Annotated in this window: 52 protein-coding genes (2 of these 52 cut by a window edge); 16 read left to right on the top strand and 36 right to left on the bottom strand. The window is 32.9% G+C overall.

Features of this window, described 5'->3' with window-relative positions; all coding sequences use genetic code 11:
• Nucleotides 1–263 carry the end of a T9SS type A sorting domain-containing protein gene (locus Z053_RS0120455; RefSeq protein ID WP_025666835.1) on the top strand. Its footprint begins 2,554 nt before the window's first position, so the window shows 263 of its 2,817 coding nt (coding positions 2,555–2,817); its start codon lies beyond the left edge, outside the window; its stop codon occupies nt 261–263.
• An 85-nt stretch (nt 264–348) separates the two neighbouring features.
• Here Z053_RS0120455 and Z053_RS0120450 read toward each other — a convergent pair whose 3' ends face one another.
• Nucleotides 349–1,689 (bottom strand): RagB/SusD family nutrient uptake outer membrane protein, encoded by a 1,341-nt coding sequence (locus Z053_RS0120450; RefSeq protein ID WP_025666834.1) that lies wholly within the window; start codon nt 1,687–1,689, stop codon nt 349–351.
• A gap of 12 nt (nt 1,690–1,701) precedes the next feature.
• Entirely contained in the window at nt 1,702–4,638 is a 2,937-nt protein-coding gene (locus Z053_RS0120445) for a SusC/RagA family TonB-linked outer membrane protein (RefSeq protein WP_025666833.1), read from the bottom strand.
• Nucleotides 4,639–4,911: 273 nt separating this feature from the next.
• Here Z053_RS0120445 and aspS point away from each other — a divergent pair, with 273 nt between their 5' ends.
• The 4 genes from aspS (at nt 4,912) to Z053_RS0120425 (ending at nt 9,168) form a co-directional block, all read left to right on the top strand.
• Nucleotides 4,912–6,660 carry an aspartate--tRNA ligase gene (gene aspS / locus Z053_RS0120440; RefSeq protein ID WP_025666832.1) on the top strand — a complete coding sequence of 583 codons (1,749 nt, stop codon included), beginning with the start codon at nt 4,912–4,914 and terminating at the stop codon, nt 6,658–6,660.
• Nucleotides 6,661–6,719: 59 nt separating this feature from the next.
• Nucleotides 6,720–8,507 carry a chloride channel protein gene (locus tag Z053_RS0120435; RefSeq protein ID WP_025666831.1) on the top strand — a complete coding sequence of 596 codons (1,788 nt, stop codon included), beginning with the start codon at nt 6,720–6,722 and terminating at the stop codon, nt 8,505–8,507.
• A gap of 120 nt (nt 8,508–8,627) precedes the next feature.
• Nucleotides 8,628–8,885, top strand: coding sequence for a hypothetical protein (locus tag Z053_RS0120430; protein WP_025666830.1), 258 nt, complete (start codon nt 8,628–8,630; stop codon nt 8,883–8,885).
• 85 nt (nt 8,886–8,970) lie between these two features.
• Nucleotides 8,971–9,168, top strand: a complete 198-nt coding sequence (locus Z053_RS0120425) for a cold-shock protein (RefSeq protein ID WP_025666829.1) — start codon at nt 8,971–8,973, stop codon at nt 9,166–9,168.
• 84 nt (nt 9,169–9,252) lie between these two features.
• Here Z053_RS0120425 and Z053_RS0120420 read toward each other — a convergent pair whose 3' ends face one another.
• Nucleotides 9,253–9,702, bottom strand: a complete 450-nt coding sequence (locus tag Z053_RS0120420) for a nucleoside deaminase (RefSeq protein WP_025666828.1) — start codon at nt 9,700–9,702, stop codon at nt 9,253–9,255.
• 98 nt (nt 9,703–9,800) lie between these two features.
• Between Z053_RS0120420 and Z053_RS0120415 the strand changes: the two genes are divergently transcribed.
• Together Z053_RS0120415 and Z053_RS0120410 are read left to right on the top strand one after the other, a co-directional pair.
• Nucleotides 9,801–11,567, top strand: coding sequence for a 1-deoxy-D-xylulose-5-phosphate synthase (locus Z053_RS0120415; protein WP_025666827.1), 1,767 nt, complete (start codon nt 9,801–9,803; stop codon nt 11,565–11,567).
• 97 nt (nt 11,568–11,664) lie between these two features.
• Nucleotides 11,665–12,438, top strand: a complete 774-nt coding sequence (locus tag Z053_RS0120410; RefSeq protein WP_025666826.1) for a lipocalin family protein — start codon at nt 11,665–11,667, stop codon at nt 12,436–12,438.
• A gap of 53 nt (nt 12,439–12,491) precedes the next feature.
• Here the strand turns inward: Z053_RS0120410 and dgt are convergent, their stop codons facing one another.
• The 4 genes from dgt to Z053_RS0120390 all read right to left on the bottom strand — a co-directional run bounded on the left by dgt (nt 12,492) and on the right by Z053_RS0120390 (nt 18,680).
• Complete coding sequence (gene dgt, locus Z053_RS0120405) at nt 12,492–13,835, bottom strand: dGTP triphosphohydrolase (protein ID WP_025666825.1); 1,344 nt, start codon at nt 13,833–13,835, stop codon at nt 12,492–12,494.
• Nucleotides 13,836–13,916: 81 nt separating this feature from the next.
• The gene (locus Z053_RS0120400; RefSeq protein WP_025666824.1) at nt 13,917–16,379 is read right to left on the bottom strand and encodes a ribonucleoside-diphosphate reductase subunit alpha; all 2,463 of its coding nucleotides are present in this window, start codon (nt 16,377–16,379) and stop codon (nt 13,917–13,919) included.
• A 358-nt stretch (nt 16,380–16,737) separates the two neighbouring features.
• Nucleotides 16,738–17,715: a ribonucleotide-diphosphate reductase subunit beta gene (locus Z053_RS0120395; protein ID WP_025666823.1), complete on the bottom strand. Its 978-nt coding sequence runs from the start codon at nt 17,713–17,715 to the stop codon at nt 16,738–16,740.
• Nucleotides 17,716–18,110: 395 nt separating this feature from the next.
• Complete coding sequence (locus tag Z053_RS0120390) at nt 18,111–18,680, bottom strand: DUF3109 family protein (RefSeq protein ID WP_025666822.1); 570 nt, start codon at nt 18,678–18,680, stop codon at nt 18,111–18,113.
• A 114-nt stretch (nt 18,681–18,794) separates the two neighbouring features.
• Here Z053_RS0120390 and Z053_RS0120385 point away from each other — a divergent pair, with 114 nt between their 5' ends.
• Both Z053_RS0120385 and Z053_RS0120380 read left to right on the top strand, forming a co-directional pair.
• Nucleotides 18,795–19,376, top strand: coding sequence for a MarC family protein (locus tag Z053_RS0120385; protein WP_025666821.1), 582 nt, complete (start codon nt 18,795–18,797; stop codon nt 19,374–19,376).
• Between the two features lie 11 nt (nt 19,377–19,387).
• Nucleotides 19,388–19,588, top strand: a complete 201-nt coding sequence (locus Z053_RS0120380) for a hypothetical protein (protein WP_025666820.1) — start codon at nt 19,388–19,390, stop codon at nt 19,586–19,588.
• 24 nt (nt 19,589–19,612) lie between these two features.
• Here the strand turns inward: Z053_RS0120380 and Z053_RS0120375 are convergent, their stop codons facing one another.
• The 5 genes from Z053_RS0120375 to Z053_RS0120355 form a co-directional block, all read right to left on the bottom strand.
• Nucleotides 19,613–19,918 carry a hypothetical protein gene (locus tag Z053_RS0120375; protein WP_025666819.1) on the bottom strand — a complete coding sequence of 102 codons (306 nt, stop codon included), beginning with the start codon at nt 19,916–19,918 and terminating at the stop codon, nt 19,613–19,615.
• An 18-nt stretch (nt 19,919–19,936) separates the two neighbouring features.
• Nucleotides 19,937–21,520 carry a S41 family peptidase gene (locus tag Z053_RS0120370; RefSeq protein ID WP_025666818.1) on the bottom strand — a complete coding sequence of 528 codons (1,584 nt, stop codon included), beginning with the start codon at nt 21,518–21,520 and terminating at the stop codon, nt 19,937–19,939.
• Nucleotides 21,520–21,951, bottom strand: coding sequence for a deoxycytidylate deaminase (locus Z053_RS0120365; RefSeq protein WP_025666817.1), 432 nt, complete (start codon nt 21,949–21,951; stop codon nt 21,520–21,522). The genes Z053_RS0120370 and Z053_RS0120365 overlap by 1 nt, the downstream gene beginning before the upstream one ends.
• Before the next feature lie 86 nt (nt 21,952–22,037).
• A complete protein-coding gene (locus Z053_RS0120360) occupies nt 22,038–22,622 on the bottom strand; it encodes a HupE/UreJ family protein (RefSeq protein ID WP_025666816.1) in 585 nt (194 codons plus the stop codon).
• Nucleotides 22,623–22,808: 186 nt separating this feature from the next.
• On the bottom strand, nt 22,809–24,062 hold the full coding sequence (locus Z053_RS0120355) for an outer membrane beta-barrel protein (RefSeq protein WP_035096483.1): 1,254 nt from the start codon (nt 24,060–24,062) through the stop codon (nt 22,809–22,811).
• A 385-nt stretch (nt 24,063–24,447) separates the two neighbouring features.
• Between Z053_RS0120355 and Z053_RS0120350 the strand changes: the two genes are divergently transcribed.
• On the top strand, nt 24,448–26,076 hold the full coding sequence (locus tag Z053_RS0120350; RefSeq protein ID WP_025666814.1) for a hypothetical protein: 1,629 nt from the start codon (nt 24,448–24,450) through the stop codon (nt 26,074–26,076).
• 34 nt (nt 26,077–26,110) lie between these two features.
• Here the strand turns inward: Z053_RS0120350 and Z053_RS0120345 are convergent, their stop codons facing one another.
• From Z053_RS0120345 to nirK, 12 genes are all read right to left on the bottom strand, one after another.
• Complete coding sequence (locus Z053_RS0120345; protein ID WP_241459845.1) at nt 26,111–27,325, bottom strand: hypothetical protein; 1,215 nt, start codon at nt 27,323–27,325, stop codon at nt 26,111–26,113.
• Nucleotides 27,326–27,381: 56 nt separating this feature from the next.
• A complete protein-coding gene (locus Z053_RS0120340) occupies nt 27,382–28,164 on the bottom strand; it encodes an ABC transporter permease (RefSeq protein ID WP_025666812.1) in 783 nt (260 codons plus the stop codon).
• On the bottom strand, nt 28,157–28,864 hold the full coding sequence (locus Z053_RS0120335; protein WP_025666811.1) for an ABC transporter ATP-binding protein: 708 nt from the start codon (nt 28,862–28,864) through the stop codon (nt 28,157–28,159). The genes Z053_RS0120340 and Z053_RS0120335 overlap by 8 nt, the downstream gene beginning before the upstream one ends.
• Nucleotides 28,857–30,098, bottom strand: a complete 1,242-nt coding sequence (locus Z053_RS0120330; protein WP_025666810.1) for a nitrous oxide reductase family maturation protein NosD — start codon at nt 30,096–30,098, stop codon at nt 28,857–28,859. The genes Z053_RS0120335 and Z053_RS0120330 overlap by 8 nt, the downstream gene beginning before the upstream one ends.
• Nucleotides 30,099–30,232: 134 nt before the next feature.
• Nucleotides 30,233–30,679, bottom strand: a complete 447-nt coding sequence (locus Z053_RS0120325) for a nitrous oxide reductase accessory protein NosL (RefSeq protein ID WP_025666809.1) — start codon at nt 30,677–30,679, stop codon at nt 30,233–30,235.
• Between the two features lies 1 nt (nt 30,680).
• The gene (locus Z053_RS0120320) at nt 30,681–31,280 is read right to left on the bottom strand and encodes a hypothetical protein (protein WP_025666808.1); all 600 of its coding nucleotides are present in this window, start codon (nt 31,278–31,280) and stop codon (nt 30,681–30,683) included.
• 102 nt (nt 31,281–31,382) lie between these two features.
• Nucleotides 31,383–33,350, bottom strand: coding sequence for a Sec-dependent nitrous-oxide reductase (gene nosZ / locus Z053_RS0120315; protein WP_025666807.1), 1,968 nt, complete (start codon nt 33,348–33,350; stop codon nt 31,383–31,385).
• Between the two features lie 65 nt (nt 33,351–33,415).
• On the bottom strand, nt 33,416–33,991 hold the full coding sequence (locus Z053_RS0120310) for a fasciclin domain-containing protein (protein ID WP_025666806.1): 576 nt from the start codon (nt 33,989–33,991) through the stop codon (nt 33,416–33,418).
• Nucleotides 33,992–34,182: 191 nt separating this feature from the next.
• Nucleotides 34,183–34,689 (bottom strand): c-type cytochrome, encoded by a 507-nt coding sequence (locus Z053_RS0120305; protein WP_025666805.1) that lies wholly within the window; start codon nt 34,687–34,689, stop codon nt 34,183–34,185.
• 194 nt (nt 34,690–34,883) lie between these two features.
• Nucleotides 34,884–35,504 carry an SCO family protein gene (locus Z053_RS0120300; RefSeq protein WP_035096493.1) on the bottom strand — a complete coding sequence of 207 codons (621 nt, stop codon included), beginning with the start codon at nt 35,502–35,504 and terminating at the stop codon, nt 34,884–34,886.
• Nucleotides 35,505–35,561: 57 nt separating this feature from the next.
• Nucleotides 35,562–36,353, bottom strand: coding sequence for a formylglycine-generating enzyme family protein (locus Z053_RS0120295; RefSeq protein WP_025666803.1), 792 nt, complete (start codon nt 36,351–36,353; stop codon nt 35,562–35,564).
• A gap of 12 nt (nt 36,354–36,365) precedes the next feature.
• Nucleotides 36,366–37,841 carry a copper-containing nitrite reductase gene (nirK, locus tag Z053_RS0120290; protein ID WP_025666802.1) on the bottom strand — a complete coding sequence of 492 codons (1,476 nt, stop codon included), beginning with the start codon at nt 37,839–37,841 and terminating at the stop codon, nt 36,366–36,368.
• Between the two features lie 218 nt (nt 37,842–38,059).
• On the opposite strand from nirK, the gene Z053_RS0120285 reads away from it, so the two are divergent.
• Genes Z053_RS0120285 through ric form a run of 3 tightly spaced genes read left to right on the top strand, consistent with a single transcriptional unit; the run spans nt 38,060 to nt 41,552 of the window.
• On the top strand, nt 38,060–38,494 hold the full coding sequence (locus Z053_RS0120285) for an RrF2 family transcriptional regulator (RefSeq protein WP_025666801.1): 435 nt from the start codon (nt 38,060–38,062) through the stop codon (nt 38,492–38,494).
• Between the two features lie 58 nt (nt 38,495–38,552).
• On the top strand, nt 38,553–40,799 hold the full coding sequence (locus Z053_RS0120280; protein WP_025666800.1) for a nitric-oxide reductase large subunit: 2,247 nt from the start codon (nt 38,553–38,555) through the stop codon (nt 40,797–40,799).
• Nucleotides 40,800–40,802: 3 nt separating this feature from the next.
• A complete protein-coding gene (ric, locus tag Z053_RS0120275) occupies nt 40,803–41,552 on the top strand; it encodes an iron-sulfur cluster repair di-iron protein (RefSeq protein ID WP_025666799.1) in 750 nt (249 codons plus the stop codon).
• A 64-nt stretch (nt 41,553–41,616) separates the two neighbouring features.
• On the opposite strand, the gene Z053_RS0120270 is transcribed toward ric, so the two are convergent.
• From Z053_RS0120270 to Z053_RS30410, 6 genes are all read right to left on the bottom strand, one after another.
• The gene (locus Z053_RS0120270) at nt 41,617–42,240 is read right to left on the bottom strand and encodes a thioredoxin family protein (RefSeq protein ID WP_231389275.1); all 624 of its coding nucleotides are present in this window, start codon (nt 42,238–42,240) and stop codon (nt 41,617–41,619) included.
• Between the two features lie 6 nt (nt 42,241–42,246).
• The gene (nadB, locus tag Z053_RS0120265) at nt 42,247–43,839 is read right to left on the bottom strand and encodes an L-aspartate oxidase (protein WP_025666797.1); all 1,593 of its coding nucleotides are present in this window, start codon (nt 43,837–43,839) and stop codon (nt 42,247–42,249) included.
• Nucleotides 43,840–43,846: 7 nt separating this feature from the next.
• Nucleotides 43,847–44,791 (bottom strand): quinolinate synthase NadA, encoded by a 945-nt coding sequence (nadA, locus tag Z053_RS0120260; RefSeq protein WP_035096481.1) that lies wholly within the window; start codon nt 44,789–44,791, stop codon nt 43,847–43,849.
• A gap of 262 nt (nt 44,792–45,053) precedes the next feature.
• The gene (locus Z053_RS0120255; RefSeq protein ID WP_025666795.1) at nt 45,054–45,905 is read right to left on the bottom strand and encodes a hypothetical protein; all 852 of its coding nucleotides are present in this window, start codon (nt 45,903–45,905) and stop codon (nt 45,054–45,056) included.
• 26 nt (nt 45,906–45,931) lie between these two features.
• Entirely contained in the window at nt 45,932–47,998 is a 2,067-nt protein-coding gene (locus Z053_RS0120250; protein WP_152538355.1) for a TonB-copper family protein, read from the bottom strand.
• A gap of 229 nt (nt 47,999–48,227) precedes the next feature.
• Nucleotides 48,228–48,602, bottom strand: a complete 375-nt coding sequence (locus tag Z053_RS30410) for a hypothetical protein (RefSeq protein WP_051476105.1) — start codon at nt 48,600–48,602, stop codon at nt 48,228–48,230.
• Nucleotides 48,603–48,704: 102 nt separating this feature from the next.
• Between Z053_RS30410 and Z053_RS0120240 the strand changes: the two genes are divergently transcribed.
• A complete protein-coding gene (locus tag Z053_RS0120240; protein ID WP_025666792.1) occupies nt 48,705–49,154 on the top strand; it encodes an RrF2 family transcriptional regulator in 450 nt (149 codons plus the stop codon).
• Nucleotides 49,155–49,174: 20 nt separating this feature from the next.
• Here the strand turns inward: Z053_RS0120240 and Z053_RS0120235 are convergent, their stop codons facing one another.
• From Z053_RS0120235 to Z053_RS30405, 5 genes are all read right to left on the bottom strand, one after another.
• Nucleotides 49,175–50,962: a hypothetical protein gene (locus Z053_RS0120235; RefSeq protein WP_025666791.1), complete on the bottom strand. Its 1,788-nt coding sequence runs from the start codon at nt 50,960–50,962 to the stop codon at nt 49,175–49,177.
• A gap of 137 nt (nt 50,963–51,099) precedes the next feature.
• Nucleotides 51,100–52,980, bottom strand: a complete 1,881-nt coding sequence (nrdD, locus tag Z053_RS0120230) for an anaerobic ribonucleoside-triphosphate reductase (RefSeq protein ID WP_025666790.1) — start codon at nt 52,978–52,980, stop codon at nt 51,100–51,102.
• 7 nt (nt 52,981–52,987) lie between these two features.
• A complete protein-coding gene (nrdG, locus tag Z053_RS0120225; RefSeq protein ID WP_035096480.1) occupies nt 52,988–53,437 on the bottom strand; it encodes an anaerobic ribonucleoside-triphosphate reductase activating protein in 450 nt (149 codons plus the stop codon).
• 110 nt (nt 53,438–53,547) lie between these two features.
• On the bottom strand, nt 53,548–54,315 hold the full coding sequence (locus Z053_RS0120220) for a LytR/AlgR family response regulator transcription factor (RefSeq protein WP_025666788.1): 768 nt from the start codon (nt 54,313–54,315) through the stop codon (nt 53,548–53,550).
• A 2-nt stretch (nt 54,316–54,317) separates the two neighbouring features.
• Nucleotides 54,318–55,064: a sensor histidine kinase gene (locus tag Z053_RS30405; RefSeq protein WP_160170129.1), complete on the bottom strand. Its 747-nt coding sequence runs from the start codon at nt 55,062–55,064 to the stop codon at nt 54,318–54,320.
• A 447-nt stretch (nt 55,065–55,511) separates the two neighbouring features.
• Here Z053_RS30405 and Z053_RS0120210 point away from each other — a divergent pair, with 447 nt between their 5' ends.
• On the top strand, nt 55,512–55,961 hold the full coding sequence (locus Z053_RS0120210; protein ID WP_025666786.1) for a hypothetical protein: 450 nt from the start codon (nt 55,512–55,514) through the stop codon (nt 55,959–55,961).
• A 47-nt stretch (nt 55,962–56,008) separates the two neighbouring features.
• Here Z053_RS0120210 and Z053_RS0120205 read toward each other — a convergent pair whose 3' ends face one another.
• Nucleotides 56,009–57,109: a DUF2911 domain-containing protein gene (locus tag Z053_RS0120205; protein ID WP_035096478.1), complete on the bottom strand. Its 1,101-nt coding sequence runs from the start codon at nt 57,107–57,109 to the stop codon at nt 56,009–56,011.
• 263 nt (nt 57,110–57,372) lie between these two features.
• On the opposite strand from Z053_RS0120205, the gene Z053_RS0120200 reads away from it, so the two are divergent.
• A protein-coding gene (locus Z053_RS0120200) for a hypothetical protein (protein WP_025666784.1) crosses the window boundary here: on the top strand, nt 57,373–57,671 show its 5' end (the start). 379 nt of this gene lie beyond the right edge of the window; the window shows 299 of its 678 coding nt (coding positions 1–299); the start codon lies at nt 57,373–57,375; its stop codon lies off the right edge, out of view.

Raw genomic sequence — 57,671 nt, 5'->3', positions numbered from 1 at the left:
AACAGCTAGGAAATATCAGAGAGTTTAGCGTATACCCAAATCCTTCTGATGGTAAATTCTTTGTAAAAATAACCTTGAAAGAACAAAAAGACATCAGTATTAAAGTATTCAATCTGGCTAATAACGCTATACTTACTCATAAAAAACAATCTGGTAAAAAACAATATGAAATCCCTTTTACTCTGCAAGTGCCTTCTGGAGTATATGCCGTAGTACTAGAAACACCATATGGGAATACTATTAGAAAAGTGATTGTGTACTAATAATATACAATAGCTGTTCTAAGTAAAATAACTCATAAAAAAAACGCCGCAAAAAATTGCGGCGTTTACTATCTTAAAAGATTAGTTATTCATTTTCTGATAATGGAATAGGAAGTATATTAAATACCTGATCTCCAGCCCTATCAATAGGTAATGTATTAGATAAACTATATCTTCTTAAATCAAACATTCTATGGTTTTCTGCCCATAAAGAATATCTTCTCTGATTCAGCATCTCAGTAGTTAAAGCATCTGCAGTTACTGCTCCCGAGTAATTTGGTAAACCTGCAGCATTCCTAATAACATCTAATGCAGTTACCGCATCTGTAAGATTATTAGCCAATATGCTTGCTTCTGCATATACTAAGATTAACTCTTCATTTCTAATAATATCTATTGGAGTAACATTAGTAGCATATAATCTAGTCTCATGAGTCCCTGTAAGGCCATCTTGAATACTAGGATCAGGTCTAACAGCAGTTTTTGTAGTAACTCTTGTGTCTCCTGCTTCTGCGTCATTAATCCAGCTATCATGCACTATAATTTGATCTCCATTGTTTGGTTCTGTTGCAGATACCGACGCTACTCTAAATACTGGATTAGCTCGGTCATTTCCTCCTCCTAAACCAAAGACATACTTTGGTCCAGTAGTCAAACCAGCAGTAAGACTAAAAAATGAACTTGATAATGATGTTAAAGAACTGCTTCCATCTCCGGCATAAACAGCTGCTACTGCAGCTACTGCTCTATTAAATAAAGCAAATGTACTTGGTGTATCAAAGTCAGTAAATCCATCACTTAAAGTAAATGCAAAAGTGCTTCCTGCATTACTTAAATCTGTATTCGCTTCATCTAATAAGCTTCTCACAGCAGCTAATGTTGCATCAAATCCTAAAACCGGACCTAAATTATCAGGATCAGAAATATCTACTCTAGCGGTTCCATAAGATTTTAAGATCTGAATTAATTCATAGGCCTTCATTGTTTTTGCATATCCCAAATATCCAGACTTTTCTTCTTCTGAAACTACATTCGTATTGGCTACAGCCTCTATCAAAAGACTAGCATTTTTCACACATCTGTAGCTTCCATTCCATTGTGCGGTACTATAAAATGAATTATTATCCAAGGATACTCCATCTTTTCCTAATAAATTTCCCGTATTTCTAGGGTCAGCATCAAATAAATAAAGTTCGCGTGCCATGGTTCCACTTGCTGTAACTTCTACACCTAATCCATTTCTTGAAGTAGATTCTACTCCTGTTGCAAGTTCATTTAATTGTTTTTTTGATGCACCATTAAGAACTCCTACAACACTTGGGCCATTTGGGTCTACAACTTCGTCTATAGTACATGAAGTTATTAGTAAAGCAAAAAGTGCTCCGGTAATAGTATACTTCATCTTAATTTTAAATATATTTTTCATTATGTGCTTGTATTAAAAATTAACATTTAAATGAAAGTAAAATTGCTGTGAACTAGGGAATGGAGTTACCTCAATTCCACTTGATAATCCTGCTCCTCCATTTACTGAAACTTCTGGATCATAACTACTATAATCTGTAATGGTAAACAGATTTCTAGCAGATACTCCTAATTTTATACCTTCAACAGATTCTCCTAACCAATTAGTAACTGTTTTTGAAGGAAGTCTATAGTATATTGCAGCTTCTCTTAATCTTAGATAACCAGCTGGCTCAACAAATCGTAAAGCATCAGCAGTTGAAGCCAAACGTGCCTGTCCTTCTGCAGTTTCTAAATCTGGAGACGTTCCTCCTAAATCTGTTAAAAATCTTGATAAGTTTAAGTTATCACCTCCTTTTTTCCATTGTAATAGAAATGAAACATCCCATTGCTTAAGTATCGTTAATTGATTATTAAATGCCATCTGAAAATCAGGCTCTACGTTTCCTACTTGAGTTAGTGTCCCATTAATATTTCCTACTAACTGTGTTACTGGTTTTCCTTCTTCAATATAAAAAGTACCTAAACCTGTACCAAAACCAGCTCCGGGTTGCGCAAATGCAGGAACATCTAATCGGGTAATCTCTGATCTGTTTAGATAAAATTGCACTCCTGTATTCCAACGGAAATTATCTCCATCAAATACATCTCCTCTCACAGCTAATTCTACACCTTCATTTTTAAGATCTGCCAAATTTGTAGTTTCTGTAGTAAAACCAGAGGAAGCAGGTAGTGATCTAGAAAGAATAAGATCTTTCACGTTTTTATGATAATATGTTGCCTCTAAAGAAACTCTGCTATTCAGCAATCCAAGATCAAAACCAACCTCAAATTCTGAAGCTGTTTCTGGCTCTACATCTGGATCCCCTTTTAAACCAGCAACAGATGTTCCTCCATTACCTCCAGTATTTGAAGATCCTAAACTAGTAAATGTAGCTCCAAAAGCAGCTGGGTTTCCAGTTTCTCCATACGCAGCTCTAACTTTAAATTGATTAATCGCTTCTAAAGTCCAAAAATCTAAATTTGCGATATTTACTGCCAAAGAAGCTTTTGGAAATCCATATAACTTATTAGGATCTCCATTTCTTGAAGATTTATCTAATCTATATCCTAAAGTCGCTATAAACTGATCTTTATAATTTCCTTCTACCTGAGCAAAATATCCAAAATCTTTTTCCCTTGAGAAGAATTGGTCTATTACCTGGTTTACCGATTGATCTACATTGGTTTGTCCTCCTGTTAAATCAGAACCCCGACTATTTACCAAATTAGATTTCTGATTTAAATAAGTAATACCAAATTGTGTAGTCAAATCCAAATCACCATTAAGTGATGTATTATTCCAAACTGCTATTGCCTGAGCATTGAACTGCGTAAAATTATTTTTTCCTTGTGCAACAAATCCTTCTTGATTTCCAACTTGAGCTTGATGTGTTTCTGGCACATATACATAGGTTTCATTTGCTAAGTAATCAACCCCTCCATTAAGAATAAGTCTAACTCTATTATTCTCTCTAGTAAACAATTTAGTATTCAACTTGAATCCTTGTATAATTCTGTTATTCGAATCTTCATTTTTTGCCTGGTCTCTTACAAAAATTGGATTCCCAGGATAATTAGGGTTATTTGGATAGTTACCATCAGCGTCAGGATATAAATTATTCCATGGACGAGTAAATGCTAATGTGTATCCATAACTTAATCCTCCTTCGTTTTCATTTCCTGTAAAACTTCTGCTAGAATTACTTCTTACATAGTTTGTAGTAGAAGTAAAATCAAATACATCAGAAATACGATGATCTATATTAGTTCTTAAGGATAATCTATCAAATCCTGTATTTTTGATAATCCCTTCTTCATCTCTATAGGATCCTCCTACATAAAACTTGGTCTTCTCATTACCTCCTGTAGCATTTATTCTGGTATCGGTTATAAAACCTGTATTACCATAAATTTCATCTTCATAATCATAAAGACCTCCATTAGAAGCTATAGTAGCATTATATTTATCTCTTTCTGCTGCATTAAAAGTAGATTCTACAGATGCTGCAGTCCAAGGTCTTAGTCCCAATTTATTTTGAATAACATTAATTCCTGTATCCTGGCTAAAGCTTATTTTTGTTTTACCACCTTTTCCTCTTTTGGTAGTAATAATAACAACACCGGCATTACCACGTTGTCCATAGATAGCAGCTGCAGAAGATCCTTTTAAAACCTCAATGTTTTCAATATCATTAGGATCCAAATCCGCTAGTCTATTTCCCGAATTTTCTTCATTCCCTCTATTTCCTCCTGAGGCAAATCGTAATCCAGATGGAATTTCTACATTATTAATATATACTCCATCTACAATAACTAAAGGCTGATTGTTACCGTTTATAGAAGAAACCCCTCTTAATCTCAATGCGAATCCTCCTCCAGGTGCACCTGAAGACGAAGTAATATTTACACCTGTAACTTTACCATATAAAGCTCCATCTACAGTAGTTTGCCCTGTATTTCCAACTAATTCTTCTGAAGAAACCGTTGAAACGGCATTAGCTAAATTCGCTCTTTTTATAGATGAACCTAGTCCTGTTACTACCACTTCTTCTAATGATTCTGTAGACTCGGCTACTTGAATTGTAATATTTCCTGCAGTTGCTACAGGTACGGTTTTTTCTGCAAATCCTAATGCAAATACTTTTAAGTTTACTGGCAAACTGCTTACGGTAATACTAAAGTTACCATCAATATCACTAGAGGTACCATTATTCGTTCCTTCTTCAATAATATTCATAAAAGGAGCTCCTTGGCCAGTGCCCTCAACGACCACTTTTCCCGTAATGGTCTCCTGAGCCAACAACAAAGTCGGAACAAAAATTAGTAATAGCAAAATCTTCATTTTGCAAAAATGATTGTGTTTTTTCATAATGATCTGTTTAAATGTTTGGTTAAATCTATTAAAAGATATTGATAAAACAATGTTAAAACTAACAATTGTTCGCATAAAAACAGTCAAAACACTATCTATACTGCATTAAAATATTATAAATACATGACAATTTTAAATATTTCAAATTCTTAACAAAATTGTTTTATAATTAACAATTTTCATAATATACCTAAAGATTCTCAAAACAATCAAAATCTATTACCTGTTCACAGTTAAACTTCTTATTTTTGCAGCCTTAATATATAACATATGTATAGAAGTCATTCGTGTGGTGAACTACGCGCCTCAGATATCAAAAAAGAAGTCACCTTATCTGGATGGGTGCAAAAGACTCGTGATAAAGGATTTATGATATGGGTTGATCTTAGAGATCGTTACGGCATCACTCAATTAATATTTGATGAAGAACGTACTCCAGCACTAGTGGTCAAAAAAGCTAAAACCTTAGGACGAGAGTTTGTTATCCAAGTAAAAGGAACAGTAATTGAACGTGAATCAAAAAATCAAAATATCCCTACAGGAGAAATTGAAATCCTGGTAAATGAATTAACTGTTCTTAATGAATCAATCGTTCCTCCTATTATTATCGAAGATCAAACAGATGATGGAGAAGATATACGTATGAAGTATCGTTACCTCGATATTCGTCGTAACCCGGTAAAAAACAGTTTGATATTTCGTCATCAAGTAGGAATGCAAGTAAGAAATTATCTTTCTAATGAGGGATTTATCGAAGTTGAAACTCCGTATTTAATTAAATCTACTCCCGAAGGAGCTCGTGATTTTATTGTTCCATCTAGAATGAATGAAGGTCAATTCTATGCATTACCACAATCGCCACAAACATTTAAGCAACTCCTTATGGTTGGCGGAATGGATAAATATTTTCAGATTGTAAAATGTTTTAGAGATGAAGACTTAAGAGCCGACAGACAACCCGAATTCACACAAATAGATTGTGAAATGGCATTTGTTGAGCAAGAAGATATTTTAAACATATTCGAAGGACTTACCCGATATTTACTATCGGAAATAAAAGGAGTAAAGATTGGTGATTTCCCGAGGATGACCTATGAAGATGCCATGCGAACTTATGGTAATGACAAACCAGATATAAGGTTTGGGATGAAGTTTGGTGAGCTTAATGATATTGCTCAACACAAAGAGTTTAATGTATTTAATACCGCAGAATTGGTTGTTGGTATTGCCGTTCCTGGCGGAGCTTCATATACCAGAAAAGAGATTGATAAGCTTATAGACTGGGTAAAACGCCCTCAAGTTGGTGCGCTAGGAATGGTATATGTAAAATGCAATGAAGACGGAACATATAAATCCTCTGTAGATAAATTTTACGATCAAGACGATTTGGCTAAATGGGCAGAGGCAACCGGAGCTAAAGCAGGAGATTTAATCTGTGTACTTTCTGGTCCTACAAACAAAGTAAGAGCACAACTAAGCGCTCTTAGAATGGAACTTGCCGAACGACTAGGATTAAGAAATCCTGAAGAATTTGCTCCTTTATGGGTAGTCGATTTTCCATTATTAGAATGGGACGAGGAAACAGAACGTTATCATGCTATGCATCATCCTTTTACTTCTCCAAAACCTGAAGATATTGCTTTATTGGATACTAAACCAGGAGATGTTCGTGCTAATGCATATGACCTTGTTTTAAATGGAAATGAAATTGGAGGTGGTTCTATCCGTATTCATGATAAAGAAACACAAGCATTAATGTTTGATCATTTAGGATTCACTCCAGAAGAAGCAAAGGCTCAGTTCGGATTTTTAATGGATGCTTTCCAATATGGAGCACCTCCTCATGGCGGTATTGCTTTTGGATTTGATAGATTAGTCGCTATTCTTGGTGGCCAGGAAACAATTCGAGATTTTATTGCTTTTCCGAAAAATAATAGTGGGCGAGATATTATGATTGATGCACCATCTAATATTGATAGTGAACAGCTTAAAGAATTAAATATAAAACTTGATTTATAATAAAAACCCCGCTTATGGCGGGATTTTTATTACCTTTAAACTAGTTAAGTCAAGTACATATGTCTCCCCAAAAGAAAAAGACACTACTTTATAAAGTACTTAAATGGAGATATCGCCATATTTCTGATAAGACCTTTATTCTTATTCTAAGCATTCTCGTTGGGTTTACAGCAGGTCTTGTTTCTTTATTACTAAAAAATATCACCCATTTAATTCAGGTCGTTTTAGAAAGTGATATCATTTCGTGGCAAGCTTCTTTTTATTTTATTATCCCTATAATAGGCCTACTAATTGTTTATATATTCACAAAATATATATTTAAAAGAGACGTAAAATCTGCTATCCCACTTATTTTACATTCGCTTTCCAAAAAAAATGGAGTTATACGACCTATTCATGGGTATTTGCCTCTCATTTTAGCACCAATCACAGTAGGTTTTGGTGGTTCGGTCGGACTTTTGGGCCCGGCAATTAGTTCTGGATCAGCATTAAGTTCTAGTTTTAGTACTTTATTTCATGTAAATCGAAAAACCAGAGTATTACTTATCGGTTGTGCATCTGCTGGTGCTATTTCTGCCGTATTTAAATCTCCTTTGGCAGGGTTGGTTTTTGCAGTAGAAGTATTTAGTTTAGATCTCACATTAACGTCTCTACTACCATTACTTTTTGCTTCGGTATCATCAATAATTACATCCTATTTTTTTTTAGGCGACGAAGTTTTATTTAGATTTAATGTTTTAGAAAAATTTGATATCTACGACACTCCTTTTTACATCATTTTAGGAATCGGAACCGCATTTGCTTCTATATACTTTACTAAGATGTATTTTGGAATATTACATTTTTTTGATCGTTTTTCTAAAAAAATTCATAGGTTATTAATTGGCGGACTTGCTATCGGAATCATGTTATATTTTATTCCTCCACTCTATGGTGAAGGTCTTGGCTTTATAAATGGTTTATTACATGGTGATCATCTAACTGCTATCGGCAAAACTCCATTTGATACTATGACCAGTAACATATGGGTTATCATTGCATTACTAACGGGTATTACCATCTTTAAGGCGGTTGCCATGACAGCAACTTTTGCGGCAGGAGGTTCTGGAGGAATATTCATCCCAACAATGGTTATGGGCAGTGCATTGGGTAATGTAGTGTCTAAAGTAATTAATAATCTGGGAATGGGTTTTCATGTTTCTGAAGCTAATTTTACACTACTAGGAATGGCTGGGCTTATTGCCGGAGTGTTACATGCTCCTCTTACCTCTATATTTCTTATTGCAGAAATCACCTCTAGCTATGAGTTATTTGTTCCTTTAATGATTACCACTGCAATATCATTTATAATCTCAAAAAATAAAATAGAACATAATATTTATACCCGAGAACTCGCAAAACAAGGGCATTTATTGACTCATGATAAAGATCAAACAGTTTTGACTCTAATGAATCTCGAAGACTGTATAGAAACTAATTTTATCTCCGTAAAACCAAATTACACCCTAAAACAGCTTCTAAGCGAAGCTGTAGCAAAATCAAACAGAAACCTATTTCCTGTTACTAACGAATCTGATCATCTTATAGGAATGGTTTCGTTAGATGATATTAGAGATATCATGTTTGATATTACCTTATATCACAAAATAACAGTTGACACCTTAATGGCTCAAACCTCGGTAGCAATAATTTACGAGCATGACAATGCAAAAACAGTAATGAAAAAATTTCAAGATACCGGAGCCTGGAATTTACCTGTGATTAAAAATGGTAAGTATTTTGGCTTTATTTCAAAATCAAAACTTCTTACTGCATATCGTAGAAAGTTAATTAATTTTACACGATAAACCCTCAATCTATCGTCTATAATACATCATAATACAATTAAAAACTAACATTGCTATTGCAAGAGGGTCTTAATTTTTAATGATTTTATTTTTGCAATACCATAAAAAACATTTATACCTATGAAATATATTATTAGAATACTTTTTATAGCAATTATCATCCTGATATGTGTTGGATATTACTTCAAAAATTCGGGAGATCATAATACCGGTGATAAATTAGTTGGGATTGGCATATTAGCTTCTTCTTTCATTTTAATGCCTCTTTTTATCTATCACAGATGGAAAAATAAAAAAATTAAAGACTATATGCTTACCGAGGAAAACCTAAAGAAAATGAGGGATTATGAGGCGAATACAGAAAATAACAACCGATAAATTTTCAAAATATTCATACTTTGATAACAATTCATAAAAAATTTAAAACTACCTTTATTATTTAAATACTTATTATCTTATTACAATGGAAGGAACAGTAAAATTTTTTAACGAATCAAAAGGTTACGGATTTATTACCAACGACGAAACAGGAAAAGACATTTTTGTTCATGCTTCAGGAATTGACGGCGAAGCATTAAATGAAGGTGACAAAGTAGAGTATAATGAAGAAGAAGGTAGAAAAGGACCTACTGCAGCTAATGTGCGTATAATTCACGGATAGAAAGCAGATTCTGAAAGTTTCAAAAGCACTACGATCGTAGTGTTTTTTTTATTTCTTAATTGATCCTTGGTATAAAAATTTAATTTAGTTAAGGTTTCGTTTTTCAATAAAAAATCGAGTGATCAATTCTCGACATTCTTCTTCTAAAACACCTCCTATAATTTCAGTCTTTGGGTGAAGCTTTGTTCCCATTGCAGTACATCCCCTTCGTTCATCAACTGCACCATACACTATTTTTTTAATCTGGCTCCAATATAAAGCTCCAGCACACATCTGGCAAGGTTCTAGAGTTACATATAATGTACATTCTTTAAGATATTTGCCTCCTAAAAAATTTGCTGCTGCTGTTATTGCCTGCATTTCGGCATGAGCCGTAACATCATTTAATAATTCTGTAAGGTTATGAGCTCTGGCTATAATTCGATCTGCAATTACAATAACCGCTCCTACCGGAACCTCATTCTTCTCATACGCCAATTCTGCTTCCTGAAGCGCTTTCTTCATAAAGTAAGAATCATCTAATGGGTCTAACATATATCATTAAATTTTAGGTAAAGCTAAATAAAAATATTTGTATTCTGAATGAAATAAAAAGTATATAAAGAACCATTACAAAATAGTACTTTTGTGCTATGCAACAATCATTTCTATCTAATATCCAATATCCATCTGACTTAAGAAAACTATCTCCTGATCAGTTACCCAAACTGGCTAGAGAACTTAGGGATTTTGTAATTAATATTGTTGCTACCAAAGAAGGGCATCTCGGGGCGAGTTTGGGAGTGATCGAGCTCACTATTGCACTTCATTATATATTTGACACCCCTAACGACCTCCTTGTTTGGGATGTGGGACATCAGGCATATCCTCATAAAATTCTTACCGGAAGAAAAGATATATTTCACACCAATCGTCAACTAGATGGTATAAGCGGATTTCCCAAACGAACTGAGAGTGATTATGATACTTTTGGAGTTGGGCATTCTTCTACTTCTATTTCGGCTGTATTAGGCATGGCAATTGCATCCAAATTAAAAGGAGATACCACAAAACAACATGTCGCAGTAATTGGTGATGCTTCTATTGCTAGCGGAATGGCCTTTGAAGGGCTTAATCATGCCGGAGTAACCGATACCAACATGCTAGTTATCCTTAATGATAATGCAATTGGTATTGATCCTAGTGTAGGTGCTTTGAAAGAATACCTTACTAAAGCCAAGATTGGGATTAGGCCCAGGAAAAATAATATTATCGAGGCACTGAACTTTAATTATTTTGGTCCTATTGATGGCCATGATTTACCTATGCTTCTTAAAACTTTGGAGAAACTAAAAAGTACAAAAGGCCCAAAGCTTTTGCATATCATTACCACTAAAGGAAAAGGCTTAAAACAAGCTGAAGAAGACCAGGTAAAATACCATGCTCCAGGTAAGTTTGATGCTTCAACCGGGGATCTAATTTCAAAAGACAATACAGGATTACCACCTAAGTTTCAGGATGTTTTTGGGTTTACTATTCTTGAACTAGCTAGAAAAAATAAAAAAATTATAGGTATAACACCTGCAATGCCCACCGGAAGTTCTTTAAAATACATGATGGAAGAAATGCCAGATCGGGCTTTTGATGTGGGTATCGCTGAGCAACATGCGGTTACCCTTGCTGCCGGAATGGCAACACAAGGATTAATTCCTTTTTGCACAATCTATTCTACTTTTTTACAGCGTGCTTATGATCAGGTAATACACGATGTAGCCTTACAAAATTTGCCTGTAATTTTTTGTGTTGATAGGGCCGGTATTGTGGGTGCAGATGGTGCAACACACCATGGAGTTTTTGATATTGCTTATCTTACTTGCGTCCCCAATATGATTGTCGCCGCACCAGTTAATGAAATCGAGTTACGACATTTATTGTATACTGCTTCTTTGGGACTAGGTCATCCTATAGCGATACGCTATCCCAGAGGCAGAGGGCATATCCTCGATTGGGAAGTTCCTATGCAAAAACTACAAATTGGTAAAGCTACTCGCTTAAAAACAGGTTCTAAAATCGCAGTAATTTCTACAGGTATTATTGCACATAATGTAACTAAAGCCATAGAAACTATAGAAGAAACCATTAGCCACTATCATTTTTGTTTTATAAAACCTTTAGATATTGATCTACTGAAACAAATAGTAGAGAACTATGACACCATTATTACTGTTGAAGATGGCGTTATCAAAGGTGGTTTTGGAAGTTCGATACTCGATTTTGCCAATCAGAATGATTTTAAAAACAATATTGTCACTTTAGGTATTCCTGATCAATTTATTCATCACGGTACTGTTGAGGAATTACAAGAAATTTGTGGGATTTCTCCTGAAAAAATTCTTGACACCATCAATACATTTCTCTAGTCGTTTACTTATAAAAAATGATGATCTACATGGTAACAATTACTCTTACTATGACACTTATCTATGAACAATAAATAATGATCATTTTTTTACAACTATGAAAAAACTAAGCTTATTCACCTTACTAATTATATTAATTTTTATTTCTTGCTCTAAAGATGATGACGCTTCAAACGAAGAATCATCTACAAATAAAGATCTAATTATCGGTAAATGGAATGTAACAGCCATTACTGACATCCCAAATGATGATTGTGAACTGTTAAGTACTCTAGAAATAAAAGCAGATGGCACTTATGAAGAACAAACCTATGGAGGCTTTGCAGGGGGAGTTAATTGTACTCCCGACGATTTAGATAAAGGAACCTGGAAACTATCAGGAAATATTCTAACATTAACATTAGACAAACTAGGTAATGCAATTAGTCCTACTACTGATAATACCATTTTAGAGCTTACAGAAACTACTTTAAAATATGAATTTGAATATACTGAAGAGGGGCAAACATTTAAAGAGGCGTGGACTTATACTAAAAACGACGACACTTCTAATTTAATTGGTACCTGGGAACTTACTTATAGAAAGGAAAATAACAATACCTCTCCCAATACTCTAGATAACTGCGAAAAAACATCTACAATAGAATTCAAACCTGACAACACCTATACAGAAAAAACTTTTGTTGAAATATCAGGTAACTGTGCAAGTGATGGTGAGTTTTCGGGTTCCTGGTTAGAATCTGATAATCAATTAACACTTAATTTTATTGAAAATAGCATGAATACAACAAATATTTCAAAATTCAGCATCGTAGATGATGAACTTACTTTAGTTTTTGATGAAATAACAGAGAAATATAGAAAGAAATAAAGGTAGTATTTTAACACCCATAAAAACCTGTCTATTTTAAAATAGACAGGTTTTTATATCTGTAATCCTTTAATTTTCTGAAATTTCAGTAAAGCGTTACCATCAGTTAAGCTCGCCACATAGTTGCTTATCCCGATAAGTCGAGTATAGAGATCGGCATTTGCATAATCAAAATGCATTCCTTCGGCTCTCAAGATTAGCTTATCATAATTAGAACTCTCTCCTTTATTAAAGTTATCGGTAGCTACGCAATAACGATCTAAAAGCGTAGCAAGAATTTCATATCCTGCAATCTCCTTTTCTGTTACTTCCTGGCTTTGATAAATCTTGGCAATGCTTATTTTTATAATGTCATCAATTTGAGCTTCGTATTTACTTTTGTCTATTAATGCCATATCAAAAGCCCCTGATAATATAGCTTCTTCATGGTCGATAAAAACACTTGCCGCTTCCCCTATCAAAGTGTTAATAGCTAGTGCTCTAAGATAACTTAATCGATCTGCTGTAGTAGTGAGTTTATTATATTTTGAAGTATTGATAGTATCCTTCACCAATTTAATCAAGTATTCTAAAGCATATTCTTCTTCTATCAATCCCAGATTAATACCATCTTCAAAATCGATAATCGTATAACAAATATCATCTGCTGCTTCTACCAAAAAAGTTAGTGGATGACGACTATAAGTAACTTCATCATCAATTTGGTATTGCAACAATCCTACTTCTTCTGCTACCTCTTTAAAAAAAGAAGTCTCGTTCTGAAAGTATCCAAATTTTTTATGAGCAATATGAGATGTTGGTTTTTTGGGCAAAGATTCTTTGGGATATTTCATAAACGCCCCTAATGTTGCATAGGATAACCTAAGCCCCCCTTCTATCCCTTCTCTAGATTCTGTAAGGATTTTAAATCCATTCGCATTGCCTTCAAAATCTATCAGATCCTGATACTGCTTAGGAGCGAGTTGATCTTTATATCGGTTACCGCTTCCTGTTTTGAAGTATTCTCCTATAGCTTTTTCTCCAGAATGCCCAAAAGGCGGATTACCAATATCATGTGCTAATGCGGCAGCTGCAACGATAGCTCCAAAATCATTAAACTGATATCCATGAACAGCAGCAAGATGCGGATGTTTCTCTAAGATTTTCTTACCTACTACTCTACCCAAAGAGCGTCCTACGACAGATACTTCGAGACTATGGGTTAATCGTGTATGTACAAAGCTGGTTTTGGATAGCGGAATAACCTGAGTTTTATCCTGCAGACTTCTAAAGGCCGAAGAGAAGATAATACGATCATAATCTACTTCAAAACCTAATCGGGTTTCGTCTTGCTCTTTACGTAATCTTTTGTTTCTATCTCCTTGTCGTTTTAAAGACAGGAGTTGTTCCCAATTCATCATATTTCTAAGAAAATTCGAATATACAAAAAAGGGAAGCATCCTAAGAAAACTTCCCTTTTGCCCTATATAAATCTAGGTCTATGACCCACACATTAAACAATCGTCTCCTTCGCCTTCTTTAGATTGTGCAATAATTGCACGAAGTTCTTCTGGAGTAAGAGCTGTTCCTTCTGGAGCAACAGCTTCTTGTTTTGGTTCTACCTTGGATGCTTGCGCTTCCATTACTTGTGCAGCAGCTACAGCTACTTGCTCTGGTTTAGGCTCTTCTTTAGTTTCTTTTTTAAGTGTAAACTTAATTGCATCTACAGCAGATTTTGTTCTTAGGTAATACATCCCTGTTTTCAATCCACTCTTCCATGCATAAAAATGCATCGAAGTTAACTTAGCCATAGTTGCACCTTCTAAGAATAAGTTTAATGATTGAGACTGATCGATAAAATATCCTCTATGACGAGACATATCGATAATATCTTTCATACTCATTTCCCAAACGGTTTTATACAGTTCTTTTAGATCCTGTGGTATGATATCTATATTCTGTACCGATCCATTTGCACGCATGATAGCATCTTTAAGTTCATCATTCCACAATCCTAATTTTACCAGATCTTCTAATAAGTGTTTATTTACGACAATAAACTCTCCAGATAATACACGTCTGGTATAGATGTTACTTGTATAAGGTTCGAAGGCTTCATTATTTCCTAAAATCTGAGATGTAGATGCTGTAGGCATTGGCGCAACTAATAATGAGTTACGCACTCCGTTTTTAAGTACTTGTTTACGAAGTTTTGCCCAGTCCCAACGGCCGCTTAATTCTTCATCTTTTATTCCCCATAAATTGTATTGAAAATCACCTTTAGATATTGGAGAACCTTCATAACTTTGATATGGCCCATCTGCTTTTGCTTCTTCCATCGATGCGGTTACTGCAGCAAAATACAGTGTTTCAAAAATCTCCTGATTTAGCTTCTTAGCTTCATCACTGGTAAAAGGTAAACGCAATTGGATAAATGCATCTGCTAATCCTTGCACTCCTAAACCAATAGGGCGATGACGTATATTAGAATTTTCTGCCTCTTTTACTGGATAATAATTACGATCAATTACCCTGTTCAGGTTCTTAGTCACCCGTTTTGTAATCTTAAAAAGTTCTTTATGATCAAACTGTCCGTTTTTCACAAACATTGGCAATGCGATAGATGCAAGGTTACATACCGCTACTTCATCCGGACTAGTATATTCTAATATCTCTGTACATAAGTTAGATGATCGTATGGTCCCTAGATTTTGTTGATTAGATTTGCGATTTGCAGCATCTTTATACAACATATAAGGCGTACCTGTTTCAATTTGAGATTCTAAGATCTTTTCCCAAAGCTCACGTGCCTTAATTGTTCTGCGTCCTTTTCCTTCTGCTTCAAACCTTAAATATTCTTTTTCAAATTCGTCACTATGTATATTAAATAAACCTGGGCATTCGTTAGGGCACATTAATGTCCATTCTGCATCATCCTGTACTCGTTTCATAAACAAATCTGGTACCCACATAGCGTAGAATAGATCTCGTGCACGCATTTCTTCTTTACCATGATTCTTTTTAAGATCAAGAAAATCAAAGATATCAGCATGCCAGGGCTCTACATATATTGCAAATGATCCTTTTCGTTTTCCTCCTCCCTGATCAACATAACGAGCAGTATCATTATATACTCTAAGCATTGGTACAATACCATTAGAAGTACCATTGGTCCCTGCAATATAAGATCCTGTAGCACGCACATTATGAATAGATAATCCTATTCCCCCAGCAGACTGTGAAATCTTAGCAGTTTGTTTTAATGTATCATAGATCCCATCAATACTATCATCTTTCATTGTTAACAAAAAACAAGATGACATCTGTGGTTTTGGAGTACCCGAATTAAACAATGTAGGTGTAGCGTGTGTAAAATACTTTTTAGACATTAATTCATAAGTCTCTATCGCAGCATCCAAATCATTAAGATGGATCCCTATAGATACTCTCATAAGCATATGCTGTGGGCGCTCTGCAATTTTACCATTAATTTTTAGTAAATAAGAGCGCTCTAGTGTTTTAAAACCAAAATAATCATAACCAAAATCGCGATTATAAATAATTGTAGAATCTAACTTTTCTTTGTTAGCGACAATTACTTCATAAACATCATCTGCGATCAGTGGTGCTTTTTTTCCTGTTCTTGGATTTACATACTCATACAGATCTGTAACTACTTCAGAAAAAGTTTTCTTTGTATTTTTATGTAGATTAGAAACAGAGATACGAGCGGCAAGCTTCGCATAATCAGGGTGTGTTATAGTCATTGTTGCTGCTATTTCTGCAGCCAAATTATCCAACTCACTAGTTGTTACTCCATCATACAACCCTTCTATCACTCTCATTGCTACCTTTACAGGGTCAACTAGTGGATTAAGTCCATAACATAACTTTCTTACCCTTGCGGTAATCTTGTCAAACATAATTGGTTCTTTACGCCCATCTCTTTTTACTACATACATACTTTTTTTTGGTTTTTAAATTTTCTTCTTAATGAAGAAGTTGATGATAATTCGTGTTACTAATTTTATACTTTGAAGGTCAAAAAATTATATCTTATCTCCTTGAAATTGGATACTAAAAAGAAATCTCTACATCCAAAAATCAGAGTAATTCTATAGATAAAAAGTAATAATATGACTTTCGTCCCTTTTGTTTTTTTTGTGTGGCTTTTATAAAGCTTTATCAAACTGAGCTAATCTGAATTAAACAAAAGAAATGTTTTTGACTAGCTCAGAATGAATATATCTTTATTGTTAGCACTTTGAATCCAACTCTTGTTGGAATGATAATCTTAAGAAATTTTAATATTCTTTTTGATTAAAAATCTGCATCAAAGCTTATCTTATTGTCTTCGGTATCTTTATTAAGCACTCCAGCTTTTTGATATTCTGAAACTCTTTTCTCAAAGAAATTAGTTTTACCTTGTAAAGAAATCATATCCATAAAATCAAATGGATTTGCTGTTTCGTATTCTTTTTCACATCCTAATTCTACCAATAATCTATCGGTAACAAATTCTAGATATTGAGTCATTAACTTAGAGTTCATACCTATCAAACTTACAGGAAGAGATTCTGTTATAAACTCTCTTTCAATATCTAATGCATCTACCAGAATTTTTCTAATTCTATCCTTTGGCACTTTATTTATCAAATGTTTATTGTGAAGATGAACTGCAAAATCACAGTGTACCCCTTCATCTCTAGAAATTAATTCATTAGAAAATGTAAGTCCAGGCATTAATCCACGTTTTTTTAACCAAAATATAGAACAGAATGCTCCTGAAAAGAATATCCCTTCTACTGCAGCAAAAGCAATTAAACGTTCTGCAAAAGAATCAGATTCTATCCATTGTAATGCCCAGTCTGCTTTTTTCCTAATTGCGGGGAAATTCTCTAGTGCATTAAATAATACATCCTTTTCTTTCTCATCCTTTACATAAGTATCAATTAGTAAAGAATAGGTTTCAGAATGAATATTTTCCATCATAATCTGGAAACCGTAGAAAAATTTTGCTTCACTATACTGTACTTCGTTTATAAAATTTTCTGCAAGATTTTCATTTACAATACCATCAGATGCAGCAAAAAATGCTAAAATATGTTTGATGAAATATCGCTCATCATCATTAAGCTTAGTAGACCAATCTGTAATATCTTGATGCAAATCGATCTCTTCTGCTGTCCAAAAACTAGCTTCAGATTTCTTATACCACTCCCAAATATCATTGTGTTGAATAGGAAAAATTACGAATCGATCTTTATTTTCTTGCAAAATTGGTTCTACGGCACTCATCATTATTTTTTTAGCTGTTTTTTTGAGAATTTCTTATTTCCTAAGGGTCTTACAAAGATCAAAAAATAGGTTAAAAGTTCTACCAAAAGTTAACAAACGTTTTCAACAAAGTTTTCAACACGAAGTGATTTTGTAACAAAAATGATCTTTCACAAAAACACATATAACACTTTGTTAATCAAAATATTAAGTGTTTTTTGAAAAATACAGATAATGTGAACATCATCTTCAAAAATCTCTTATTTTTCACTTGCTAGCCGAGGTTTTTCTGTTGAAAAACCTAGAAAGGAAAATACATCAATTTACGGTAAACCCGTAACCTTGAAAATTCTTTTTTTAACACAAAAAAAAGCAAAAAAGAAGTGTTATTTACATCTAAAAATATAACGAAAGGGTTATTTTCTCAATTTTTCTGCAACGTTTTCAAGTTCGATATACCAATCTTCTCCAAATTTTCTAATTAAGGCTTCTTTAACAAATTTATAGATCGGCACTTGAAATTCTTTACCTAATGTACAGGCATCATCACAAATTTCCCATTTATGATAATTTACAGCAGAGAACTCTGTATATTCCTGTACTCTAACCGGGTATAAATGACAAGATACTGGTTTTTTCCAATCAACTTCGCCTTGATTATACGCTTCTTCGATAGCGCACATAGCTGTTCCTTTTCCATCAAAAATCACATATGCACAATCTGCTCCATCGATTAGAGGTGTTTCTAATTCTCCATTAGCCGTTTTAATATGGGTTCCGTAATGCTCGATAGCCTCAATACCTTCTTTTCTCAAATAAGGTTTAACAATAGGGTATATCTCTTTAAGCTTATGAGTTTCTGACTCTTCTAAAGGTGCTCCTGCCTCACCATCAATGCAGCAGATTCCTTTGCATGCAGAGAGATTACACACAAAGTCTTTTTCAATAATATCCTCAGAAACTATGGTTTTTCCTAATTGAAACATGGCGCTAAGATAATTCTTATACAAGAGATTTTTTACAATTTATTCACCTTTTTATAATACCTTTATTTAATAAAGTCTATTTATATTTGCTCAAATTTTTGAAACTATCTTACTATGAACTTTGACCTTAAAGAAATATTGACTGCGAGTATGGTTCTGTTTGCCGTAATAGATATCATAGGAAGTATTCCTATTATTTTAGATCTTCGTAAAAAAGTAGGCCATGTACAAAGTGAAAAGGCTTCTATTGTAGCAGCAATCTTAATGATTCTTTTCTTATTTGTAGGAAAAGAAATCCTGAGTCTAATTGGTATAGATGTTAATTCTTTTGCTGTTGCAGGTTCTTTCATTATTTTCTTTTTAGCTATAGAAATGATATTAGGTATTCAATTATATAAAGACGATGAGCCAGAAACCGCAGCTGTAGTTCCACTTGCTTTCCCTCTTATTGCAGGAGCAGGTACTATGACATCAATCTTATCTTTACGAGCAGAGTATCACACAATTAATATAATAATAGCGATACTAATTAATATTATCTTTGTATATATTGTTCTAAAATCCTCTGGAAAAATAGAAAAAGTACTTGGTAAGCAAGGAATTAATGTGATACGGAAAATATTTGGGGTAATTTTGCTGGCTATTGCAGTTAAATTATTTACAGCAAATATTAAAGAGCTATTAACCACTATTTAGTTTTAAAACAAATGAAATATTTTATATACCTATTAATTACTATTGCTACAGGTTTAATTATTTATAATATAACCTATCTAGATTTTGATAATTTATTGATTGGTGATAGTAAAACAGCTCTTATTGGTATTTTTTCTTCTGCTTGTGTTGTTATGTTAATGACAATCTTATTGGTTTCTAGAAATATTCAGAAGAAAAAAAGAGGAAACTAAACTTTGTTTCTAATAGCAATACATTTAAAACACAAAGAAGCAGGCAATAATCACTGGTGGAATTGAAATTACCATTAGGATCATAAAAAAGTTATGTAGTTTTCTAAACAACAGTGCTTTCTTTAAAGATTTTTTAAGTTTTAAATCTTCAGAACTATGAATATGCTCTCTTATTATATCACCAGAAACATAAGAGGTATCAACTAATATATCATGCTTTAAAAAAATAGAAGCACTATTATCTAACAACCTAAAAGCAACTGCTATAATAAAGAAAAAAAGCGGGGAGCATATTGCAATAGCTACTAGATATTCTTCAAATTCTGACATATATATATTAGATATAAGTTATTCTTTTTTAGAAAGTGACAATACTTTATTAATCATTGCATCATCTTTATTTATAATCCTTTCAAAAGCCCCAGTTCCAAATAATTGTTGCGCCATTGTCGCTTTCAAATATTTTTTTAATTGAGCTTCATAATTTTTCAACTCAATTTCTATCCCTCTTTGCCTTGAATATTTTAAAAAATCTTCAGCAAAGGTATCCTCTATATTAATTTTTTCATTAAACTCATTTTCAGATAAATCATTATAATACGACCTGTTTTTATCTAGTTCTTCAAATACATATCCTCCCATACGGCCAGAACGTAACATATAATCTAATGTTTCACCAACACGTGTTGTATCTTTACTAACAAATATATCTGGTATAATACCTCCACCTCCATAAACAATTTTACCTCCAGGAGTTTTAAATTTTAAAGAATCTGCTACCTGAATACTATCTGCATTCTGCAATTCTCCATTTTTATATCGCTCCATATACTCATTAAAATATTCTTTATTTCCGTTGGCATATGGTTTTTGTATCGACCGCCCGGTAGGCGTATAGTATCTTGAAATTGTTAATCGTATTGCACTACCGTCTCCTAATGCCATTTCTCTTTGCACGAGACCTTTTCCGTAAGAACGTCTACCAACGATAGCTCCTCTATCATTATCTTGAATTGCTCCTGCAAAAATTTCACTGGCAGAGGCAGAGTTTTCGTTGATTAGCACGTAAACTTTTCCTTGTTCAAAACTTCCTTTATTGGTAGCAAAATTATTTTCGATAGCTCCTTTTTTATTTTTGGTAAACATAATCAGCACATCATCCTTCAAAAATTCGTCTGCCATTTTTAGAGCCGGAGCAATAAATCCTCCTCCATTATCACGAAGATCAATTACCATATTTTCGGCTCCTTCGTCTATTAGTTCATCTAATGCTATTTTAAATTCTTTGTAAGTTGTTTCTGCAAAACGATTTACTTTTACATATCCCATTTTATCATCCAACATATAGGCTGCATCTACACTTTGTATAGGCACACGCCCTCTTTTTACAACTACATCAAATATTCCTTTGCCTTTTCTATACACTCTAAGTTGCACCTGGCTGTTTAGCTCGCCTTTTAATCTATTTGCTAATCCATCTCTTATTAAGCGTTCTCCATACAAAGTATCACTATCTGCCATTAATATTCTATCTCCTGCCTTAATTCCCGATTTTTCACTCGGTCCTCCTTTTATAGTATTAATCACAGATATTGTATCTCTATAAGGATAATAACTCACCCCTATACCAATAAAATCTCCTTGCATATTCTCTGTAATCCCTTCAAGTTCTTCTGATGGGATATATATCGAATGAGGATCCAGGTTTTCTAATATCCTGTTTACTGTAACTTCTACAATACTATCGGTATTGATTTCATCTACATATTCATAATCTATATAATCAATAAGCCTATTTAGTTTTTCTTTTTTGGGGTTATAAGAAAATAGCTTTGCCGAAGGGTTGCTAAAATCAAGTTTACTACCCAAAAATACTCCGGCCCCTACAGCCAAACCCAAAAACAAAGGCAAGTATTTTTTTGAATATCCCATTATTCTTCTAAATCCGTAATCTGTTCTATTTCTACTCCAGCTTTAGCAAGAAACTGCAAACCAGAGTCATCTTTATAACCAATTTGATACACTATGCGTTTTATTCCTGCCTGGTGAATCAATTTACTACACTCCTTACATGGTGATAATGTAATATATAATGTCGCTCCTCTACACGATTGAGTAGATGAAGCTACTTTAGAAATCGCATTTGCTTCTGCATGCAATACATACCACTTTGTATATCCTTCTTCGTCTTCACATGGATTCTCAAAACCTGTTGGGGTTCCATTAAATCCATCTGAAATAATCATTCTATCCTTTACAATAACCGCACCAACTTTTTTTCTTTCACAATGAGATAATTTCCCCCATTCTCTTGCAATCCTTAGATAGGCTTTATCGTACTTCAGTTGTTTTTTTTTTGACATAAAATAGAATGACTAGTGTATTGATAACAATCAAAGTACGAATATATTATTACGATGTGGCAAATACAACCCTAATCACTACTTATTCACCAAATTTTATTTGCAATAAGCATGGGGATTACCATCCCTATTACAATAGAAGAAACAACAAGTATCCAATCTCGTTTTGAAAATCGAAAAAAGGTCTGAAATATAAAGCTAACTATAAGAACTAATAAAACAATAATAATCTGTGCAGCTTCGACCCCTAATGCAAACTCGATTAAGGGTAAAATTTTAGAATTCACATTACTACTAATTGCTCTAAAATAACTAGAAAACCCTAATCCGTGAATTAATCCAAAAAAAAGAGTTACTCCGTATAAGATTCCTACTTTACTATTTTTTGAAGTATTTTTTGCAGTAAATACATTAAACAATCCTGTAATCAAAATGGTTAAAGGAATCAAGAATTCTACCAATCTCGAATTTACTGACACTACATTATATGCTGCCAAAAACAAAGACAATGTATGTCCTACTGTAAATATGGTAACCAGTAATAAAATACGTTTCCAGTTATCAAAAGTATACCCAACTGTTAGTGCAATTAAAAACAAAATATGGTCATAAGCATGCCAATCTAGCACGTGACCAAAACCCAGCTTTATATAAAGCCAAAACTCTGACATAATTTTAGGTTTTGAGGTGTGGGACTAATGTACAACTAAATACAAGAACGAAGAAATACATAAAAAATTCTTATCAAAAATTTAAGAAATTCTGAAACACAACCAACTACCAGAATCAAAAAAACCCAGGAGTATGTTCCTGAGTTTTTCTTTTATTTATCAATATTTTTCTTTCGAAAAGTATTTTTAAAATAGTGAATACCCTAAGACTAATGAAAAAGATCTATAACTATATGAGCTGGTACTAAAAATTTTACCAGATTTACGGCCCATTCCATAACGAGCTTCTATACTATATCGATTATTATATTTATACCCAATACCCCCTAAAACGTTAGTCCTTGTTCTAAAATCTTTAGTTTTAGTAATACCATTAATTTCTTCTTGAAATGTAGAATCAAATTCAAAATCTACTACATATGCGGCATTAATAAATAGTTTGGATTTATCACTCAAGAAAAGATAATGTCTTAAACCTATGGGTAATTCTATAGATTTATAGTCTACAGTAAAAGTCCTGGTATTTGTACCAATAAAGGTTGTTTCTTCAATTTCTAGATTTGATTTATACGATTGATAAGTAGGTTCTATAAATATTCCCCATTTATTTTTATTAAAAGGTAAAATAAACTCTGCTTCAATCCCAAATCTAAAATTTGTTTTACTTTCAAAATCACCCAAACCAGAAATACTTCCTGTTTCTTTTGAATCATAAAGAGTCGAAAAAATAATCCCTGGTCTAATAGTAAGGTTAAACAAATCTCTATCTTCTTGTTTACGAGTATTTACAAAACTTGGATCCTTACATTTATTATATTTTACAAAATACTTTACTAAACTATTTTTCTTGTAGTTTGCCTTTACTGCATCGCTTTCCTTGATGTTATCACATTTAACATCTGTCCAAAGCTGCTGTTTATATCGATTATTCTTATCAATTTTATTAGTTCTTTCTTTTGCTACTCCGTTTACTATTTCTTGTGTAACTCTATACGTTTTATAGATTAACTGCTGTATATCCTTATCACCTACCTGGTAAAAATATCTAATTAAGTTTCCTTCTTCGTATTGATATAGATTCGCTGCACCTTGTACTATATGTTTCAGAAATAAAGTTGCCTCTTTGAATTCAGGGTTTTTAGTAGCACTTAAATGATTTAATTCCTCACTCGACATATCAATATTTACAGTTTCTCTTACATATTTTAGATCAGAAACTGCAAATTCTTTAATATTTTTTATATAGCCCATCTTAGCCTTAGCACCTTCACTTACTTTATATTCAATCTGGCTGGGGTTATCATGCCAATCTACATTTTTTATAAGGCATTCTGTTTTTGTTCCATTATTATCAATAAAATACCCTTGTTCAAATTTAATTTGAGCATAACCGGTAAGACTTAAGATCATTAATAGAAATAAAAGTGATTGTTTTTTCATTTTCAATGTTTTGTTTTTGTGTATTTATATGGTTTCTACATTCAATTTTCACATTGCAATAATAATAGGTCTCAGTTTCATTTTTCGGAACTGACATAAAAATGTTTGTGATAATAATGTCACTCTAATATTGTATAGATCTAACCCATAGATTTCTTTTAAGTATAGAAACGTAAAATGCAATTTTTCTCGCTTAACTAAACTTTAGCAAAGCATTAAGAGTTATTTTCTAGGTGGGTCTAAATCATGGATTTGTATTAAACCTCTTACATTTTTCAGACTTCACTAACTGCATTAAATTGAAGTTTATCAATTTCACTGAAAACAGGGTATAGATTACAATACTAGAATAATAATTTGTCTACTCATACAAATCCCCATGATTATGAAAACATTAGTATACCCCTTATTAACTCTTTTATTTTTATCCTGTAGTTCTAAAAATGATGATACTCCTATTAACGGAAATACCGATTCATACAGGCTTAAAGATCAAAATATAACAGCGATTCAAAATGAATCTAAAAAAATCATTCTGGGAAATATCAAAAATTCATCTGGTAACACACTAACATATACAGTAACCCCAGATTCTAAAATTACTTTTACATCAGAAAAAAATAGTATTGAATATATATCTGATCAAGTAGGTGTCGAAACTCTTAATGTAACTGCTACAGATGGTATAAATACTCCTATAACTGCCAAAATAAATATTACTGTAAAAGAAGCAGAAAGTACTAGTTTTGATCTAATCGAAGGCTATGATTTCTATGATCCAAAATCTGATCTTAACTTCCCTACTGTTTTATTACCCGGTGAATCATATACAAACCCTCATTATAAAACAACGGTACGACGATTATCCAATCCATCACAAGATGGTGCTGGGGCAAATTTTATGGTTAATGAATATTCTAGAAAGCAATCTTTTAATATCGATGACACAAAAATTTTAATTTATGCTGAAAATGGGTTTCATCATGTATACAATATAGACGGAAGTCATTATAAAAAACTTCAAGGCCCTGCTTCAGATTGTGAAATAGACTGGCACCTTACAGATCCTAATAAAGTTATTTACACAGATTTGAATGGGATTGGACTTAAATTTTATGAACATGATATAGTAACCGATGAAGTTAAAACAATAATAGATCTTACAAAAGTTGCTTCTATTAATGGTAATACTAGTTTGACTTCGGTAAAACAGATATGGCCCGATGCAGCAGCAGCCTGGACAAAAGCCGAAGGAACCAGTTCTAAAGATGGAAGATATCGAGGTTTGATGATAGAAAAAGTAGTTGGTAATGATCTTCATTTTTTGGGGTTAATCGTTTACGATCAGCAAGAGAATGCAATTGTAGGCTACTTGGACAAAGCAGATTATGGAGATAAACCAGATCATGTGAGTATGTCTCCTTCTGGTGACTATATAGTTCCTTCTAGCACACAAAATGGTGTGGGAACACGTGCATATACAAGAGATTTTTCTTCTTATGTGCAATTGCATAGAACTTCTGAGCATTCTGATTTAGGAATTCTCCCTAATGGGCATGATGTATACATCGCTGCAGATTACCAGGACAATGAAGGTCAAATCTTTATGTACGACATACAAGCTAATCAAAAAACAGAGTTTAACCATTTGTATCAATATAATTCTGGTGGTGACAAACCAATTAATGCTGCCAATCATTACTCTTTAAAAGCTTTCAATAAACCAGGGTGGGCACTATTATCTACTTATTCAAGTGCGAATCCACTAAATGGATGGGCTCAAAATAAACTCATAGCTATAGAATTAAAACAAGACGGAAGAATATTAAATATCTCGAACACTTACGGAGATCATGCAAAATTCCCAGGTAAAAATTACTGGGCAGAAACAAAAGGATCTGTAAACAGAGATTTTACCAAAATAATATTTACAAGCACATGGTTTGCCGGAAGAGATGAAGACAGTAATGCGTACATTATCGAACTAGAACCAAATCAGATTCCTAGTTCATAAAAAATAATGTAAGCTGCAAACTGTAATTTTTATATTAAGAAAGTATATCTCTATTTTTGAAATCATGTTTTACAGCCAATCTTAAATTAGCAATAAAAAGAAAACCAATACCAATCAAAACCACGATACTCGCTATTGAAAGTGCAACAAAATATTGTTCGAAAAAAATAAAATCAAGCCAAATAACTGCCCCTTTATAAAAAATCAATATTTCTGTGAGAGCAAACCCAAAAAGATAGATATAATATCCTTTTTTAGGAATCTTAATAAGTTTAAAATAATCTAAGAATATAAATAAACTAATACTTACTACTCCTAGAAAAGTCCAGTGTAAATAAGCAATCGTAAAATCCAGAATAGTAGTCGCCAGGTTTGCAACATAAGGAAAAGCAGAGGCTATCTGTAGCAAAAACTTAATTAGTAACAGAATACCTACTGTTCTCAATAATTTTTTTTGAAAACCAGAAAATATATTGCTCACTACTGTTCTTGATTTTATTAGTAGCTTAATAAATATCAAAAATGCTATACCCTGAAGTAGGCTACCTACTCCTCCTAAAATATAATAAATACTTGCCGGTTTAGTCCATAATACCGAAAGGAAAAAACTTAAAATAATCCCAAGGTTAATTGCCCAGAAGAAGCCATTAAAATCACTATTAGAGATACTTACTTTTTGATTTTCAAGAATAAAAATCAGTAACCCAAATAAAGCTAGTATCATCCATCCGTTATATTGAAAATGTAAATAAAAATAAATGGCTAGCCTATACCAGATAGAATCTGCTCCTAATGTACTCATTATCGCTCCTAATGCCCAGGGGCCAATACTAGAAATAACCATGTACCACAAAGAAATCTTTATACATTTATAGGATTTTGTATTCTTAAACTTCTCGGGTATATTTTTAATAAAAAACCAGGTAAACCAATACGAAGCAAAAAGAAAAAGTGTAGAAAAAGTTATCGAGAATAATGCATATCCTTGAAAAGGAAAGCTAAACAACATTCCTAATAAAGTAAATTGGGTAAACCAGAAAATATTTCTATATCCCTTACCAACATTGCTCTTCTTCAAATACAATTTACAAAGCAACGTTGTTAAACCAATATACACCCATCCTAATAATGCAATATGAGAGTGAGTATGTACAATATATCTATAGTCTACAGATATATCAAAAACATATAAAAATCTTAAAAAAACACCAAGTGCAGCTGCCAATAGAAAAAAGGCAAGTGATATCATGGTGTCTCGTTTTGAATTTATCATGCAACAGTCTCTTCAATACAACAAATCTAGCGTTAAAAATCTTTTTTCTTAGATTTTCTATAGATGTTGAATGTAGGTAAAAATACCCAAATAGAAAGTGCAACACAAGATAAAATTACTCCTAAATTAGTACCGAAGAATTTCTGAAAAACAGCGCCGGTATATCCTAGTAAAGCAGAAATATCAAGTTTCAATAAGATCAAAATCCTGGATAAATCAATAGGGTTAAATAAGGTTACTCCTATTGAAAATTTATCTAATGGATATGACTCAAACATGATTAACGACATTAAAAAAAGACCGTCATAGATTACTGCCATAAATAACCAAAGTAAAATAGCATAACTAAACCCTTTTATCTTATTTTCATTATACAGTGCAATGTTAAATGCCAATGCAGTAAAAATTAATGTCAAAAATGTACCTGTAATGAGAAGTAATAAAAATTCCCAAATGGTATTCGATTGAAAGAGACCATACATAGTAAATGGTAACCCTAACCCTATTATCAAACTCATAGAAAGAGAAAGTGCTACTCCCAGGTATTGCCCAAGAAATATAGATGATCTTTTAATGGGTTGTGCCAAAAGCAATTCTGTAAATTCTTTAGAATTATAATAATACATTACTCCAAAAATGGTTCCGATAAGAGGAACAAGAATGATAATCACATTCATCAAAGTGATTACAGCTTTAGACAAATCATTATTCAGGAATAATAATACAAATCCCAATGCTAAATAAAAAAGCAAGTACACATAACTCCATCGGCTACGAATAAGGTCGTAAAAACTATATTTTAAAATCTTAAGCATTGTTTTCTTTTAGCAAATTAGCAATCGCATGTTCGAAATCGGTTTCCTTAGTCTTTTGTTTTAAAGTGCTTATATTTCCCTTGAAATACACTTTACCTTCAAGGAGAAAAACAATTTCATCAGCAACCTCTTCAACAAAACTCATGATATGAGAAGTAATTAAAATTGTTTTTCCTTTTGTTTTTTCTTTTTGTATTATTTTTTTTAACTCTAACAAAGCAATAGGATCAAGTCCTGTAGTAGGTTCATCTAGAATAATTAATGGACTATCAAACATTAATGTTAATACTAAATTTACTTTTTGTTTTGTCCCTCCAGACAAGTTACTTAGTTTTTTATTCAGAAAAGGGGTTAATTGAAAAGAGGCTATCAATGCAGCATCATCTCCAGGTTTATTTCGCAAATCTTTGATCATTCTAATCAATTCTTTCACCGTTAAGTTTGCAGGAAAATTAGCTATCTGTGGTAAATAATCTATTTGCTGACGATATTTCCAGTTTTTCTTAATTGGGGTGTCATCAATAAAAATATCACCTTTATTTGGGATAACCATCCCAAGAATAGATTTAATCAATGTCGTTTTACCAGATCCATTGGGTCCTAGTATTGCAAATATCCCACCTTCAGTAATACCTAGATCGACTCCTTTAAGGACCTGATTCTTTCCAAAATTCTTATGTAAATTATCAATTTTAATCATTCTTACTTTTCATTAGTGGATAATTGTCAAGTAAATTATCAGGAGTAAATACAGGGGAAACTTTTTCAGAAAAATCTATGATATCAATAAACAAACTCCTCATTAAGATAATCGTTTCTGGGGTTCGATTTACAATATATGAGAATAGTTTTACTGGTCTGTAGGGTACATCTCCAATACCATCTTTATCCAAATCATATCCTGTATACCCACTCCAATAATTCTTATCAAATTTGTTATCATTAAGTTTACTGTTATAAGAAACATCAAATGAATTATACATAAAATTATTATTGCTAAATATATTTGCATAACATGCACCACGTACTTTAATGGCCCAACCGTTTTTTATAAAACTGTTTTTGGTATACCTAATTCGATTAGAGCCTTCGATATTAATTCCTATTGTATTTTCTTTAAAAATATTCCCTGTTATTTCTGCATCATTGATCTCTTTCAACAGAAGACCATAGGATGCTGTTCCCCAGTTTTCTTTAAACGTATTAGTCAACATTTTTATCTTCTTAGAGAACATTACAGCAACCCCTGCCCCATTATTCTCAAACGTATTGTTTTCATACAGGTCATTATTAGAAAACATAAAATGCAACCCATATCGTAAGTTATTAGAACTTATATTATTTTTTATTCTACAATCATTAGCAAACTCAAGATAAATCCCGTCTCTTACATGTGTAATGATATTATTTTCTATATCTATATTTTGAGAATACCATAGTTGTATGCCATTACCCGAATTGTACTCTTCTACTGCATCACCTATAATCTTGTTATGAAAAATTCTGCCGTCTCTTGATTTCTCTATATAAATCCCAAAAAACAGCTTTTCTAACACCAAATTTTGTATCAAAAAATTTTTGCTTTTCACCACTCGAACAGCCGCATAATCTTCTGTATAACTAGTACCCACATTAATAATGAATAACCCATCTACAGTAACATTATCAGAAATAACTTTTATAATTCCTCCTTTTAACTCTCCATCAATTATGGGATAGTTTTCACCCAATAATGTCAAAGGTTTATCAATCACAATATCAAATTCATTATACTTTCCTTTTTTTATCACTACTGTATCAAGTGCTGTGGCTATAGCTACACCTTCTTTAATCGTTCTTATTTCACAGGAATTACAGACCTTTATAGTCTTGCCTAGAAGCAATACGGGTAGAAGAAAAATTGCCAGAAATAGTATTTTTCTGATTTGAAACATCTATTTATTTTTTTGTTTTCCCTGAAGGTTAGATTTGTGTCCAGGCTAACCAATATAGAATTAGAACAGTTTCCGGTCTTCATCGGGATAAGGTATTTTTATCTGGTGGTCACCTAATAGATATATTCCTGTTTTTAATGTTTTAGGTGTTTTAAAAGTTCTTCCCAGGTAAATACATCTCCCCCTTTTTCAGATTTCACTTTTTTTGCACTCGACTCATTCTCAAATGAAGTTAAAAATGCTCCCATGGGGCTTGATATATTTTTACTTATCAAAAAAGTAGCTTGCGTTGCATCAATTAATTCTTCTGGAGCATCGTAGTGATTAGAAAGGTAAAGTGACACCTCTTCTTTATCTATCTCTGCAGAATAATTTATCATACATTCTACAGCATCAAACTTGAACACCTTGCCTTTTTTTGTTACAATCTCTGCTCCATGAATTTTATCGACAATAGTCATTCGACAATAATGACAATTATCCTCTCCATAGTGTATTGTTTCTGGTTGAACATTACATGAGCTAAAAAACACGATCATCAAAATAAAAAAGACGATGTTGTTAAAGTTATACTTTTCCATTTTATTGAAGTTTTGAAGTTTTTTCACGTTTTCCTACGAAATAAGAAATAAAGGTCAAGGCCATTCCTGCAGCTAAAAAATATGCTCCCAATTGAGGGTATGAATGCGCTCTAAAATTTAAAATATCTTTAGTTCCGAATAAAGGAGGTTGAAACCCCATAACAGTCCCGTCTGGATTAGTAAATTTCATTATTGCTTTTGGATCCAAATTATGGCCATAGTCGTGTTCCCAAAGGTAAAAATCGTAGATTCCTGCCAAAGCTAAAAGAGCCATTACAATAAACCACCCTAAAAACCATTTATAGTTTGTTGTAAAAGCTAATACAGTACCTAAAGAAGCCATTATTATAATCACGATAGGAAAAATCCTGAATTCTGGAATCGATTCGGGAATATATTTCATCCCAACATAATGATTCATCAAATTGATATTCTTAATATCATGAGGATGCATGTCGGCGAAATCGTTTATATAGATATCCATTCCTAATGGGGTTGGATATTGAGGAGCTTCTAATGTAATATTCCAAAGAGGAAATACAAACAAAAATAAAGGCAGTAATGCTCCTACAAGCATTAATATTCTTGATTTCTTCTTCATGATAACAATCTTTTTTAAGTTGATTTAAAAGCGAGAGGGGTTTTGTCCTCTCGCTTTTTTGGAAATATAACTAATCTATCTCCTTCCTGGTAGCATCAGAAATTAATCTTCTCCTAGAGACCAAGAAAGTTCTATATTAGATGATGCTGGTGATACCCTTACATATCCTTGCATCTCTTGATGTAATGCCGAACAAAAATCGGTACAATAGAAAGGCCAGACTCCTACTTGCTTAGGCTCCCAAACAAAAGTTTCTGTTTGTCCGGGCATTATTAACAGCTCAGAAGTATTGGCTCCGATCATACTCACTCCATGTGGTACATCATAATCTTGTTCTAAATTTGTGACATGAAAATAGACCTTATCTCCTACTTTAATCCCTTCTATATTATCTGGAGTAAAATGACTCCTAATCATAGTCATATATACGTGTACTTCTTTTCCGTCACGTTCTACTCTTACATTTTCATTATTTTTAACAGCATACTTATGTTCGTTTTCTTCTAATTTATAGATCTTTTTAGAACGAGGTTTTATTAGATCTGCAGCAATACCGGCAGCATAATGTGGCTCTCCAATAGTTGGAAAATCTAATAGTAGTTCCATTTTTTCGCCTGTGATATCATATAATTGTGCTGATTGTGTAACTTCTGGTCCGGTTGGTAGATAACGGTCTTTGGTTATCTTGTTCATCGCCAGTACATATTTCCCAAATGGTTTTCTAGAGTTTCCTCCCGGAATCATCAAGTGACCTACAGAATAGTATGTAGGTTTTCTGTCTACTACTTCCCAACTTCCTAGTTTCCATTTTACTACTTCGGAAGAAATAAAGAAAGTGGTATATCCGTTTCCTTTACCATCAAATTCGGTATGTAATGGTCCCAGGCCAGCTTGAGAAACAACACCTGCCAGCGCATCTTCAAATTTAATAATCGGAATTCCGTATGCATCACCATCAAACTGTTTATTTTCGATAGCCTTAATCATCTTACTAAACGAGTGCACTGTAAGGTCGGCCGAAAGTTTACCATTACCCACGATATATTCTCCCGATGGGTCTACATCACAACCATGTGGTGATTTTGGTGTTGGTAAAAAGTATACCAGCCCCGGACATTCTGCAGGATCTAATACTTTTACCTCTTTTTTCATTGTAGAGGTAGCCGTGTGTGTTTTCTCATCATATACATTATGTGCATAATTAGCCGGCATTGTTTTAAATTTTCCTTGTTTAATATATTCTTCTGCTTTTTTCCAATTGATCGCAGCAATGAAATCTTTATCATTTTGAGATGCATTTACTTCTAGTAAAGAATTTGCTTCTTCTGTATTATATGTAGTAAAAAAGAACCAACCATGTGAAGTTCCTCTACCTGGATGCGCTAGATCATAATTAAAACCTGGCAGTAAAATCTGAAAAGCCATTTCCATGTTTCCATGATCAGGATCTACACTAATAAAAGATACAGCTCCTTTAAATTTTCCTTTGTATTCTTTGATAGCAATATCTTCTTGTGGCACGGGCACAGAAAAACGAGTTCCTGCTACCACATACTCTGTATTTTCTGTTACAAAAGAAGAACTATGATTACCGGCACTATTAGGCACTTCAATTATTTCTGTAGTCTCGAAAGTGCTTAGATCAATTTTTGCAATTCTTGGAGTATTGTTTCCGTTAATAAAAACCCACCGTCCATCGACTTCTCCATTGGTTTGTGATATATCAGGGTGGTGAGCATCATCCCAAGGAACAAAACCATAAGAGGTATTGAGCATTGGCTTTGTTTCTTCATTATAGCCCCAGGCTTTTTCTGCGTCCTGCGAAAAAACAGGAATTACTTTAAATAATCTTCCTGACGGAAGCCCATATACTGATAATTGTCCGCTAAATCCTCCTGAGACGAATGCATAAAACTCGTCATGCTCTCCGGGGGCTACGTAGACTTTTTCTGCCGCATTAGAGCCCAAAGCTCCATCCGTTATTTTTTTATCTTTATTAACATCGGCACAACTACTTATCATCAAGCTAAGTATTGCTGTTATAAAGAGTATTTTAGATATTTGTTTCATCTGGTTTATATTTATTGTTGTAGAGGTCAAATCTGTGCTGATCCAGATCAGTTTTTATTTATTTATTAATTAGATGGAGGAAGTAATACTTTATCGATAACATGTACTATTCCGTTACCAGCAGGAATACTTGCTATAATTTTGGCTTCTCCGATAAAAACATCACTTTCGTCTTTAGTTACTTTTACATCGACACCATTGGATTGGCCTAGTTTCTTAAATTTTTTCAGAAAATCTTTTGAATAATTACCAGGGGTTACATGGTATTTTAGAATATTCGCTAACGCATCTTTATTTTCTGGTTTCAAAAGATTTTCTACTGTTCCGGCTGGTAATGCATCAAACGCTTCATTAGTAGGAGCGAATACCATTAAGGGTCCTGCATTTACTAAGGCATTTTCTAAACCAGCAGCCTGAACAGCTGCTACCAATGTAGTATGATCTTTAGAACCAATAGCAATATTAAGTACATTAGGCGTCGCTTCATCATCCTGGATAAATGCTTGTCCTTGTTTCTCTGCAGTTTCTGTAACTGCGTTTTTGGTAGTTGAATCTACTTGTTCTTTCTTTGTTTCAGTTTTGCAACTTAGCAGGAAAGTAAAGCATAGTAAAATCAAAAAAGTTACTTTAGTTGTTTTCATGCGTTTATATTGATTATGTTAAATGGTCAGACGAGTATTGATATAGATCAATGGGGTCACATAGCTCCTGATTTTCATCGGGACAAGTAGTTCGTTTCGTTATTTCTACCTATTAAACAATAGTTTCTTTTAAAATATCTCTAAGACATTTTCTTATTGTATGGCTGTCATCTACACTTGGTTTATTACTTTTATTTCAGTGTCCTGAAGTACTCTAAAATAGCTCTGGCTTCTTCCTCTTTTAAGCTTTGATTAGCCATAGGAGAACCATTATGTTCTTTTAATAGCTCTTGAGCCAATGGATCTTCTTTAATCATTTTTTCAGGATCCAGAATCATATTCATCACCCATTCTGGGGTTCTTCTTTTTAAAATGTCAACAGGAGCTGGTCCTATAAACTTCTTATGAGTTTTATGACAAGCAGTACATTTTGTTTTGAAGAGCTCGGCTCCTTGAGCAGCCATTTTTTCATCGATGGTGGCATCTAACACCAAACTCTTGATTGGCCCTACTCCCTTATTTGTAAGATCAACTTTTTTTGATGCAGGAACGCCGGTAGAAACAGGTTTGGTTTCTTTTTTTTGAGTTGTTGTACTTTTTCCTATTTTAATTTGTTCTTCCTTTTTTTCTTCTTTTCCTCCGCAACTTATCAATAAAGTAACAGCAAATAAGAGTATCAATTTGTCTAGTCTAATCATTTTAATAGATTTAAGATTATTGTTCAAAAATTCATTTCTTAAGAGAAATATTATTTTGATTATATAAGACAAAATTAGGTATGGGACGGGGACATAAATATGATAAAAGTCATATTTTCGGACAAATTAGTCTTTTATTTTTTTGTTTTCAGAAAATTCTTAAATAGAAAAGGGGTAAAAGACTATATTATCGTTTAATTAATGCGCGCCAACTCAATAATTTTATCCACGGTTTCCTTATTGTTTACTCCTAACCCTTCTTGTTGATGTACTAGCTCTCCACCCTGATCAAAAACACTTATGATATTAGAGTGTGAAAAATCCATTGGTGATATTTTTTTATAATTAACAGCTAGAACTGCTGCAAATTCTCTGGTATCTGATTTTGTACCTCTAAGAAACAGCCATTGATCGGATTCCATTTCATTCTCAATAGAGAATTTTTTAAGCCTCTCGGGGGTATCCGTCTCTGGGTCAATGCTTACTAATAAGAGTTTAACATTCTCTTTTTTAGATTCTGGAATTTGAGCTTCTATATCTCTCATATCGGCAACCAATCTCGGGCAGGCTGCTTTACAGGAGGTGTAAATCATTACCATTACAAGAACATCTCCTTTTAGTTCTTTGAGTTCTATTTTTTTATTATCCTGCGTGGTCCAGATAGCGGGTAAATTGTAGATCGAAAGTTCAGAAATAGAAGTACTGTGTTCTTTGGATGTGGATTCTGACACAGCTACTTCTTCTTGTTTTTTTTCTTTATTACAAGAGCCCAACAAAATAACTGCTCCTAATAATAAAATTTTTATGATATTCATTTTAATCATATTTGATGATTTAACATACATTATGTACTTGAGTTTTATCTTATGAGTCTAAGGAGTTATATCAATATCTTTTACGCAACGAAATCCTAGGTTCTTTACTGCATAATTTGCTTTCATACTACCTCTAAAAGCATAACGCATAAACGCTGCATAGTTCATTAAATCTGAAGCTCCAACTGCTGCACTGCCACAAAACAGATTACTATCTTTATCTACATCTTTTCTAGATTCTCCCGATATCAGTACAGAATTAAAATCCAGTGTCCATTCCCACACCAATCCATGTAAATCATATATACCCCAGTAATTTTTAAAAGTAGAGCCTATACTATTGTTAAAAGATTTAGGGGTTTCATACCATTCTAAAATATATTGATTATAGGTTTCTTTTTTTCTTGCATCTATGGTCTTATCATCTGCCATTGCGGCATATTCCCACTCATCAATAGTTGGTAGTCTTTTTCCCTGACACTCACAATATTTTTTGGCAGCAAACCAAGAAACACCTGTTATAGGAGAATTAGGTTTCAAATGATCACTTAGCGTATTATCATCTTTCCAAAGCACCAGGTAATTCTTATCTGCAAACAAACGCTTTACGTGACTACGTTTCCATTGTGGATATTTCTTAACAAATGCTAAAAACTCACTATTTGATACAGGATAAACATCCATTAAAAAGTCATTGACTTTTACAGCTGTAGAATCAACTCCATATAAAGGAATATAAACCCCTCCTTTAACAGTAACCATATTTTCTGTTTGTGCTATAACACTATTTAATGTACATACTATACACATAGCAAAAAAGAAAACTATTTTTAAAGGAGAGGTTGTCATTTATTCTAATTTTTAATGTGCGTTTCTTCTACTAGCAACTATTGAAGGTGTAACTTCTTTTTTCGAATTTCCCCAACTGTTATATATATAAGTAAGCACATTGGCCACTTCTTCATCGGTTAAATCCTGTTTAGTCATCACACTATTATATTTTACACCATTTACAGTTATTTCACCTGTTTTTCCATGTAAAATAATATCGATTGCGCGATTTAGATCTGCATTTAGATAATCTGATTTAGCCAGAGGTGGAAAAGCATTAGGGATTCCTTGTCCTTCGGCTTGATGACATGCAAAACAAGTTCTCATATAGGTGGCTTTACCGAACTCCATTTTTTCTTGAAGTGATTTTGCCGTTTCTTCGGTTTGTACAACATCCTTATCAACAGGCATTTCCTGGATTCCACTTCCTTCGGGTTGGTACACTCCTTCTTCCTCTTTACCCGAATAGATTTTCTTGTTCTCTTCGCCTTGTACTTTGAGCATTCCTAAAGCACCTTTATTAAAGGCTCTAAAAATAGAGTGATCCACTAAAATGAAGGTTCCCGGGACATCAACTTTAAATTCTACAATAGCTGCACCCCCTGCAGGAACCAGAGTAGTTTGCACATTGGTATTAATAAGATCACCACCTTCTACCCTAACGACATCAAAAATTTCACCGATAACATGAAAAGATGATACAAGATTTGGTCCCCCGTTACCAACATATAACCTAACAGTTTCTCCAACATTTGCTGTAATAGCATTATCACCTGTTAACGAGCCAACTTTTCCATTAAAAACCACATAATCTGCATCTTCATCAACAGCTTTTTTCATATCAAAAGGCTGTAATCCTCTATCTCCGTTTTCTCCTTTGGTATAAAAATCTCCTTGCATTACATAATATTCTTTATCTACCGGAGGAAGGCCTTCTTCGGGCTCAACAAGTATTAACCCATACATCCCATTAGCGATGTGCATTCCTACTGGAGCTGTTGCACAGTGGTATACATATAAGCCTGGGTTTAGCACTTTAAAAGAAAACTGAGCTTCGTGTCCAGGAGCTACAAAAGAAGAAGTTGCACCACCCCCTGGGCCCGTTACGGCGTGTAAGTCTATATTATGAGGTAATTTATTATCCGGATGATTTTTTAAGTGAAACTCTACTTCATCTCCTATTTTGGTCCTTATAAAACTTCCAGGTACCGAACCTCCAAATGTCCAATATACATATTTTACACCATCTGCCATCTCTCCTTCTTCTTCTAAGACCTCCATATTTACTATGAGTTTCTTCGCTTTTCTTCTTCCTGTAGGTCCAGGAACATTAGGAGGTGAAGTTAATTCTGCAATCATTTCCTGACTTACAGGAATACCTTCTGGTCCCAGGTAATTCTTTTCCTCTGCTTCCTTATTTTGTGAGCAGGCAGATAGGATCATTAATAAAATGCCTATAAACAATCCTGTACTAGATAACAATACAAATGGTTTTTTTGATTTCATATTCTTACTATTTTACTTTTAATAAAAGACTTTTTTGTCTTTTATTTTGTAAAAATAAGAATTACTACAGCACATGAAATATGATAAATATCATATTTTCGCACTAATTAATCTTTTGTTAAAATCTAAGTGTAAAAGTTTTGCAATTATTTAATTCGGATATTTTTATCCTAATTAAATAATTGCTAATTTTGCAGTGTAATCAATTTTTGAATAGAATGTTTTCGAAAGCCTGCGAATACGGAATTAAAGCTGCTATTTTTATTGCCTTAAAATCTTATCAAGGAGAGCGAGTAAGTCTCAAAGATATTGCAGCCAAAATTAATTCTCCAGAAGCATTTACTGCAAAGATTCTTCAAAAACTAGCTAAAAACAATATAGTTAATTCTGTAAAAGGTGCCGCTGGCGGTTTCGAAATAGAAAAACATAAAATAGCATCTATACAACTTGCAGAAATTGTTGATGCCATAGATGGGGATAGTATTTATATTGGCTGTGGTCTGGGTCTTAATAAATGCTCAGAAGATCATCCATGCCCTGTTCATCATAAATTCGCTGCAGTAAGAGAAGAATTAAAGAAAATGTTGGAATCTACCAATCTCGAAGAATTAGCTCTTGGGATCAAATCTGGAGCTTCATATTTAAGAACCTAAAAAAATTTATTATTAAATAGGATAAAATTGTCCGAATTAAAATTTTAACTACTATCTCATGAAAAAAGAAAAAAAATTATGGCTGGGACTTGCAGCAGTATTACTAATCTCCTTTAGCGTATTAGGGTATTACGGTTACGAGATTTATCAAAAAGCACCTCCAATACCCGACAAAATTATTTCGCCCAGTGGCGATATTATTTTTACTAATTCTCAGATTAAAGATGGGCAAAACATTTGGCAAAGTATTGGTGGGCAAGAAATAGGATCAGTTTGGGGACATGGTGCTTATGTCGCTCCAGATTGGACCGCAGACTGGCTTCATCGAGAGGCACTATTTATCTTAGATATTTACGCACAAAGAGATTTTAATACAAACTATAAGCTCATAAATGCAGAGCAACAAGCTGCTTTAAAGGTACGATTACAAAAAGACCTACGAGCTAATACGTACAATGAAACAAATAAATCGATCACTATTTCAGAAGAAAGGATCAGGGCAATACAGCATTTAAGTAATTACTATAAAGGTTTGTTTACCGATGATCCCAAATTTGATCAATTACGATCAGACTATGCTATCCCAAAAAATACTATTAAAAGTGAAGAACGAATGCAAAAAATGAATGCATTTTTCTTTTGGGCAACCTGGGCAACAGTTACACAAAGACCAGACGAGAATATTTCTTATACTCATAACTGGCCGGCAGAAGAATTAGTAGGTAATGTGCCTACCAAAAGTCTATTTACCTGGTCGGGAGTGAGTATTGTTCTTTTGATCATGTCTATCGGAATAATGGTATTTTATCATGTGAAATCGGGAGAAGATGAACATATTCCTGCTCCTGTAGAAGATCCTCTATTAAGACAAGGAATAACTCCTTCTATGTGCCTGGTAAAAAAATATTTTTGGGTAGTAAGCCTTCTTATGGTTGTGCAAATGTTGTTAGGTATTGTTACTGCACATTATGGCGTAGAAGGAGATGGTTTTTATGGCATTCCTTTGGATCAGATTCTCCCCTATTCGGTTACTCGTAGCTGGCATACTCAATTAGCTATCTTTTGGATAGCTACAGCGTGGTTAGCAACAGGATTGTATATTGCTCCCTCAATATCTGGTAAAGATCCAAAATTTCAGGTATTTGGTGTTAATTTTCTATTTATTGCTCTTTTAATTATTGTAGCAGGTTCGATGTTTGGGCAATGGCTTGGGGTAATGCAAAAACTAAATCTCGTAGAAAACTTTTGGTTTGGTCATCAGGGGTATGAATATGTTGATCTGGGTCGGTTTTGGCAAATTTTTCTACTTATAGGGTTATTTTTATGGTTAGCCTTAATGGCCAGACCACTATTGCCTGTATTGAAGAAAAAAACCGAAGAAAAAAATCTCATTATCATGTTTTTGATATCCTGTATTGCTATAGCTATGTTCTATGGAGCAGGACTTATGTGGGGTAGACAAACCAATCTGGCAATAGCCGAATATTGGAGATGGTGGGTTGTACATCTATGGGTAGAAGGCTTTTTTGAGGTTTTTGCTACTGTGGTTATCGCCTTTTTATTTGTACGATTAGGACTTCTAAAAACAAAAACTGCAATACACAATGTATTGTTTGCTACTATAATATTTTTATCTGGTGGAATTTTAGGAACTTTTCATCATATTTATTTTTCAGGAACACCTACTGCTGTAATGGCTTTGGGTGCTACATTTAGTGCACTAGAAATCGTACCCCTTACGCTTATTGGTTACGAAGCATATCACAATTACAAATTGTCTAAAGCAACACGTTGGCTTAAAGATTATAAGTGGCCCATATATTTTATGGTTGCTGTAGCCTTTTGGAATTTTCTCGGGGCAGGTATTTTTGGTTTTATCATCAACCCACCGATTGCATTATATTATGTACAGGGATTAAATACTACACCTCTTCATAGTCATACTGCTTTATATGGAGTATACGGAACCTTAGGAATCGGGTTAATGTTATTTGTTCTAAGAAGCCTTTATAGAGATATACGCTGGAATGAAAAATTATTAAAAATCTCCTTTTGGTCTTTAAATATTGGATTATTAGCGATGGCACTATTAAGCTTATTACCTATGGGTGTATGGCAAGCACTTGAAAGTATAGAACATGGAATGTGGTATGCTCGCTCTGCCGAATTTATGCAACATCCGGGAATGATCATCCTAAAATGGTTACGATCTATAGGAGATATCATTTTTGCAATTGGTATGGTAACCATTTGTTGGTTTGTATTTGATTTAACATTAAAAAATAAAACAATCTTAAATAAATAAATTATGGATAAATTAATAAAAACTAAGGTAGGGCAATTCGTTGCAAAAGATTATCGAACTGCTGCTGTTTTTTCAAAATATGGAATTGATTTTTGCTGTAGAGGAGACAGAACATTAGAAGAGGTTTGCAACAAAAACAAGATTGAAGTTGAATCTCTTCTGGAGAACTTAAATGATGTTTTAACTCAAAAAGATGATATTGTTATTGATTATCAATCCTGGCCACTTGATCTATTAGCAGATTATATAGAAAAGAAACATCACCGTTATGTAGAGGAAAAAATACCAATACTACGTCAATATTTAGAAAAACTCTGCAAAGTACATGGAGGGCGTCATCCAGAATTGTTAGAAATTCATACTTTATTTAGTGAAGCCTCTGGTGAACTTGCGCAACATATGAAAAAAGAAGAAATTATACTGTTTCCTTTTGTTAGAAAAATGACAAAAAGTCTAGAACAGGAGCATAACGTGCAACGACCACATTTTGGAACTGTAGAAAACCCTATCTCGATGATGATGCAGGAACATGATAACGAAGGAGTACGGTTTCGAAAAATTTCAGGGTTATCAAATCATTATACCCCTCCCGAAGATGCTTGCAATACCTATAATGTTACTTTTTCAATGTTAGAGGAATTTGAAAAGGACTTACATTTACATATCCATCTAGAAAATAATATTTTATTTCCAAAAGCAATAGAAATGGAAAAGAGGATTGTAGAAGGGTCAAAGCCTTCTATTGAAGATTAATATCATTTAAAAAACTTCCGAAAAACGTTTTTTCGGAAGTTTTTTATAAATAATCAAGAGCTATTTAATCAAAATCTTTTTCTAACGTAAGTAAATCTTCAACTATATTCACAAGATCATCAATAATAGCTTCTCCTTTATTTTTATTATACCAAACTTGTAGAGATTTTTTAAAAGTGTCATCTATTTTTCCATTTTCCTTTTTGTAAGCCAGAACCATATTAGTAGCTACTTGTGATCTTGGGCCCCATGTATTTAAAACATTACCGCTATTATCTACTATCACTAGTCTAGGTATAGAGCGTGTTCCGTTTGTCAAAAAAAGATCCATAAACTCAGGATTATCATCCCGTAATAAAATTTTCAAATCAATTGCAGGTGAAGCTTCTGCTATTTTATTTAAGACAGGAATGGTTTGTGCTCCATCTGCACACCAACTTTCTATAAGAACAAGCCAGGTTTGTTTTTCTTTCATATCTCGAAAAACTTGTTTGGATGGCTCTGGTATGACAAGAGTCTTATCAAGCCTTCGCATTCTACTTGCATTTAATTTGGTAAAGTCTATACGTTGTTGAGTTTGTTCTGTTCCCGTTGTAGCTTCTTCTATAACAAGGCGATTTACCAATTCAACATATGTTATATAAGAAATTCCTTTGGCTATACTTTCTTTAATTATTTCATTTATCATATCATACTATATTAGGGGATTCTGTATTTCTGTAATTTCTGGAAAAGCACTATTATCTATATTAAAATACCCTCCTTTATTTTCTTTTCTTTCTAAAGATTGTCCAATAATTAAGTGCGCAATATTAATCATGTTTCGTAATTCACATAATGCCGTATTTATCTTCGAATCTTTATATAATTCTTCTACTTCTCTATACATTAAATCCAAATGTTCTTTAGCTTTTATCAAACGATGATTACTACGTACAATACCTACATAATCTCTCATTAAAGCTTGTAGTTGCCTGGTATTATGTTTTATAATGATATGTTCTTTATTGACATGGGTTCCCTGATCATTCCAATCAGGAATAGCTAGTGAATCAGATTGTATAGGATTAGAACAAAGGTATTGGTAGCTGTTATGCGCATACACTAAAGCTTCTAGCAAAGAGTTTGAAGCTAATCTATTGGCTCCATGCAAACCTGTTCTCGAACATTCTCCGCAGGCAAATAAATTTTGAATAGAGGTCATACCATTTTTATCAACTTCAATACCACCACATAAATAATGAGATGCCGGAACCACTGGAATCCAATCTTTTTCTATGTTAATATGATTGGCTATGCATTTTTTATAAATCGTAGGAAAATGTTTTTTAAAATCCTCTATCTCAAGATGAGTACAGTCTAAATACACATAGGAATCTCCGGATTTTTTAAGTTCATTATCAATACTTTTCGAAACAATATCTCGAGAAGCAAGTTCTCCTCTTTCATCATAATCTAACATAAATCTATGTCCATTCTTATTTCTCAGATATGCACCAAAACCTCTTACCGCTTCAGAAATTAGGAAAGATTGCCCATCTTTCTTCTCGTATAATGCCGTTGGATGAAACTGAACAAATTCCATATCTTTAATTCTTGCCTTTGCTCTGTATGCCATCGCAATGCCATCACCTGTTGCTATAACCGGATTAGTAGTATGACCATATATTTTGCCAATGCCTCCTGTTGCTAATAATGTTACTGTAGCTTTTATCGTTTTTTTTTCTCCTGTTTTTTGATTCAAAACATAAGCTCCATAGCAAGAAATATTTTCGTGATCTTGTATTTGTAATTGGTGTTCTGTGATCAGATCGATCGCAAAATGATGACTCAATATGTTAACATTTGGCAATTGATGAATACGAGCTAGTAATGCTGTTTCTATTTCGCGACCTGTAATATCTTTATGGTGAACAATACGATATTCAGAATGCCCTCCTTCTTTACCAAGGTCTAAATTCCCATTATAATCTAAATCAAAATTAGCACCCCATTGTATTAGATCGTTAAGTCTTTTGGGGCCTTCTTTAACGACCATTTTAACTACTTCAGGATTGCATAAACCATCACCGGCAATCAAAGTATCTTGTATATGTTTTTGAAAAGAGTCTTCTTCGGTATCTAATACAACAGCTACACCTCCCTGGGCATATTTTGTATTAGATTCGTCATCATCTGCCTTTGTGACTATACAAACTTTTTTATCTTTAAATTTTTCTGCTATTTTAACTGCAAAAGTTAATCCAGCTGCACCTGATCCAATTACTAAATAATCTACCGATATCATTATTCTTTTATTTGGAAAGTTCTAACATTCGAACAATTGGAGTTAATGCTTTTTGCCTTATATGTTCTGCTACATTTATTTCGGGAGTTTCATTAAGTAGGCAATCATACAATTTCTGAAGTGTATTTACCTTCATATAACTACACTCACTACAAGCACAAGTATTATCTTCTTCGGTCGGAGCCGGAATCAAGATTGTATCTGGTACTTCCTTTTTCATTTCATGTAAAATACCTGCCTCTGTAGCTACTATAAATTTCTCTTTTGGATGTTCTTTTACATAGTTTATCATTCCGGCAGTAGAACCTATATACTTTGCAGTTTTCAAAATATGCTCTTCAGATTCTGGATGTGCTATAATTACCGACCCTGGATGGTCTTGATATAAATCCAATAGTTTATCAATACAGAATGCTTCGTGTACTATACAACTACCATCCCAAAGCAACATATCTCTGCCGGTTTGTTGTATGATGTATTTACCCAGGTTCTTATCCGGAGCAAAAATAATAGGGACATCCTTTGGTACCGATTCTACAATTTTAAGGGCATTAGAAGAGGTACAAACCAAATCGCTCATTGCTTTAATTTCTGCCGAACAATTGATATAGGTAATCACAGTATGATCAGGATGTGATGCTACAAAAGAACCAAATGCATCTGGGGGGCACGAATCTGCCAAAGAGCATCCGGCTGTTAAATCCGGCAAAACTACTTTTTTTGTTGGGTTAAGAATTTTTGCAGTTTCTGCCATAAAGTGCACACCTGCAAAAACAATAATATCTGCATCAATTTCTGCTGCTTTTTGAGATAATCCCAAACTATCCCCAACATAATCAGCAACTTCCTGTATTTCTGGTCGTTGATAATAATGTGCAAGGATTACAGCATTTTTATCTTTCTTTACTTTACTTATTTTTTCTTTTAACTCCACTTTTACTATAGTATTCATTACACTGCGAAAAATAGAGGTCTTTATATCTGAATACTATGATAAAAATCATAATTAAAGATAAAAAAGTCTTTTTTTATAAAATTTAGTACTCTAAGCGCTTAGCATTTATCTTTTCATATAAAAAAGGCCACTCTTTCGAATGGCCTGTCATCTGTTCTTTTTTATTGTTTTTTAATTGTCATATGGAATTCACCATTGAACATCCCGGCTGGTATTCACTCTATTGTTATGGCTCATTTCATAAAAAGAAAAAAGAACGTTAAAATTCAATTTCAAAAAATAAACTGCTTTCAAGGTTATCTGTGGTGACATCCTCTCCTTTCAGCACTTCTTGAGATTCGTTTAATAGTTTTAAGTTAATTTTCCAATATCCTGTCATGGTTAAAGATAGTTTTCCTTTGTACATTTTTGATGCAGCATCATAACTCAAATTCTCATTGTTTGGTGAGCTGTGATTTCCCATACTTGGCATACGAGGATCTATTGTGATTTTATAGTTTTCTACTACAGGAAAAGTCATCATATTTTCCATTTTAAAAAGCATAGCAGTAAAATCATTTACTGCTACTTTTGGTTCTGTTGGTGCAGTCATAGTCAAAACATAACGAGCGCCATCACTTCCCATAAATGTGCTTATTTTTTGTTTACCATCTGCAGGAGATATTACATCTATAGTTTTTTTGGCTGTAAATTCCTCTCCATTAATTGTATAGGCAATGGTAATATCCCAATATTCATTTGCGTTTCCGGGCATTTGAAAAACCATGAACCCTTTAGAAACAGTCTTATCTTCGGTTACAGTCAAAGTAGATTTTGGGCAAGAATGTTCCATTTGTGTCATATGCATCATAGGCATCCAAGAAATTTCGGATTGAGAGACATAGCTTTTTGTTGCTATATCTTTAATACGTATGTATACCTCATTATATCCAATGCTAAAATCGTTCTTTTTAGAATACAGTTCTATAGAATGATTGTTAGCATCAAAAGAGGTTACCAGGTTAAATCCCTCCATAGGATTTGCTATAATTTCATCATCATCATCAGAGCTACATGAGACAAAAATGGTCGAAAGTATAATTGCTGTAAAAATTAATTTTATGATTTTCATTTGTTTATTTTTAATGGTATGTTTTTTTAATTGATTTTATATGAAAATGTGATAAAGAAGTTACGTCCCATTCGGGGAACATTTTTCCAATCTGTATAGGTTGAATAATATTTATCAAAAATATTTTCTACTCCGGCTTTGGCATATACTAAATCATTAGCCAGATAAAAGGTCTTACCAAGGGTTAGAGAAAAAACGACATAATCTAATGTTTTATCTTCGCCAAATTCTGGAGAAAAATTCACTTGTTTTCCAGCTCCTTTCATTGTAATTGATCCAGAAAAACTATTCTTACTATATCGAATTCCTGATTGATAGGACACTGGGCTTATAAAAGGTAAATTGCGATCGGTATCATCTTTTCCCTGATGATAGGATACTGAACCCGACCAAGTAAGTTCTGGCAGGATTTTATATTCTGTGTTTAAAGACACATTAATCAAATCAGCATACTCCAAATTTTCATATATTTTCACTCCATCTGCACCAATAGTCATTGTACTTAGCGATGTATTTACCTCGCCAATAATGTAATTAGGCATTCGAAAAATATTTCCTTCCAGAGCAATGTTTAATTTGGCTTTCTCTAAAGAGATTTTAGCATTAGCTTCAATAGCTTGTTCATTTTTTAAGTTAGGATCACCTATATAATCATGATTATCGAAACTATTAAAAAGATAAAACCCATATCCTTCTGATACTGATGGTGCCCGTTCTCCATAGGATAATCCTGCATTGATATGAATAGGATCTAAATGTTTATGGTACTGAACAGAAACACTTTTAAGAGCCCTTGTTTTAGATTCTTTCATCTCTGGATAAAAAATTCTAAGGCTATTAAGTCCAAAATCATCAGCCACATTATTGTTTTGTACAGCTAATCTCGCAGATAGTTTTAAAGAACTTTTTTTAAAACTAATTTTATCTTCAGCATATAATCCCGTGTTCCAGGTTCGTACATCAGGCCAGGTAAGCATGAACATTGAATTCTCATTGGGGTTATTGGGGTACATTGTCATTTCTGCAAGAGAGGTATTGTAAAACCCATCCCATTTCATCAAAAAGTGTTGTTTTTTGGTTTTCAAATTCACTTCAGAGAAAAATCCATATGTATCACTCCATCCCGGCATATCCATTCGAATAGGCACATCTGGTCTTTTAGAATCATCCATCACATGAGTAACTTTATTAAAGTACACTTTGGACTTCCAATCACTAAATACCCCAATAGTAGTTTGCTCAAAACCAACGGATGCGATCAGTGCACGTGCCAAAGAAACATCCATAGGTAGTGCAGGATAACCTACGTCTCGTGCTTCATCATAAATTGTAGTTGCCGTAATCGCCTTATTTTTATCAATTTTATATCCTGCATTAACAGAAATATTATACTTTGTGTATTGAGAAAAATTGATTTCTTCTCCATTTCCCGCAGTATAGTTTTCTGCTTTGCGATAAATAATATCTCCATCTACATAAAAATCAGAATCTGAATAATTAGCTTCTGCTCCTAAAACCACCAATTGATTATTAGTTTCAAAACCATCTTCTAAACTTGCTTTGAATCCTGTTTCTCTAAAATTACTTTTATCCAACTCTAAATCTATTGCGCCTCCTATACAGTTTCCGTATTCTGACCCTTGTTGTCCCGAGGCGACATGAGCTTTAGAAAGATTAGACACATCTACATAAGAGGTAATAGGATCCATTTTATCTGTACACGCACCAAAAATTCGCATCCCATCTATAGTAACAGAAAGCCTTTCTGATGTCATATTATTAAGTGCAGGCTCCCAAGCATAGGCTCCTCTTTTTATCATACCAACCTTTTGTGAAAGCTCTAAATATTCGTCTAAAGACGATAATGGTTTAGGTTGTTTTTGATAATCCAGTTCTCTTTTGGCAGATATCAAAATTACTTCCTCCAAATCGATGGGCATAATGGTATCTGGTTCTTTATTTAGGATTTCTTCCTGGGCATTAATCCAACAGGGGGTAATTTGAAAAATCAGGATATACCATAGCATATTTACCCTTTTAAACGGTGCCCTCAAAATCCTATACAAAAAGGTCACACCAATATTGGTTTTCATTAGAATATATTTTAGAAATAATTCAACATATAAATAAGTTTGTGTACACGAGGTTGAGGTATACTATACCTTTATAACCTATACACTCATAGAACTCATGTAAGCTTTTACTTTTTGCTGCAAATTTTTCTTATTCACCTTAATTTTTACTTTTTTTCATAACCTAGCTATAGCTATGTTCCTCAAAAAAGCTTCATTATGCAAAAAGTCCAAATGTGTTCATATTGAATTACCCAAACTCTGGTGGTGGAGAGATATCTGTAATAAGTAATTTGGAAATTATTTCTTGTGTAGTTTTATAATTGTTCTCAACTGTGTTTTCTGGTTCATTTTTTAAATCGAAATCAAGTAATAGTTGAAAAAAAACAATATGTTGGATCTCATTCTTAGATTTTTTGTCTTTGAATGGGTTATTTTCTGAATTGGATTCTTTGGCTAATTGTTTTTTTAGGTAACATTTACCATCACATTTTAATCTGGGTCTATCTTTATTTATACAGAGGTTTTTTACGATATAATCATAATTCATGATATACTCTCCGACTGGCCAAAGAGGCTTAACGAGCATAAGGAGAGCAACGAATAAGATTACCGTACTTTTCATGCGGCAAATATAGCCCTTATTACAGCTAGAAAAATATGATAAAAGTCACAAAAAAGACAAAACGATCTTTTTTATTATATTTGATCTAAAAAAAGAGCTATTATGCTATCTAATGCTTGTAAATACGCTATAAGAGCAATACTTTATCTAGCCATACATTCTGATGAAACGACTAAAATAGGGGTGAAAAAAATTGCTGAAGAATTAGAAACTCCTCAACCTTTTTTGGCCAAATTATTAAGACAATTAACTTCTAATAAACTAGTTTCTTCTACTAAAGGTCCTGGAGGCGGTTTTTTTCTGGATAAAAACAATAAAGAGAAATCGATTTGGGATGTTATCTGTTGCATTGATGGTACTCATAAATTTGACAAGTGTTTTCTGGGACTATCAAAATGCAGTGATAAAAACCCTTGTCCTGTGCATTCTACAGTATCACCTTTTAAGAAAAAAATATTAAATGAATTTAGGGATAAAACGATTTCTAAACTTGTTGAAGAAATTGAAGTAGAAGGAACTGTAATTTCTTTAAAAGGGTTTGACCTGAAATAACAGTTTTATTTGAATTTTATTTACAAATCATCAATTTCTGAGTTTATTTCATTTAAAGTCACTTTGCTATTATCTAAATCATTTAAAATTTGAGACTTAGAACTTTCAAAGGCTATTTTTATACTGCCAAAAATGTTTTCATAATAAGAAACTCCTTCTTTTAGATTTTTAACAAATACTGACAAGTATTTTTTCTGCTTATTATTTATAGAATGCCTTGTTTCTTCAAGCTTATCTTTTAAATAATCGATATAAATGTTCAGTTCTTTTATGAACATGTTAGGTCGATCTGCTCGCACAACCTCATCAGATTCTCCATAAATGTGACTTGTTATTTCTTTTAAACTCATAATTTTAGAGAAATAGGCCATATTGGGCCCAGGGCATATCGAAACTCCTTCTCCCTCAACTTTGGTATCTAAGTTATATTTCAGTAATGCAGAAGTTCCCAAACCAACACAAGTACATGATTTTTGTATAATTTGATCAAATTCCCTTTGATAATCTTCTCGAGAAAGTTCCTTTTTATCCAGTTCTTTGATTTTTATATGTTGATATTGACGTGATGCCGTACATATTCCTTTTTCGGTAAATTCTTTGTTTAGTGCTACATATTTTTTAGGACAAGAACTCCCAGGCCTATTCTTTTCTACTAAAGAAAGCTTTTCCTGATCTTTTGTATTTCCTTTAAGACTATTAAATGGTATTCCTAAAGGAGAGATATCGCTTAAATATAAATCATCTTCTTTAGCTTTTACCAATTTGTCTAATGTATTATTATCGACAGTTGTTGCCTCTGGTACTAAAAGAAACGGAGTTCCCCATCCTACAGAATCTACCTTATAATGCTCTAATAAAAACTGGTGTTCTTCTGCTGTACCTACTCCACCCTGGGCAGTGATTTTAACTGGCAAAGGAGATTGAGGAACATGTCGGTTTTTACGAGACAATACCTCAGCTATAATTTTATGAATTTCAGAAATTAATTCTTCTTTCTGATCTCTAAACTGAGCTAATATTGGTCCCAAAAGATATCCATCTGTTGCAAATGCATGTCCTCCGCAATTAAGCCCAGATTCGATTCTATATTCTGAAACCCACAATCCTTTTTTTGCCAAAAATTTCCCTTGTATCAGCGCTGACCTATAATCACTTACTTTTAAAACTATTTTCTTTTTTATTTCTCCGTTCTCGTTTGGATAAAAATCTTCAAACTCTTCCATATAACTATACAATCTGGGGTTCATTCCTGCAGAAAGTATTACTGATGAAGATAAATCACTATTGGCATATCCTCTAAGTGCTGCATGAGCATCATTGTACTTAGAAGATAGTTTCTCTTTTTTTTGATAGTTCTCTTTATCAACTTTGGTCATGATATTTACATCAATACTACCCATTGATAAATTTGTTTCTATTAAATCTTTGATCCCATTAAAATCATGGGATGTAAGATTCTTAAATCGTTGTTTTAATGCTGAAGTATCGGGTAAAATATTGAAATATTGTTTTAATTCATTACTACATTCTGTTGTAATATTTTTAAGTTGATTAAACTTTCTTTCTGCAAGATCATTCATCAAATTAAGATAAGAAGTAATTCTCTTAGCTCTAAAATCTTCTATACTTTCTGTGATTTCATTGTATGGAATTTCGAACGTATCACAATACATCTTTCTTAGTTTTTCTAAAAGAATATCATCGACCAATGAAATAACAGAATCTATTCCCAGGTGAGAAACTTTTAGTGGAGTATCAATAGTAAAGCCTATTCCCATTACAGGAATGTGAAATGAATGTAGTTTCATTATAACGAATTAAGTTTTGTATTGGTTACTTCATATGTCTTGGAATCATAGCATCACGCTACCAATAATAGTATTAAACCTATACATATGTATCTGTCAAAAATCACGAATGGAATCAGAACTAAATATGACAATTATCATGTTTTAATAACTTCTAAGTTTTGAGCATGACCATCAATTTCATATTCTGGTTGGTTTTCTGTTAAAATCTCAATTCTCTTATTTACCAAATCGGGTTTTGCACGTTGCATATGATAATGCCTTAATTGATGTTCGTTCTGCCTGCCCGAACTAAAGTTTGATACCCGTTTTAAGTATCCTATTACTCTTGTAGCATGATCTACATTATGAGAATTGCATTCATTGCATATAAACAATGTGCGCTTGTCTATATGTGAACATTTATTACATATTGTAATTCTTATATTAAAACAGAAATAGTTACATCCTGCGGCAGCTGTTGCATGAATTAGTTTTATAAATCCGTCTTTGTTAGGAGTTTCTTCAAGGTTAAGATGAAGTGCAGAACCGCCATCCAGATATTGTATAATCTCTTTACCGTGTAACATTATTTTATCCAGAGAATTTACTTTATTATCTTCGACTGCATAGAAATATGAGTTATAACAATCTCTAGGTACAAATAATCCATCTTCTTTGTCCCATTTTGCATTTTTTATCCCCAGATTTTCAGCAGGAACAAACTCTGTGTTAAACATATATCCATATTTTTCTTTTGCTGCTCTATTTTCTTGATAAATTGCTTTTAGATAGCTATTCACAAAATTCTTATACAAAGAGTTATTGCTTGCTTCGATTCCCTGGCTCTCGGCGGCCTCTACCATACCATTAATCCCTACTGTTAAAAATTGTTTATCTAATGCTATAAAACCTGCTTGATAAACAGGCAGTAATCCTGCTTCATTATATTCGTCTATAAGTTTTCTGTAGGCAACCTGATATTTATGAATTTTTTGAACTTCTTCAACAATATTGGCTTTTTTTTGAATCAACCGATTCATATTAAGAGTGATTACATTTATAGACCCTGTCGCTACTCCACCAGCACCTAAAGAATAACTAAAAGTATTATCACTAATTTCATTTCGTAGACGACAACAGGATGCTAAGCTATCTGCATTTTCGGATTGGTAGATAAAAAACGAATTTCCTTCACTTAATTCTTGTGCACACATTTCGGTAAATTCTCTATCGACAGGAACGTTATTTTTTACAAGCATTGCTGCAGTAACCACGGGAAAAGTAAGTACGGCTCTTTTTCGTTCTTTATTAAACCATTTCATGAAGAATTCTTGTAGTTTTTTTACGCTTTCCCATTTTGGTTTGGTCATATCGGGAAATACAAAATCGCCAAACATGCTATTAAAATAGGCTTCATCATATAGAGAAATATTCCAAAACACAGATTGGTATCCTCTTGCAGCGGCGGGTTGATTAATCGCATAGACCACATGTTGTAAATGATTTGCAATACGTTTTTCGTGGGTTTGTAAATAATCTTCTCCAAGATCTTTAACTGCAAAATGATCAAAATACATCAAAAACTCTACAGTAGCCAATGCCCCGGCAAACTGAGAACTTACTGCAAAGACAAGGTTAACAAACTCACCACAATAACTCTCCAGATGTTTTGGAGCTTTGCTTTCGCCTCCTAATTTTGTGAGTCCGTCTAATAAGAATGGATACATACTTATAGAAACACAATATGGTTTTAATGAAGTCTCATCGTGCACATAAATTTCATGGGATTCTATCTGTCTAGAATATTCTTCGGCTAGATCATCGCTAAACAGAGCAGCTATTTTTTGTTTTACCAGGGCTCTATTTACTTGTATATTGATATCTTTATTTAACTCTGCCTCCATGGTTGCAATGTTTTTTGAAGTTACATTGGCATTAGCATCTACTTTGGAACCATCTGCAGCATTTGTAGAATCCAAATAATGGTTTATGAAATCAATTTTATTTGCTATTTGATCATCTGAAAGTCGTATCATGAGTTTTTTAATTTTTAATAAATAAGTAATTAAGTCGTTTATTGGTTTTTACTTCTATAAATTCTTGATTAGTGGTTTCACTATCTAATCCTCCCAGAGACTGGTTCCACCTTCCGATTTTAATCCAGGTTAATTGATCTAAAATCTTATCATCTACTTCTTCTAACCCTGTATAAAGACAGGTTCTATACCCTTTGGCTTTGGCATATTTCAGATAATTTATCAATTCCTTTTTGTGCCATTCTCCCCCCATAAAAACAACACAGGTCGCAAATCCAGAATATCGGTCGAGTATACCTTCATATTTTTTTTTAGTTAATTTTTCTCCACTCCCCTTTTTCCATAAAAAAGGAGAATGACATCCTTTACATCTTAACGGACATCCGGAAATACTAAAACATATGCTTATCTCTCCTGGCACTTCCTGAAGCACAATATGAAAATCATAAAAATTCATAATTACAGTATTAAAAGACCTTTTTATCTTTTATAAAAATAAGAATAGAAATTCCTCTTTTTAAATTAATAGAAATGAGTTATTAAAAATGTTATTAACAAGAAGAAAATTTATGTTTCTAATGAAGATAAATAATCAGAAATCGAAGGTTTGTATGACCTTGAAGAGATAAGTTCCTCATTGTTTTTTAGCTTTAACAGATACTCATTATTGCTGGTATACTTACAAGATTTTATATATATTTTATTGACAATTAGAGAACGATGAATCCTTAAAAACTGAAATGTATCTAAGCTATCAAATAAAGCATTCATTGTTATTCTGTGCAGATACCTTTTGTCTTGCATAATAATTTGCACGTAATTACCATCACTTTTAAAATAGATGATATCATCTATCCTAATAACTACATCTCTACCTTTTTCATGGATTATAATCTCATTTAAGAAATCAGAAGATTTAGACTCATAATTACTGATCAGTTTTTTTATTTTGTCTTCTAGGTTTGATGCTTTTTTTCTTTTTTTAAGTTCAAAAACCCGATCTAAAGTAACATGCAATCGTTCTTCATCAAAAGGTTTTAAAAGATAATCAACGGCATTTATCTCGAAAGCCTTTAATGCATAAGTATCATATGCTGTAGTAAATATCACATAAGGTTTATGTTGTAATCGAGAAATAACATTAAAACCATTCATATCTGGCATTTGTATATCTAAAAAGATTAAATCGGGTTCTTTTAAAGTAATTTTTTCTATTGCCTCATTTCCATTTCTACACTCTCCAACCAATGTAATATCTTCAAAATTTTCTAACAACTTAATTAAACGCTGTCTGGCTAAATATTCATCATCTATAATCATGTATCGTAATCTCATAACTATGTAATAATTGGTATTGTGATTCTTGCGACATATAATTCTTTAGTTTGAAAATATGACGTAAACACAAAACGATTTTGATAAAACTGCTGTAATCTTTTTCTAATATTCACTAAGCCAACCCCTGTACCTAATGGTTTCTCTATAGTACTTTTAGAATTATACGTATTTGTAATTTCTAAAATCAAAGCATTTTCCTGTAGCGTTTTACAATGTTCTTGCTTAATTGTAATTACTATTTCTCCATCATCAATCGTTGGCATTATCCCGTATTTCACAGCATTTTCTACTAAAGGCTGAAAAATCATATTCGGAATTTTCACATCCAAAGTATCATCAGAAATATCATAATCTATGGTTACTCTGTCTTGATAACGAACTTGTTCTAAATCCAAATAATTTTTAATGAAATTTAATTCATCGGCTACCATTACCATTTGTTCTGCATCATATTCTAATACATTACGTAGTAAACCACCCAGCTTGCTTAGCATTTTCTGTGCATTTTTGGTATCAATATCTATCATTGCAGCAATAGAATGTAAAGTGTTAAACAAAAAATGTGGTTGCAATTGCATTCGTAATGCATTTAACTGTGCCGCAATTAATTCTTTTTGATTTCGTATATATTTTTTTTGATAATCCAACGCTAAAAAAGAAGCAATAATCACAAGCAATTCTATAAAACTTGAGAAACTTCCCACGACAAGTACAGTTACACTATTACGCCCAAAAAAAGATTTCATATAACCATTATTAAGGTAATTTATAAAATCATCTATTCGTGAGCTCAAAATTTGATGAAAAATAGCCAATACAATACAACCAGTTGTAAACATTAAAATCTTATATAGAACAGTTGTACTATTATCTTGTAGCATTTTTACCAGAGAATATACAAGCGGTGTCAAAACTACCCAAAGTAAATATGAAATACTTATTTTTAGAGAAATCAATATCCAACTAAATGGATAGTTAAATTGATTAACCAAATGATTTGTATAGGCTTTTAAAATAAAAAATATGCTAACAGCTAATGCTGTTAAAACTATATTTTTTATAGATATAGGAAGATTTTTATAATTTAAAAAATGAAACGCCAAGATTAAAAACTATACATTTGTTATTAGAAATTCCTTTTAAAAGTAGTTATATATTATTATAAAAATTTGTTTAATAGAAATTACCGCTTTATGAAATTAAAAGTTTTCTTTTTTTTATGTTCTTTCTTAATACTATTTCATAGCTGCAAGAATGAAAAAAATGCTTCGGCAAATTCTAACTCAAAAGATATTAGTGAATTAACCTATATAGAAATTTACCATTTACTATACGACAACAATAATGGTGGTTTTGATGCACATGGTGATTTGTATGGTCAAGAAGCTATTTCTTTTTTAAAAATTGAAAAGGAAGCAAACAAATGTGGTGATGCTATTTATCTATTAAATACTACTGATCGAACTATTGATTTAGCTGTAAAAGCAACATTTAATTTTCCTGGTAATCCCACAAATGAAATGGTAAGAGCTTATACTATAAAGCCAGCAGACAAAATCTCGATTGGATATTCTAAATTATGCTATGCCAATAAAGAATATGATATCAAAAAAGATATTATTTCTGCCGGCTACACTAGATAACACTATCATCAACCAATCTCTAGCAAATTGGATTTTTTAGGATCTAATTATTTCCCTTGTAATTCTTTAATAAATTGATCATTACTATCCTTTACAAATTTTGGAGGATTTAATGTATTCGACTTTTTAAACATTTTAAGTGCTTCTTTGTTTTTACCTTTAGCTTTATATGCCTCACCCAAACTATTATATACATTTGCATCCTTAGGGTTTCGTTTTACATTTAATTCGAAATAAGATATAGCTTTATCCAATTGCTTATTTGTCATAAGTAAATATCCTAATCCATTTAATTGATTATTATTTGCCATGTCTACAGCTTCATCCAAAAGGGGCATAGCTTCTTTTATTTTTCCTTGTTGAAACAGAATATTAGCTTTTAAACTTAAATTTTGAAACATTTTCTGCACTCCAATAGATTCATTTATCCACTGTAATGCCAATTCTGGTTCATGGTTTACTCTTGTAAGATATTGAGCTGCCTGGAACTTACCTTTCCACCCGAAACCAAATTGCCCTCTCAATTCGTCTTTTAGATTATCGGTAACCAATACTGGTGTATCTGCACTAACATTAAATGGGATTTGTTTATTTTCCCAACTTAGAGAAAATTCAGCTTGTTTAGTATCTAACTTAGTTGCACTATAATTTAGCACATCATGAAATGCATTGTCCCTCATTACTACATCTACTCGTAAAACATCTTCATCTGGAGTATACCAAAAGCTTCCCCAAGAGCTCGTATTTTTAGAAAAAATCACTGTAGCATTTTTCTCATCATTAATGATCATATGTAAACCATACGTTCCGGTTTTTAAATCTTTACCTTCTACTTTAACATCTGTACTAAAGGTAATAATCGTGTTCTCATCAGCTCCTGCTCTCCATGGGATTTCTCCTTTACCAGCAAAATTTATTTTTTGCAATCCAAAAGGTATTAGTTGTCCCCAAATTTTACCTGTTCTGTCTCCTCTTACTACTTTTACTTTTGGTGCTCCATACTCAATAGTAACTTTCGTTATACCAAAAGTTTGACTAAACTCGGCTCTTGGACTTCGCTTAGGAGTGGTTACCACAGCCTGTGCATAACTATAAGTTGTCAATAGTAAAACAGCGACAAACCATAGATTAATTTTTAATGTTTTCATGTTGATAGATTTACCGTTTAACATTTTAAATATGATTTTATAATTTATTTACGGATGTAAAATTATCACAGGAATATGTCCTTAGAAAGAAGATTGTGACAGACCGTTAACTTTGTGATAATTTGCTTTATACAGCATAAAAAAATGATCCAAATTAACCAACCATCACATCATCAACTATTCATCACAAATCGGTTTTTTTAGAAGTGCATCTTCTATAGTTTTGTTGTGAAACAAGGTTCTCACATTCTTAAAAACTTAAAATGAAAACATTTTTAATATTCATAGTAGCACTTTTTGTAAATACAAATTTTTTATCTGCACAGACCAATGGATTTAAAAGATATAAAGCATTTAACGGTATTACATTCGAATATACAGTGTTACTTCCCGAAGGTTATGATAACAACAAAACATATAATACAGCAGTAGCATTCGCATCTGTTGATGCTAAAAACGATCAAGCGATTTGGTCGGTAAATAACCTGTGGATGAATCACAAAAATTATGATTTTATAATTATTGTCCCAAAAGTTCCTATTGGCCAACTAGATTGGATAAG

It is taken from the genome of Aquimarina megaterium XH134 (assembly GCF_000520975.1).
GTDB classification, from domain to species: Bacteria; Bacteroidota; Bacteroidia; order Flavobacteriales; family Flavobacteriaceae; genus Aquimarina; species Aquimarina megaterium.
Note: the sequence above shows the minus strand (reverse complement) of the source record. Positions and strands in the feature narration are given on the sequence as shown.

Coding starts and splice junctions, on each gene's coding strand:
- Z053_RS0120450 (WP_025666834.1), bottom strand. CDS start 1,689: ATGAAAAATATATTTAAAATTAAGATGAAGTATACTATTACCGGAGCA.
- Z053_RS0120445 (WP_025666833.1), bottom strand. CDS start 4,638: ATGAAAAAACACAATCATTTTTGCAAAATGAAGATTTTGCTATTACTA.
- aspS (WP_025666832.1), top strand. CDS start 4,912: ATGTATAGAAGTCATTCGTGTGGTGAACTACGCGCCTCAGATATCAAA.
- Z053_RS0120435 (WP_025666831.1), top strand. CDS start 6,720: ATGTCTCCCCAAAAGAAAAAGACACTACTTTATAAAGTACTTAAATGG.
- Z053_RS0120430 (WP_025666830.1), top strand. CDS start 8,628: ATGAAATATATTATTAGAATACTTTTTATAGCAATTATCATCCTGATA.
- Z053_RS0120425 (WP_025666829.1), top strand. CDS start 8,971: ATGGAAGGAACAGTAAAATTTTTTAACGAATCAAAAGGTTACGGATTT.
- Z053_RS0120420 (WP_025666828.1), bottom strand. CDS start 9,702: ATGTTAGACCCATTAGATGATTCTTACTTTATGAAGAAAGCGCTTCAG.
- Z053_RS0120415 (WP_025666827.1), top strand. CDS start 9,801: ATGCAACAATCATTTCTATCTAATATCCAATATCCATCTGACTTAAGA.
- Z053_RS0120410 (WP_025666826.1), top strand. CDS start 11,665: ATGAAAAAACTAAGCTTATTCACCTTACTAATTATATTAATTTTTATT.
- dgt (WP_025666825.1), bottom strand. CDS start 13,835: ATGAATTGGGAACAACTCCTGTCTTTAAAACGACAAGGAGATAGAAAC.
- Z053_RS0120400 (WP_025666824.1), bottom strand. CDS start 16,379: ATGTATGTAGTAAAAAGAGATGGGCGTAAAGAACCAATTATGTTTGAC.
- Z053_RS0120395 (WP_025666823.1), bottom strand. CDS start 17,715: ATGAGTGCCGTAGAACCAATTTTGCAAGAAAATAAAGATCGATTCGTA.
- Z053_RS0120390 (WP_025666822.1), bottom strand. CDS start 18,680: ATGTTTCAATTAGGAAAAACCATAGTTTCTGAGGATATTATTGAAAAA.
- Z053_RS0120385 (WP_025666821.1), top strand. CDS start 18,795: ATGAACTTTGACCTTAAAGAAATATTGACTGCGAGTATGGTTCTGTTT.
- Z053_RS0120380 (WP_025666820.1), top strand. CDS start 19,388: ATGAAATATTTTATATACCTATTAATTACTATTGCTACAGGTTTAATT.
- Z053_RS0120375 (WP_025666819.1), bottom strand. CDS start 19,918: ATGTCAGAATTTGAAGAATATCTAGTAGCTATTGCAATATGCTCCCCG.
- Z053_RS0120370 (WP_025666818.1), bottom strand. CDS start 21,520: ATGGGATATTCAAAAAAATACTTGCCTTTGTTTTTGGGTTTGGCTGTA.
- Z053_RS0120365 (WP_025666817.1), bottom strand. CDS start 21,951: ATGTCAAAAAAAAAACAACTGAAGTACGATAAAGCCTATCTAAGGATT.
- Z053_RS0120360 (WP_025666816.1), bottom strand. CDS start 22,622: ATGTCAGAGTTTTGGCTTTATATAAAGCTGGGTTTTGGTCACGTGCTA.
- Z053_RS0120355 (WP_035096483.1), bottom strand. CDS start 24,062: ATGAAAAAACAATCACTTTTATTTCTATTAATGATCTTAAGTCTTACC.
- Z053_RS0120350 (WP_025666814.1), top strand. CDS start 24,448: ATGAAAACATTAGTATACCCCTTATTAACTCTTTTATTTTTATCCTGT.
- Z053_RS0120345 (WP_241459845.1), bottom strand. CDS start 27,325: ATGATATCACTTGCCTTTTTTCTATTGGCAGCTGCACTTGGTGTTTTT.
- Z053_RS0120340 (WP_025666812.1), bottom strand. CDS start 28,164: ATGCTTAAGATTTTAAAATATAGTTTTTACGACCTTATTCGTAGCCGA.
- Z053_RS0120335 (WP_025666811.1), bottom strand. CDS start 28,864: ATGATTAAAATTGATAATTTACATAAGAATTTTGGAAAGAATCAGGTC.
- Z053_RS0120330 (WP_025666810.1), bottom strand. CDS start 30,098: ATGTTTCAAATCAGAAAAATACTATTTCTGGCAATTTTTCTTCTACCC.
- Z053_RS0120325 (WP_025666809.1), bottom strand. CDS start 30,679: ATGGAAAAGTATAACTTTAACAACATCGTCTTTTTTATTTTGATGATC.
- Z053_RS0120320 (WP_025666808.1), bottom strand. CDS start 31,280: ATGAAGAAGAAATCAAGAATATTAATGCTTGTAGGAGCATTACTGCCT.
- nosZ (WP_025666807.1), bottom strand. CDS start 33,350: ATGAAACAAATATCTAAAATACTCTTTATAACAGCAATACTTAGCTTG.
- Z053_RS0120310 (WP_025666806.1), bottom strand. CDS start 33,991: ATGAAAACAACTAAAGTAACTTTTTTGATTTTACTATGCTTTACTTTC.
- Z053_RS0120305 (WP_025666805.1), bottom strand. CDS start 34,689: ATGATTAGACTAGACAAATTGATACTCTTATTTGCTGTTACTTTATTG.
- Z053_RS0120300 (WP_035096493.1), bottom strand. CDS start 35,504: ATGAATATCATAAAAATTTTATTATTAGGAGCAGTTATTTTGTTGGGC.
- Z053_RS0120295 (WP_025666803.1), bottom strand. CDS start 36,353: ATGACAACCTCTCCTTTAAAAATAGTTTTCTTTTTTGCTATGTGTATA.
- nirK (WP_025666802.1), bottom strand. CDS start 37,841: ATGAAATCAAAAAAACCATTTGTATTGTTATCTAGTACAGGATTGTTT.
- Z053_RS0120285 (WP_025666801.1), top strand. CDS start 38,060: ATGTTTTCGAAAGCCTGCGAATACGGAATTAAAGCTGCTATTTTTATT.
- Z053_RS0120280 (WP_025666800.1), top strand. CDS start 38,553: ATGAAAAAAGAAAAAAAATTATGGCTGGGACTTGCAGCAGTATTACTA.
- ric (WP_025666799.1), top strand. CDS start 40,803: ATGGATAAATTAATAAAAACTAAGGTAGGGCAATTCGTTGCAAAAGAT.
- Z053_RS0120270 (WP_231389275.1), bottom strand. CDS start 42,240: ATGATAAATGAAATAATTAAAGAAAGTATAGCCAAAGGAATTTCTTAT.
- nadB (WP_025666797.1), bottom strand. CDS start 43,839: ATGATATCGGTAGATTATTTAGTAATTGGATCAGGTGCAGCTGGATTA.
- nadA (WP_035096481.1), bottom strand. CDS start 44,791: ATGAATACTATAGTAAAAGTGGAGTTAAAAGAAAAAATAAGTAAAGTA.
- Z053_RS0120255 (WP_025666795.1), bottom strand. CDS start 45,905: ATGAAAATCATAAAATTAATTTTTACAGCAATTATACTTTCGACCATT.
- Z053_RS0120250 (WP_152538355.1), bottom strand. CDS start 47,998: ATGAAAACCAATATTGGTGTGACCTTTTTGTATAGGATTTTGAGGGCA.
- Z053_RS30410 (WP_051476105.1), bottom strand. CDS start 48,602: ATGAAAAGTACGGTAATCTTATTCGTTGCTCTCCTTATGCTCGTTAAG.
- Z053_RS0120240 (WP_025666792.1), top strand. CDS start 48,705: ATGCTATCTAATGCTTGTAAATACGCTATAAGAGCAATACTTTATCTA.
- Z053_RS0120235 (WP_025666791.1), bottom strand. CDS start 50,962: ATGAAACTACATTCATTTCACATTCCTGTAATGGGAATAGGCTTTACT.
- nrdD (WP_025666790.1), bottom strand. CDS start 52,980: ATGATACGACTTTCAGATGATCAAATAGCAAATAAAATTGATTTCATA.
- nrdG (WP_035096480.1), bottom strand. CDS start 53,437: ATGAATTTTTATGATTTTCATATTGTGCTTCAGGAAGTGCCAGGAGAG.
- Z053_RS0120220 (WP_025666788.1), bottom strand. CDS start 54,315: ATGAGATTACGATACATGATTATAGATGATGAATATTTAGCCAGACAG.
- Z053_RS30405 (WP_160170129.1), bottom strand. CDS start 55,064: ATGAAATCTTTTTTTGGGCGTAATAGTGTAACTGTACTTGTCGTGGGA.
- Z053_RS0120210 (WP_025666786.1), top strand. CDS start 55,512: ATGAAATTAAAAGTTTTCTTTTTTTTATGTTCTTTCTTAATACTATTT.
- Z053_RS0120205 (WP_035096478.1), bottom strand. CDS start 57,109: ATGAAAACATTAAAAATTAATCTATGGTTTGTCGCTGTTTTACTATTG.